Genomic DNA, 57,671 nt, shown 5'->3' with positions numbered 1-57,671 from the left:
GGCATTTATTTTATGTTAGAAAAGCTTTCTAAGGTTGGATCCTTTCAATTTTTTAAATTTTTCTTCTCAGGTCTTATTATAGGATCTGTAAGTTTGATGGTTGAAAATGTATTTCCATTTATTAATAAAGGAAATTCCATCACAGGTGCAATAATGATATTATTACCTGGAGTAGCACTTGCTAATGGCATTAAGGATATTATTTATGGTCAATTCACAGCAGGAATGTCTAAATTTGGTGAAGCAATGCTTGTTATAACTGCAGTAGGCGCAGGAATTGGTATAGCATTAACACTTGGGGTAGGTGTAAAACTATGATAAAACAAATTATTTTGGCATTTCTTGGGAGTATATTTCCTGTGATTCTTTTTAATATTGATAGAAAAAAGATAATATGGGCTGGTTTTTGTGGAGCAATTGGCTGGGCAACATACCTTCCCATTTATAACTTACAACATAGCGTTGGTATGGCATCTTTTGTAGGAGCTATAGCTGTAGGTATATATAGTGAATTTATGGCAAGAAAACTTAAGACCCCGGCTATTCAGTTTTCAATACCTGGAATATTCCCACTGGTACCTGGCCTAACTGCATATAAAACCATTAACTGTATAGTAGAGCAAAACTACTCAGCAGCATATTCTAATGGAATACACGTTATAGTTGCAGCTGGTTCAATTGCATTTGGTATAATGTTATCTATAACAACTTTTCGTTTTATATCAAAGTTAACCTTTATTAATAAGTATTATAATAATCATCGTGGTATAGATAATAATGTTACATAATGAAAATACAATAGGTAAGAAATCTTTACAATGGGGGCTCCATTATGAAAGTAGAGGGTTTTAATGCACACTACAAGCATGTTGTTTTAAAACATGCTTTGAAAAAAAATAACGTTTCACTGACATGTGAATTATTTGGAATTTCAAGAACCACATATTACAATTGGAACAGGGCTTATGAAAAGCATGGTATGATTGGCCTAGAAGTCAAAGAGCCAAAAAAACCTGAAATGCCCAATAAAGTAAATAAAACTATTGAATATGAAATTTTATCTCATATTCAAAAATTCCCTACAGATGGGCCCAAAAGAATTTACTATGAGCTAAGGGCGGAAGGAATTAATATCGGGGATTCTGGCATTTACAATGTTTTAAAGAGACACCATCTTGAAACGAAAATTAAACGGATAGAATATTCTAAGAACAAAGCTCTTCATGTAAGCATGAAACAGAAAAATAAGAAATTAACAACCTGTTTTAAAAACACAGACGAAACTTACCCAGGATATTTGGTGCTTCAACGAATGGATTTTATAGGCACATTTGATGGTATTGGTAAAATATATCAATACAGTCTTTATGACACTTATTCAAAATGGGGTTCCGTAAAACTATATAATAAAAAGCAAGATATTAATATTTGGTACTATTTCGAACTAAAACTTGTGTACTTAATGAATACTTTAAATTTAAACATTGAGCATTTAATTACTGAAAAAACAAAAGAATTTTTACCCTATTTCGTTAAAGGCGACAATTATAAGAAAATTATAGAAGATTGCCACATTGACCATAGGTTCATTGTGCCTAAAAAAAATACGATCTTGGATACTATGGGTGATTTTAATGAATTTTTAATAAAAGATTTTTATAATAAAATTGCAACGGACAAGAACCTTAACTCGTTTATTAAGGTTGAACATGCGTTGCACAAATTTATAAGACATTACAATTTTTCAAGAGTAATATCTAGTGGCAGTAATGTAGGAAAAGTGCCTGCTAAAGTTATGCTTGAAAAAGCTATCCGTAATAATGTAGATCTAGATACCTTGCCACTTTGGATTTTGGCTTTACTGAGTCCCCCTAAAGAAGGTGATAAAGTTGAATAAAATGGACCAAAATATTGCTATTATTGGAGGAGGACTTTCTGGGCTTATATTCGCAGAAGGTTTACAACGAAAAGGTTATAAGAATGTTACTGTTTTTGAAAAAGACAATCGGGTGGGTGGCAAATTGTATACGATTTGGTATAAAGGTAAGTCATATGAATTTGGTGCTCTCTTTTGTTTGCCTTGTCAGACACATCTAAAAACTCTTATGAAAAGGTTTAATATCAAAATTGATGGTCCCAGGTTATCGCGTATTAATTATGATACAAATGGCAATAAAATTATGCAAATACCCTTAGATGTACTGGGCGATTTTGTCCAAGAACTCCATAGACTTCCAGATGTTTTGGCGAAATATAAATCGTTAGAAAAAGTTAACATCCATAATGTAGAGACCCCACTTATGCTTCCTTTTTCAAAGTGGTGTGATATAAATCAGTTACTGGTTTTAAAATCAGTTTATTCGCATTATTTCACCAGTTATGGACTAGGAGATATAGACGTTGTACCTGCACTTTATGTTCTTAGGATATTAAATTATGATAATTTAATGTCTTTTATGGAATTGCCTGAATTCAGCACGTGGAAAAAGGGTGTTAGCATACTTGTTGAATGCTTAAAGCGAGAAATTAAAAATATTAGATTAGATCAAAACGTAGCAAAAATTTCCTTATCAAAGAACGATAAATTATGTGTTCACACTGATTTTAATGTGCTTGAATTTGATCGAGTAGTTATCACCTCCCCTTTAAATACATTTTCAGATTTTTATGATGGGGATCATGAAATGAAAAAATTTTTAAGTTCTATAAAATATGAAGATTTTAACCTTTACGCTTTCATAGCGGAAAAGGTGCCAAAAGGATGCGGTTGTGTGCTAGAAAACTTATCTATGAAAAACAGAGGCCATATCATATTGTGGAATTCTAGATGGGATTCATGTGACCCAGAAGAGTTAGTTATAGTTTATGCTTATAACAATCCAGAAAACTCTAAAGCTGAATCTCTAAAAATTATTGAAAGTGATTTGTTAAAACTTAACATTAAGAGTCCAAGGCTCTATCAGTTTAAGCGTTGGCAACATTCTCCTTATGTAGATACAAGTGTTCTACAAAAAGGATTCTATGAAAAAATGGAATCCATGCAAGGAATAAACAATATTTTTTTAGCTGGTGAAATCATGAGTACCGTATCAATGGAAAACTGTATTCAGTATTCCAACTATTTAATCAATAAATATTTTTAATGGTATAACAGTTACTTAATTGATTTTAAATCATTTAAGTAACTTTTTTATTTTCAAGTATAGTTTACACTTGTGTATGGAGTAATCTTTCTTATTATAGCTTAATACATGATTCATTCCATCTTCGCTATGTAAACTAGACTTGAAAGGTATAGTTGACAAACGTTGTAATTGCAAGTGTGTTACTTTTTTGACAATAATATTATTATTAAATATACTTAAATAACATTCACTTGGTAATAGTTGCTAAGCCGTTGTAAACGTTTTTTGTTTTCAAATAAAAAAGAGTGAAAACAGTTTAATGTAAAATAAAGGGGGGCTAAAAAATGTTTTTATTTGAATCAATACCTTGGTACTCTGTTTTGGCGTGGTTAGGGGTGGTTGCAGGCTTAATGCTTGCAAATGAGTTAACTCGTAGGAACAAATATTTATCCATTGCAACATATATAATATTACCTATTGTACTTACGTTTACGGTATGGAAATACACAGCAGCTGCCGGAACCAGCGTTGGATCTTGGTTCACTTGGGCAAAAGTCTATTCTTCATTGGCAGGAGTAGTTGGCTTTATGGCTCTTCGTCATATTAAAGCTTTGGACAAAAAAAAGTATCTATTAATATTTCCACCACTTATTCTATCAATTAACATTCTAGAGGCAGTTTTTCGCGAATTCCAATGCTATAACTTAAATGGTATGGTAGATGGTCTTATGATGAACGGCGGTCCTTGGAATATCATGAACGGTATTGCAGGTATTTTAAATATTATTACTATTTCCGGTTGGATGGCTATTTTCATTGGTAAAGATAAAAATAAGGATATGCTTTGGCCAGATCAAATTTGGTTCTGGATAATTGCCTATGACCTCTGGAACTTTGCTTATGTTTATAACTGTGTTTCCAATCACGCGTTCTATGCTGGTGCAGCACTTTTAGTTTCATGTACCATTCCAGCTTTCTTCATAAAGAAAGGTGCTTGGCTACAACATCGTGCACAAACCTTAGCTATCTGGATGATGTTTGTTATGTGTTTCCCGGTCTTTGTTGATAGTTCTAAATTTGCTGTTAAAACAACCAATAATGAAACAACTTTATTTATTGTAAGTGCTGTAGCTTTAGCTTTTAATGTTGGCGTATTTATATATCATTTCTATAAAGTATTTAAATACAAACGTAATCCTTTTAAACAAGATGTACACGTAGACCTAGCAGATCACAAATACATTGTGAAAAATAATAAAACAATAAATCTTTAGAGATAAAAAACACATTAAAATATAGGGGGATATGATATGGATACATTTAAAATTCTTGAGATCAAAAAAAGTGTTTTCGAAGACAATGATAGGCAGGCTGATTTACTTAGGGAAGAATTGAAAAGAGAAAAGACATTTTTACTCAATTTGATGTCATCACCAGGTTCGGGTAAAACGACAACTGTTTTAAGAACCATTGAAATGCTTAAAGATGAAATGAGTATTGGCGTTTTAGAAGCGGATATTGACTCAGATGTAGATGCTCATGCTGTTGCAAATACGGGTACAAAAGTAATCCAATTGCACACAGGTGGAATGTGTCATCTTGATGCAGATATGACCAAACAAGGACTACTTGGAATGGGCACAGACGGGATTGACTTTGTTATTTTAGAAAATGTAGGAAATTTGGTATGTCCAGCAGAATTTGATACTGGTGCATCAAAAAATGCCATGATTTTAAGTATACCAGAGGGAGATGACAAGCCTCTAAAATATCCCTTAATGTTTTCAATTGTTGATGTTTTATTAATTAACAAAATAGATGCAATGGACTATTTTGATTTTGATATAGAGGCAGTCAAAGAACGCGTAAAAAAATTGAATCCAAATATCAAGGTTATTCCAATCTCTGCTAAAACGGGTGAGGGAATTTCTGAGTGGGTGGATTGGATTCGAAGCGAAGTTAAAAGTTGGAAAATAAAATAGTATTATAGTAAAATTAAATATGGGGGGATATAAATGGTAAAAGAGAGAGTATTGGACCTTGCGAATAAGATTAGTAGAACAAAACGTGGTTCAAAATCAGAAATAAAACCAGAACATCCGGAATATAAAATTCTAGAACCTATTGTTACAGAAGAAATGGCAGAAGTAGGACTTTGTCTTGAATTACGTAAACCTAAAAGTGCAGAAGAAGTTGCAGCACTCTGTGGTAAGTCTGTAGAAGAAACTGCAAAACTTTTATGGGATATAGCTGTTGCCGGTGTTGCTTTTGTCAATAAAATTGATGGTGTTGATAAATACTGGATTGAAATTTGGGTTCCAGGCCATATGGAAATGATAGTTAACAATAAGGAAAACATTAAAAAGTATCCACAACTTGGCAATGCTTTTGATGAATACGGAAGAAGAAAAGGCCCAATGGGGGTAGGTGTTTTTCCAGTAGGCACAGGTCCTATGCGTGTTATACCTATTGAAACAGCCATTGAGGGTGAAACCAGAAGAGCATCCTATGAGGAAGTTTCCAAATATCTCAATGAAAATACTATTTTCTCAGTTTCCGATTGTGCTTGCCGCACATCAAGGGAAGCTATGGGAGAAGGTTGTGGTCACTTGAAAGAAGATATGTGTATTCAGATGGGACACGCTGCTGAATTCTACATCCGTACAGGTAGAGGCCGCGAAATTACTCGTGCGGAGGCTTTTGAAGTTATTAGAAAAGCCGAAGAAAATGGTTTGATGCATAGTATACCGAATACAGATGGCCCAGGAAAAACTCACGCCATTTGTAACTGCTGTGGTTGTTCCTGCTTCTCAATGAGAATTGCCGGTATGTACCTTAACAATGATATGATACGTTCAAATTATGTTTCACAAGTTGATAGTGATAAATGTGTTGGTTGTGGAGAGTGTGTTGAGGTTTGTCCTGTTAATGCACTAAAACTAGGTCAGAAATTATGTGCTAAAACACCAATTACTTCAAAGATACGAGAGGATTTTCCATCCAATACAGAATGGGGTCCAGACAAATACAACCCAGATTATCGTACCAATAAACAGAATGTTGTTGAAACCGGTACAAGTCCTTGTAAAACAGAGTGTCCAGCTCACATATCTGTTCAAGGATATATTAAGCTTGCCTCCCAAGGAAAGTATAAAGAAGCACTTGAACTTATCAAGCACGAAAATCCTTTTCCAGCAGTATGCGGACGTATCTGCCCTAGAAAATGTGAAGATGCCTGTACAAGAGGTGATATTGATGATGCGGTTGCTATAGATGAAATAAAAAAATTCATTGCAGAACAGGACTTAAACGTATATAATCGCTATATACCAAAGCTTAAACATGAATACGGAAAGAAAATTGCAATTATTGGTGCTGGCCCTTCAGGTCTATCTTGTGCTTACTACTTAGCTATTGATGGTTATAAGGTAACCGTGTTTGAAAAACAAAAATCACTAGGTGGTATGTTAACACTTGGAATACCATCTTATAGGTTAGAAAAAGAAGTAATAAACGCAGAAATTGATGTTTTGAGAGAACTGGGTGTTAAATTCAAGACAGGCATTGAAGTAGGCCTAGATGTTAGCCTTAAAGATCTTAGAAACGATGGATATGAAGCATTCTATCTTGCGATTGGTGCTCAGGCAGGCAGGAACCTTGGTATCCAGGGTGAAGATGCAAAGGGCGTTATTACAGGTGTTGATTTTCTGCGAGATGTAAACCTTGGTAATGACATAAAACTTGATGGAAACGTAGTTGTAATTGGTGGGGGTAACGTGGCTATTGACGTTGCAAGAACAGCTACAAGAGTTGGCTCCTCAAAAGTTGACATGTTCTGCCTTGAAAGCCGAAAAGAAATGCCAGCACTTGAAGAAGAAATTGAAGATGCAATGTCAGAAGATATTGGTATAAACAATTCTTGGGGTCCAAAACAAATTCTTCATGAAAATGGACATGTATGCGGTATAGAATTCAAAAAATGTCTTTCAGTTTTCGATAATAATGGAAAGTTTAGTCCTAAATTTGATGAAAACAAAACTATGATTGTTAAGACAAACCATGTTCTTATTTCAGTAGGACAAGGAATAGATTGGGGAAAATTATTAGAAAATAGTAAAATAGAATTAAACCCAAATAAAACAATTAAAGCAGATTCGTTTACACTACAGACAGGAGATCTAGATGTATTTGCAGGTGGAGATGCCATGACAGGTCCTAAGTTTGCTATCGATGCTATTGCTATGGGTAAAGAAGGTGCAATTTCAATTCATCGTTACGTTCACCCTGGACAAAGCTTAATTCTAGGTCGTAACAATCGAGAGTTTCATGCCCTCGATAAAGAAAACTTGACTCTTGAAAGCTATGATCGTATGCCTAGACAAAGAGCACTTCACGTAGACGGAAAGAAATCAAAAGAAACCTTTAAAGATTTACGCACTACATTTACCGAAGAGCAAATGAAGAAAGAATCAGAACGTTGCCTTGGATGCGGTGTTACAACTGTAGATGAATACTTGTGTGTAGGTTGCGGTGCATGTACAACTAGATGCAAATTTGATGCTATTTCACTTATCAGAAAATATGACGCAAAAAGCGTACCTCTTGAAAAACTTAAACCAGTAATTCTTAAAAGTATGATTACGCGTAAAGGTAGAATTGCAGGTAGAAAAGCAACCAAATTTGTAGGTAGAATTTTAAAGCTAAGTAAAGCTAAATAGCAATTTTAAGAAATAAGGAAGTGATTAAATTTGCATGAACTAGGCGTCGTATTTGAAGTCATTAAGACCGTTGAAGCTTTCGCAGAAAAGAATGGATTAACAAAATTCGATAAATTGGTTCTCCAAATCGGCGAGCTCTCATCGATGATTCCAAAATATATTGAAGCGTGTTACCCCGCAGCAGTGGATGGTACTTTATTTCAAACTATGAAATTAGAAATTGAAATATTACCTGGCAATGCTATTTGCAAAAAATGTAGTAAGGTTTTTAATGTGATAAAAAATAATCAAATATGTCCAAACTGCGGAAGTAAAGACTCAAATTTATTAAGCGGAAGAGAATTTATGATTAAGGAAATTGTCGCCTGTTAGATTGAGACTCAAAAGTAGCCACTTAAACACCTCTTTTGGGTACTATTATAACCCAAAAGAGGTATTTAACTTATGAGATATAGCTACTCTCGCGATTTTCCTTTTCAAAAGGAGGATTCATTATGAAAAATAAGTCAACTAAACAATTGATATTATCAGGTTTATTTATTGCTATTGGAATTGTATTACCAATAATATTTCATTCCATTGGCGGAGGATCCATGTTTTTACCCATGCATATCCCAGTACTTATTGCAGGATTTTTTCTGAGTATACCCTATGCGTTATCAGTAGGCGCATTAACTACATTATTAAGTTCTTTATTAACAGGAATGCCCCCGGTATTTCCAGTACTTCCCTTTATGATAGTTGAACTAGCCACATATGGAGTTATAGTTAGCTTGCTTTATAGAAAATACAATATGAATGTCTATGTTTCACTAATCATTAGTATGATATGCGGTAGAATTATGGCAGGGTTAGTAGTATGGTCACTAGCAACATTTTTTATGGCAAAACTACCTAGCCCTATGATTTTTATAACAGCTTCAGTCACTAAAAGTATCCCTGGCATCGTTATTCAACTTATCTTTATACCTGTGATTGTAATGGCAGTGAATAAAAATAGAAGGAAAATTTAAATACAAAAATAGTGTAGGAGGTTTCAAATGAAATCACAGAAAGAATATTTCAATGATGCAGCAAACTCTTGGGATGAAACATGCATACATGATATGAAAAAAGTAGAGTATATCCTGGACTTAGTTGAAATACAAGCAGGTAGCCATATTTTAGATGTAGGTACAGGGACAGGCATACTTATCCCTTTCCTATCTCAAATAGTCACTCAATCAGGTCACATTAAAGCAATCGATGTGTCAGAAAAGATGTTAGAAATAGCTCAGCAAAAAAACAATTATAATAATGTAGTCTTTGTATGTAGTGATGTACTTGAAAATAAAGGCGATGAAGTGTGTTATGATCACATCATCTGCTATTCTATGTTTCCTCATTTTCAACATAAAAAAGAAGCAGTAGAAAAGCTTTCAGAAAAATTAAAAATAGGTGGAAAACTCACCATCTGCCATTCCCAAAGCAGAGATTCAATCAACAATCTACATAAAAGTTCAGACGATGCCGTTAAAGAAGATAATTTACCTACAATAAAAATCATAAAACAGTATTTTTTAGAAGCAGGTTTAAAAGTTGTTAAGGAAATTGACAATGAAGAAATGTTTATAATTGCAGGTGTTAAATAATATTAGAATATCCTTTGTTTAATCTCATATAAATTTATCTGCTATGATAACAAACAACAGGAGTACCTGTCTCTATATTGTCAAATACTGTTTTTGCTACATTGTATGGTGAATTTATACAACCATGGGATCCGCCCGTCTTATACAAATCCCCCCCAAACTTACCTCGCCAGCTTGCATCATGAATTCCTATTCCCTTATTAAAAGGCATCCAATAATTCACAGGAGCGGCGTAGTTTTCCCCTTTAAGGGTTGCATTTCTTTCTTTATAATTGATCTTATAAACGCCTACCGGTGTTCTAGTTTTCTCAGATCCATCATTACCTGTGACAACATCCCCTTGTGTAATCAGCTCTCCATTTTTATAAAACCATAGGTGTTGCGTTGAAAGATCTATTTCTACATAGGTATTTCCAATATCATCCTTGCCATGAGCTAATGCGGTTTGATAATATTCAGGTTCTTTTTCTATAGATTTCCCTTCCTTTACGCTTGAAATTAAATATTGGATTTCTTTAACCTTATTAATGGCCCAACCATAAGTACCACCACCAATATTAATTACCTTTCCTGATGATGAAACAAAATTTCTTGTGTCAGCAACTGTATTGTATTGACTTGCAAGTACGTCCATATAAATTTCAACTTGTTTTTCATCAAATGTGATTTCACTATTCTCATCAACTGTAAACCATTTATTTATTATAGAACCATCTAAAATTTCTCTATCATCTCCAAAAGTATAGGTAATCTTTGAAGATACATATTTGTTAAGCATGTCCCTTGTGGCAACTACCTTTGGAGATTCCGAAGTATATTGTGGCTTAACATAGTAATTTATTAACTCCAAATCTATTGTTGTCTCGCCCGTGTTCACTGCGTCTAACGCATAATTATATAAAATGTCTTTATTACCCCTGTTTCCAATGACTTCATCCACAATCACATAGCCATTATTTGTATACTTATAGCTAGCATTTGTAGGTTCAATTATCTTACTACTATCAAAACAAGATAGCTTCTCCACTCGCTTTTTCAATAAATTTTTATCATATTTAATTTCTGCTATCATTTTAGAATCTTTTGTATTAAAAACTGCTGAAATCCATTTAAAAGGATTCTGTTTATCTTTAAACTCCTTAAAATCACCATTAACATTATACTTTAAGCCAATTTCTTCACCTCTAATGTGTTCAACTATACCGCCTCGTTCTTTTATGTTTAACTTATATTTTTGAATCTCAGAAGCCATTTGTTCATTTACATCCTCTACAATTCTACCTGAAACACTAATTCTATTTATTTCAGAACCAAAATAGAAATGATTCATAAAATATATTGCTATCCCAAAGTATATGATAAGCAAAGTAGACATAGAAATTATAATACCTAAAACAATTTTATTTTGCTTTTTCATTGACTTTATTGTTGATTTTCCTACCTCAGTTTCCATAATTGCACCTCCTCTTATACCTTTTCAAAAAAACTAACTACTAACCTCCAAATTAATATAGCACTGAATAGCAAGGTATGTTTTGTTCTCTTATGTATCTATTATACTAAAGGTGTTCTTGTAAGAAAAGGTATAGATTGTTAATAAATAAAAAAGATAACAAAAACACTTTATCCTTATATATTAAGAATAAAGTGTTTTTTAAATATTAGCAGGAAGAAACTGCTGCTCCTCTAATAACAAAACCTTTTTCGAACCAGCTGTTTGCATAGTCTACAACCGTATTACGTACTTTTTCTTCCAAGTTAGAATTATATACAACTGTAATTCCCTGTGATTCTATAACAATATCATTTTGATTCTTTAACTCATCCAGAGTTAATTGTAGTCTCGGTCCCCCTCAACCAGATCCTCCAAATGAAATTCTAAGCATAGTGGTTTTAGGATTATTCTGTTGCAAAATAGTCTCTTTAAGTTTCTCTGCTGCTATCTCAGATACTTGTATCATTTTATTTTCAACTCCCCTTACATATTAGTCATTTGACAAGTTTCTATTTCCTCATATTTATCTCTTTTAGCGTTTTTTATACCCCCATGAGGTATATGTTAATCTTTCTATCTCTCAATGTCAATACTAGATTTATTTATATTATTATAATTTCACTTGTAAAAACATCAGATTTTCATCATTATTTAAACCGTTAATATGGTATAATAGATTGAGAGAAATTAATGTTTAAATAGCAGAAAATTTTTTTTATCAAAAGTAATTAAAAAATTTATAGATAACCGTAAGTTTATGTTATGATATTAAAGGACGTAAAAATAAACGGAAGTTATTGTTCATATAAATTGGCTTCTAAAAAAATAAGTATCTATTGAGAAAGAGAGGTGTTCTCTGATGAAAAAGAAATCAAATATTGCTATTTTGGCTATAATTCTTGTTATTATCGCAGTATCTTTATTTTTTAAAACAGATCAGACGTCAACAAATATTAATTTTACTCAGTTCCAAAGCGATTGGACAAATAATAATATAAAGAGCTTCGTGGTGGAAGATGATCAAAGGTCAGTTTCGGGAACTTTAAAAAACGGAACTACATATAATACGATTGTTCCGGCCGCTAGATTAAATCAGTTCATTGAAGCTAATCCAAAAGGCTCCAATGTTCAAGAAACATACCTAAAACCATCCGATTTTGAAATGTGGTTGCAGGTTTTGCCTAATGTATTATTTGTATTAATGCTTGTAGGATTTGGATTTATATTCCTGAAGCGGTCAAAGGGTGCCGGTGGAAGCGGTGGTGTAATGAATTTTGGTAAAAGTAAAGCAAAACTATCCGATCCTAATGCTAAAAAAGTTAGTTTTACTGATGTTGCAGGAGCAGATGAAGAAAAAGCTGAGCTTGCAGAGATAGTCGATTTTCTAAAACAGCCTAAAAGATATATGGATATGGGCGCTCGCATACCAAAGGGAGTTTTACTAATAGGGCCTCCAGGAACTGGTAAGACACTTCTTGCAAGAGCTATTTCAGGAGAAGCCGGAGTACCATTTTTCAGCATCTCAGGTTCGGATTTTGTAGAAATGTTTGTAGGCGTTGGAGCTTCTAGAGTACGTGATTTATTTGAGCAAGCAAAAAAGAACTCACCTTGCATAATTTTTATAGATGAAATTGACGCTGTTGGAAGACAAAGAGGTGCCGGCGTTGGTGGAGGAAATGATGAACGTGAACAAACATTAAACCAACTGCTAGTTGAGATGGATGGATTTGGGGAAAATGAAGGAATAATAATGATTGCAGCTACAAATAGAGCTGATGTACTTGACCCAGCACTACTAAGACCAGGTAGATTCGACAGACAAATACTTGTTGGTTTACCTGATTCTAAAGGTAGAGAAGAAATTTTAGCAGTCCATTCAAAAAATAAACATCTTGACCCAGAAGTTAAACTTAACGTGCTTGCTAAAAGGACACCTGGATTTACAGGCGCAGACATTGAGAACTTAATGAATGAATCGGCACTTTTAACTGTACGAAAAGATAAAAAGCTTATAGGAATGGATGAACTTGAAGAAGCAGTTACAAGAATAATTGCCGGACCTGAAAAGAAAAGCAGAGTGATAATCGAAGCAGATAGAAGGCTTACCGCATATCATGAAGCAGGCCATGCAATTGTAATGAATTTACTTCCAATGTCAGATCCTGTTCACCAGATAAGTATAGTTCCAAGAGGAAGGGCTGGTGGATATACTATGCGTCTTCCAGATGAAGACAGTTCGTATATGTCGAAGTCAAGACTAGAAGAAGAAATTGTGGGCCTACTAGGTGGAAGAGTCGCTGAAAAACTAGTTATTGGGGATATAAGTACTGGCGCAAGCAACGATATCGAGAGAGCAACTACAATTGCAAGAAAGATGATAATGGATTACGGTATGAGTGACACTATTGGTCCAATTGCATTTGGTTCAGGTAGCTCTGATGAGGTATTCCTTGGAAGAGACATGGGTAAAAGTAAAAGCTTTAGTGAAGAAACTTTAAACAAAATAGACGTAGAAATAAAAAAACTTATAGATGAAGCATATCAAAAAGCTTTGACAATTTTAACTGCAAATAGAAGTAAACTTAATGCTGTTGCAGAAGAGCTTTTAGTACGTGAGAAGCTTGAAGCAGTTGATTTCCAAGAAATATTTGCAAGAAGCTAATAAAAAAATCACAGGTTACCTAAACCTGTGATTTTTTTATTATTATTAACTCCATATATCAGCTTCTTTACTTTTTGAGCGATTAATCCTAGAAAAATCAACTTTTGAGAAAACATAAGTTGACAATAGTAAAAATACGAGTCCGAAAATGAGTACAATAGCCATGCTGATAGGAGGCGTAATTACAAAACTACCTATTTTAAAAGCAAGTTGTTCTGCTACCATTTGACTCGTTGTTAATGATGTCTTTTCCAGTATAATTGTTCTAAAAAATGCTGTTGTATACGTCATTGGATTGAGATACGCAATATATTGTAATGTTTTTGGCAACATTGAAAGCGGTATATATGCGCCACAAAGGAACGTCATAGGCATTGTAATGGCCGTTACTACAATTTGAAATGTTTGAGAATTCTTAACCAGAGCCGCTAAAAATAGTCCTAACCCCGAAAATACAAGTCCAACTACAACCATAACAATAATTACTGCAAATGGTGTTATCCAAGATGTAAACTGAAGCCCTATAAAATAACCAATTAATAAAATAATAATACCTTGCATAGTTGCTATTGTTGCTGCTGATAATAGCTGACCTGCGGCAATCTGGATTCGCTTAACTGGGCTTACTAACACTTCCTTCATAAATCCCGAAACTATATCTTCAATGGTACTTGTTGCGATGGTTAGTGATGTTTGGAAGACAGTGGTTATCACAATACCCGCCAACATATAGTTTACTGGATTTTGAATATTGTCATTTTTAAATATGGAACTAAACACATATAAAAAGAAGAATGGCATGATAATAGTGAAAACTAATTGAACACGATTGCGAACAAAAATTTTAATGTTTCTAAACCATAATGCTACTATAATATCCATAATTTTATCACTTCCTTATATCTTTTCCGGTAATTTCTAAGAATACATCATTCAATGTACCTTTTTTAATTTCCAAATCTGTTATCGCTGCTTTCTGCTCACTTAATATCTCCATAAGTTTTGGTATACTATCAACTTCAATGGAATAATAACCTGTTTTTTTCTTGTAAATAAACCCTGCCGCATCTAGCAATATCTCCAGCCCTTGCTCGTCAACGGTTGTAATATTTGCTCTATCCTTTGTATATTGCTGTTTTAAACGATATGGAGTGTCTATCGCAACTATTTTTCCTGCATCCATAATGGCAACTTTACTACAAATCTCTGCCTCCTCCATGTAATGTGTTGTTAGAAAAATAGTAATATTCTTCTCCTTTTGAAGCTTTACAATATAATCCCACATGTGAGCCCTTGTTTGAGGATCAAGTCCTGTGGTTGGCTCATCTAAAAATAATACTTTTGGGTAGTGGAGGAGTGATCTAGCTATTTCCACACGCCGTTTCATCCCACCGGACAGACTACTTACCATTGCTTTTTTCCAATCCAGTAAATCCACTAAATTTAAAACAAATTGGATACGCTCAGTGGATTCGCTTTTAGGAATACCATAAAAATGACAATGCATAATTAAATTTTCCAGAACGGTCATTTTATTATCCAATGTTGGTTCCTGGAAAACAACCCCAATGACACTTCTAACCGCATCCTTTTCATTTGAAACGTCTTTACCATCAATTATTAGGGTTCCTGAGGTCTTATCGAATATGGTACACAGTGTATTGATGGTTGTGCTTTTACCGGCCCCATTCGGCCCTAAAAACGCGAATATGCTTCCTTCTTCTACCTCAAAAGTCACATTGTCAACTGCTGTAAACTTATCATACTTCTTTACAAAATCCCGAACTTCTATTATATTTTTCATGGTATCTCCCCTTTGAACTGTTTTCTAGCTTTGTGCTATGGCAGTCTAAATACAACATAATCCCTTCAAATTCCATACAACCACTTCCTTAGTTATTGATACGTTTATTATATATCATTTAATAATTGTTATCAATTGCTTTTTTTAACTATTAGTAAACTCGCTTCGCTGATACCTGCTATGAATAGATTTGCTTAGATGACTCTTAATCATTGAAACTTTTTTTATTTTCAAGTACAGTTTACACTTGTGTGCACAGTAATCTTTCTTATAATCTCTTAATACACATTTATTTCATATTTAGTGTGCAAACTATGCTCCAAATAGAAAGTTTACAAACGTTGACATTGCAAGTGTGTTACTTTTTTGACAATAATATCATTTTTAAATATACTTAAAATGACTAAAGCGAATAATTTATTAAGGTTTCAAGGCAACAATATGTGATTGTAAACGATTATTTATTTCCAAATGAAAATATTAAATACATATTTATGATGAACTAAAGGGGGCTATGATACGGAACTAATAGTTGCAGCATAGTTAAACTTAATATGCGGGGGGTAATATTTATGGTAAACAAAAAATTATTGGAACTTGCAAATAAAATTAGTAGGGTAAAGAGTGGTTCAAAAGGAGAAATTAAGCCAGAATATCCGGAATATAAAATTCTAGAACCTGTTGTTACAGATGAAATGGCTGACGTAGCACTTTGTCTTGAATTGCGTAAACCACAGAGTGCAGAAGAAGTTGCGGCTCTCTGTGGTAAATCTGTAGAGGAAACAGCTAAACTCTTATGGGATTTGGCCATTGCCGGTGTTTGCCTAGTTGGGGAAAAAGAAGGCGTAGATAAATACTGGTTTGAGATTTGGGTTCCAGGACACATGGAAATGATAGTTAATCACCCGGACAAGAAAAGCGTTAAAGACTTTCAGCAAGCTGCGGAGGCTTTCGAGGCCTACGGAAGAAAAAAAGCACCGGCTACTGCAGGTATTTTTACTGTAGGAACAGGACCAATGCGTGTAATACCTATCGAAACATCTATTCAAGGAGAAACCAAAAGAGCCTCCTACGAGGAAATTTCCAAATATCTTAATGAAAATACTATTTTCTCAGTTTCCGATTGTTCTTGCCGTACATCAAGAGAAGCTATGGGAGAAGGTTGCGGTCACTTGAAGGAAGATATGTGCATTCAGCTGGGACACGCTGCTGAATACTATATCCGTACAGGCAGAGGTCGTGCAATTACTAGGGAAGAAGCTTTTGAGATAATTAGAAGGGCCGAGGCAAATGGTTTGATGCATCAAATACCAAATACAGATGGTCCAGGAAAAACTCACGCAATTTGTAACTGCTGCGGTTGTTCATGTTTTGCCACTAGAATTGCTGGAATGTTCCTTAACAATGATATGATACGTTCAAATTATGTTTCACAAATAGATAAAGATAAATGTGTTGCTTGTGGAGAATGTGTTGAGATTTGTCCTGTTAATGCCTTAAAATTAGGTCAAAATTTATGTACTAAAACTCCTATTATAGAAAAAAAGAGAGTGGATTTTCCATCTAATACAGATTGGGGTCCAGAAAAATGGAATGTTGATCATCGTATCAATAGACAAAATGTTGTTGAAACTGGTACAAGTCCTTGTAAAACAGGGTGTCCAGCTCATATTTCCGTTCAAGGTTATATTAAGCTAGCTTCTCAAGGAAAATATACAGAAGCACTTGAACTGATTAAACACGAAAATCCATTTCCAGCAGTATGCGGACGTATATGTCCAAGAAAATGTGAAGATGAATGTACAAGAGCTGATATTGATGATGCCGTCGCTGTAGATGAAATCAAAAAATTCATTGCAGAGCAAGAGTTAAACATGAAAAATCGTTATGTACCAACACTTAGACATGAATACGGCAAGAAAATTGCCATTGTGGGTGCTGGTCCTTCAGGATTGTCTTGTGCTTTCTACTTAGCTATTGACGGTTATAAGGTAACAGTATTTGAAAAACAAAAGGCACTTGGTGGTATGCTTACACTTGGAATCCCATCATATAGATTGGAAAAAGAAGTAATTAATGCAGAAATCGATATATTGAGAGAATTAGGCGTTGAGTTCAAGACAAGTGTTGAAGTGGGCAAGGATGTCACCCTTAAAGAACTTAGAACTGAAGGATATGAAGCATTCTATCTTGCAATCGGTGCTCAAGCAGGTAGAAATCTAGGTATCCAGGGTGAAGATTCAGAAGGTGTAATTACGGGTGTTGATTTTCTTCGTGAAGTAAACCTTGGTAATGAAATGAAACTTGAAGGAACCGTAGTTGTAATCGGTGGTGGTAATGTTGCCATCGACGTTGCAAGAACAGCTACAAGAGTAGGAGCTTCACAGGTTGAAATGTTCTGCCTTGAGAGTGAAAAAGAAATGCCAGCCCTTCAAGAAGAAATTGACGAGGCATTGTCAGAAGATATTGGCATCAACAATTCTTGGGGTCCAAAACGAATTCTAGAGGAAAATGGACGCGTAGTAGGTATAGAGTTCAAAAAATGTCTTTCAGTTTTCGACAAGAATGGAAGATTTAGTCCTGTATTTGATGAAAATGAAACTAAGATTGTTAAGACAAAACATGTTCTGATTTCAGTAGGACAAGGAATAGACTTAGGCAAGTTGCTCGAAAACAGCAAAGTAGAATTAAACCCAAACAAGACAATAAAAGCAGATTCCTTTACTCTTCAGACAGGAGAGCCAGATGTATTTGCAGGTGGAGATGCAATGACAGGTCCTAAGTTTGCTATCGATGCTATTGCTATGGGTAAAGAAGGTGCAATTTCAATCCATCGTTATGTTCACCCAGGGCAAAGCTTAATTATCGGTCGTGACAGGAGAGATTATCATGCACTTGATAAACAGAACTTGACTCTCGAAAGCTATGATCGTATGCCGAGACAAAGACCACTTCACGTGGATGGAAAGAAATCAAAAGAAACCTTTAAGGATTTAAGAACTACATTTACAGAAGAGCAAATGAAGAAGGAAGCAGAACGTTGCCTTGGCTGCGGTGCTACAACTAGAGATGAATACATGTGTATAGGCTGCGGTGCATGTACAACCAGATGTAAGTTCGATGCTATTACACTTGTGAGAAAATATGACGAGGCAGGCTACCCCATTGAAAAGCTTAAACCAGTAATTCTTAAAAATATGATTGTGCGTAAAGGTAGAATTACAATTAGAAAGGCCAACAAATTTGTAGCTGGAATTTTTATAACTGGTAAATCTAAATAATTTTTTAAAGAAACCCCCTTTTGGTTCTTAAATGACCAAAAGGGGGTTTTAATGAACTGATCTGTCTCTAAATCTCAGTCCAAAATCCTTTATTATCTTTACGTCAAGGTGGCAGTATAAATGTCTTTTTTCCCAACCACAATAATCAATATCTTCTTTAATCTCTCTTTTTCCAGCTCATTTTGAACCATCTTACTTGCTTCATACCTTTGGAGTTGTTTTAGCCCATGTTCCTTTACTTTCTCCAAAGTATTTCTGTCACTTTCTTTTATATATTTTAATTCTATAATCCATTGAAATTTAGTTATGTCTTTAAACTGAATTTTTCTTCTTAGCATTAAATCTACATAGCCATTGCTCATTTCATCTTCACTTTTTACAAAATAAGTACTATCTACACCCAGCAAGGTAAGAAACATCATCTTTACATTTTTCTCATCCATTTGTATTAGATCTCTATTTGATAAATCTTCTAATATACCTTTTACAATTTCTATCTAATGTGTAGTTCCTTGTTATGTTAAATCCACTAGTTAAATCATCTAGCATTATAGGACTTACACCTGTCATAAATATCCTTGCAAAGTTATCTGCGGTGGCATCTTCTAATGCTTTATAGAAAACTTTTACAAATCCCTCACCATGTAGTATCCCTTTGTAAGTATTTTGTGCCTTCTAATTCACTTTATTTCCATAAACGTGGATGCTCACCATTAAAGCAGTGATAATCATACCTACTCTTCTATAAGCTCTTTAAGGTCTTTTTTATCTTAATGAAACTTTTAGCTGCAACTATTTACTCGAATTTTTATAATACTAAATTTGAGATTATTACTTAACTTTTACAAACATTATATCTTTGTCCATCTAATATTACAATATTTTCTTGTTACATCTCTTTTAGAAGTAAAATAAGAATAAATCCACGTAATATTGGAGTTTACAATTACTTTTTAATTTTGTCACTAGAATGACACATATAATTGTTATTATAAGCGAATAGAAGGTGATTGATTTTTTTTAATTAGAGTCCCCCTTTAATTAGATATAAATTTATATAAGCCCTTAAAAGAACTGATAAATTTAATGTGTACCCTATGGGTACATTTTAAACTAATCGGTTCTTTTTTTATAACTTTTTATTAGTTTTTACCTAAAAGAAGTTTTTATTGCTTCTTTTATTATTCTAGGCTTCCTCTTATAAGGCGTTACCGGGCAAATCTTTTTATCTCTTACATCAAATAACGTATATATGGCAGTTCTTGCTGCTCGGACAGAGTATTCTTCTGTAAATACCATATCTTCTGGCATTTCAACAAATTGACTAATCATAGCAAAATTCGTTGAGCCTTTTGGAACAACATTTGGACGGTCAGTTATCTTACGGGGTTGGAATTGTGCATCTATATATGGCATCATACATGGAATTACATTAATTACTGTCTCCATAATTTCCTCTTGCTTCTCCTCCATATGCAAGTGATGTAGAAGTTCTATTAGCATTTCCTCACCTGTACAATCACGCATTGGTTTCTTTACAAAATCACCAATTTTATCAGTGTATATGCTATATCCCCATAACATAGTTGTATCAATAGGCTGATTCTTAAAATGTGGTTGAGCTGCAACAACTATGCTCAATAACCAATTAGAATCCTTAAAAGTCATTAATGCACCACTGCCTGGGATATTAGTAGAGAATTTTTCAATTAAGTTTAAGAATTTATTTCCCTTACAAGTCACAGTGAAGCTTTCCCAGTTAGTTTCATTAGGATGTCCAAAAAACGGCTCTGGATTTCCAAGTCCTCTCTTCTTTTTAGCTATTTTCGACCAAAGTTCACCAGAGATTGGCTTCTCACCATTATATTCTGCTGGTGTGTGCATATCACCAAGAGTCGCACAATCAGTCATGCATCCATTTGTCATAATACAAACATCTCCATCATTTAATTCAATAACTCTTTCACTCTCATTTTCATCTAAATGTATTGCCTTTACTGTAATTTCATCTCCTGAACTAAAATCTAAATCAGTTACAGTTGCATTCATACTAAAATCAACTCCAAATTTATCTAAGTGAGCTTTTAATGGAAGAATAACAGATTCATATTGATTGTAGGGAGTACGTGTAACACCCTCTAACGTTTCAATACGAGAAAATTCAAAAATCATACGTTCCATGTAGCGCTTAAACTCAAAAAGACTGGACCACTTTTGGAAAGCAAAGGTTGTCTGCCACATATACCAAAAATTAGTTTCAAAGAAATGTGGTGTATTGCTAAACCACTCCTCAATAGTCTTATTATCAAGTTTTTCTTCTGATGTAATCATAAGTTTACCAAGAGTTATTCGATCAATATTGTTAAATCCCATACTAGTAACATCTAAAATCGCCCCATCTTTATCAATTAAACGTGCTTGTGCATGTGTTGGATGCAGGTGATCAAAATTAAGAATTTCTTCTTTAACACTTTTACCTAGCATATCTAGTGATGGTATATCTGAAAATAGTTCCCAAAAATTTTCATAGGTTTCTTCATTTAACATTCTACCACCACGGCATACATAACCATTTATGGCATCCCCTGCGCCATCATTACTACCTCCTAGAATTTTCATTCCTTCAATAATATGAATATTTTCACCTTTAAATTTACAATCTCGTACAAGATAAGCAGCCCCAGCTAAGGAAGCTAGCCCTCCACCGACGAAGTAAACCTGTCTATCTTTATTCTCTCTATTTTGAGGTAAATTTTTTGTTGCTTTAGATCTATCGCTAAATTTCTTTACACCAATAGTTGCTACAGCCGCTGCTCCAGCTATTGCTCCTAGAGCAAGTACTACGTTTATATTGTTTTTGTTCGATTTCTTACTCATGTAACATTCCTCCATTTTTTTATTAATAATAAACTCTTATCTGCTATTATAACCCAAGTAAAATCATTTGTATTTACACACTTTTGTGTATTTGTCTAAAAAACGTAAAAGGTGCCACCCACGTGGCAAGTGGCATGCTAATGATAATCATTCTAAATCTTTCAAAAACATAAAAAGCTTAATTTAAAACCTCCACAAACATACTTTTATTACCTTTGCATATCTATTCTAGATACCCTGGCACCTTATACTAAAATTTATGTTTTAATTAGTACATAAATAAACTATAATATAGTAAACACTTGTATAAATTCCATTAAATTCTTCTCTATGTAAATCAACATTATGCTGATTATACACCAATGAAAGGAGCTAACAAACAATGAGGATGACTAAAATAGTATGTACCTTAGGACCTGCAGTAGATGATGATATTTTATTAGAACAATTAATTCTTGGAGGTATGGATGTAGCAAGATTAAATTTTTCTCATGGTACTCACGCAGAACAAAAGACAAGAGTAGATAGAGTGAAAAAAGTTAGAGAAAAACTAAATATTCCAGTTCCATTATTGCTTGATACTAAGGGACCGGAAATTAGATTAGGTAAATTTGAAAAAGGTGAAGTAATATTAGAGGAGAACAATGAGTTTGTACTTGTAAATGAAAATATTTTAGGAACAGAAGCTAGATCAACTATTACTCATAAGGAACTCTATAAAGCTGTTAAGATTGGCACAAGAATATTAATAAATGATGGTCTTGTAGCAATGGAAGTACAAGATGTTGTGGGCAAGGACATCCATTGCAAAATATTAAATGGTGGTGCCGTAAGTAATAACAAAGGTGTAAATATTCCTGAAACAGATACCCATTTACCTGCAATAACAGAGCAGGATATTAAAGACCTAAAGTTTGCGGTAGAAAATGAATTTGATTTTATAGCTTGTTCTTTTGTAAGAAAGGCTTCAAATGTAATTGAAGTGAGAGAAATATTAAAGAAATATGGTGGACAAGATATAATGATTATTTCAAAGATTGAAAATAGAGAAGGTGTAAATAATTTTGATGAGATATTAAAAGTTTCAGATGGCATTATGGTAGCTAGAGGAGATTTAGGGGTGGAAATACCCACTGAGGAAGTTCCAATTGTTCAAAAAATGATAATCAAAAAATGCTATGAGAGTGGTAAACCAGTAATAACAGCAACTCAAATGCTAGATTCAATGATTAAAAATCCACGACCTACTAGAGCTGAATCTAGTGATGTAGCAAATGCTGTATATGATGGAACTAGTGCAGTTATGCTTTCAGGTGAAACTGCTGTTGGTATATATCCAGTTGAAAGTGTTGAAATTATGGTTAAGATTGCTCAAACGGCAGAAAAATCTATTGATTATGGAAGTAAATTTACTGCAATGCGATTTAATATGGTGGAAAATGTTACTAACGCCATAAGCTATGCAACCTGTGCTATTGCACTGCAATTAAAGGCAGCTGCAATAATTTCTGAAACTAAATCCGGACAAACAGCTAAAATGATTTCTAGATTTAGGGCGTATTGTCCCATAATAGCAACTACCTCTAACCCAAGAGTTCAAAGACAGTTATGTATTTCATGGGGTGTAATTCCATTACTAGTTAGAGAAGCTTTAAATGTTGAAGAAATGTTTGACATTGGCGTTGAGAAAGCTTTAGAAATTAATTTACTTAAGCAAGGAGATACGATTGTAATAACGGCTGGAGGCCCAGTCGGGGTAGTTGGAACAACTAATCTATTAAAAGTTCTAACAGTAGGCGCTATAGCAGATTAATCCATAAAAATAAAAACTTTCCACTTACTATTTAATAGTAAGTGGAAAGTTTTATTACTTCACCTCTAATTGATTTCTCTCGTATAAATTTACAACACTATACAATGTTAGTTTTTAAGATTAATATTCTCTAAATATTACAATATAATGTTAATATAAGTTAATTTATCTATAGCAGGAGGAAAACATCGTGAAAATATTACCAAAGAAAAGTTATATCTTATTGGCAATTAGTTTAGTTATTATTATCTGTTGCATAGGAATGTACAATTATAGAAAGCCACTTACTTTCAATAAAACATTAAATGCAACAATTCGACCAAACCCAAATCATGACCCCGGTGCGGTTATGATATTAAGAAAAACTACTGTCGAAATAAATGCTAAAATGTACAGAGGATTATATGCTGGAATATTCGATAATAAAATTAATTAACTTTTATCTATTAAAGAATTTAAATTTTTATTATCCAACCCCATTTTCAATATCTACTGCATTAAATGGTTCTACCCATGCATCCATTAAACAATGGCTTTTATTCTTTTATCTTTAAGTTCTATTGAAACATCTGCTGCTGCTCCTGCAGTAGAATGTCCTAAAAGTCCTATCCTTGATAAATCAAACTTCCCTTTAAAATTTGAACTGCATTAAATTTTTCAAGTTTATTTAAAGTTAAATTCACATTCAATGTCAAAAGACTCAGTACCAATCTTATACACCTTTTACAAGTAAAACTATAAATATAATGTTAAGCAAAAATATAAAGCCATCAAATAATCTCATTTGATTTCAATTATGTCACTGGCTCTCCATAAATTGGGACTACTCTTGTCCAGCCTTTCATTTTTCCATATTTAAGATATTTATCATAATACTCAAGCTCTGCATTAAGGAAATCCCTCCATAACTTACGCAATGGTTCGTTCCTAATAGTCTCAATGATTGCTCTGAGATGAGCATCCAAGGCAGATAATTGCCAGCTTAAAATAATTCGGTACATAAACCTATCAGTAATCATTTCAGGATCTATAGGCGTAGTTACTGGTAGTGCCGATCTGTTAGGTAACGGTATATTAAGCTTTAATGCTAGATTCTCAAGCTTTTTAACTTGCTTGTTATAAACATACAGCCCATGTTGAAGTATTACCTTAAACTCAGTATCATGAGCAAACCCCGCAAATATACCTATGAGTTCAATTTGTTCATATCTCATAACAATATGATCCCAAATATGAAATGCTTCTGAAGTGGAAAGCTGCTCTTTCTCCTGAACAATAGCAGTCTTGTAAGTAGGATAAGTCTCCTCCCAACCTTTCAATTTACCAAACTTATAAAGGATATTAAAATCATCAAAATGGATTTTTAAATCTTGTATGATAGTATGTCTTAAATTATCATTGGTACTGGTTGTACGCACTGCATGATTAAGAGACATCAGCTGTGCTACAAGGTCATGGTACATTTTTTTATAGATATAGTCATCTGTTATATTATTCAGCCGAGTTGCAAACTTCACGTCTACAGGAGGTCTGTTTGGCATTATGATACGAAAATGTTCTCCTAATGTCTCTAAATTATCTATTTGATTTTCAAAGTTTTTCTGGAATCCATTTAGGATTACTTCCCAACCTACGTCATGAACAAAGTTCTTAAATAGTTGAACTGTTTGAGTGCTAACATATCTTGCTCTTAGAAGACTATATATATTAAATGCCTCCTGGATATCTATAACGTCTTCTCTCTTCTTAACTTTTTTAATTAATGAAGTTATATCCAATACTTTCACCCCTCAATTATAAATATTATCATTAGTATGTGCCTAACAACTTTTACATATACCCTAAGGGATGAAATACTATTAACTTATTATGCTCCTATTATGTAGCTGCTGCAACTTCCTTATGACCTTGTTTTACTTCGGCTAGCAGCCTATTATTTTTCAATAATAGCTCGTCCTCATTTTTTTTAGATTTAGTAATATCTACAAAAGTGATGACCACACCATCAATTTTGCTCTCTAACGTGTGGTAAGGCCTAATGCACGCGTTAAACCAACTCCCATTGTGAGACATAACCTGCTTATCAACAGCAATCAGCGTACGTTGCACCTCCCTAACATCCGCTGCTAGTTCAGGATAAATAAGATCTGACGCGATATCAGTAATAGGCCTGCCCATATCACTCAAAATCAACCTAGAGACTAAAGTCATTTGATTTGTGAAGTGTTTAACGAGTAAATTTTTATCCAAAAACAAGGTGGCAATTTTCGTGCTGTCCATTAGATTATTCATATCGTTTGTGACTAGTTCCATGCCGTCTAACTTTGACTGGAGCCTCCAATTTATCGTCTTTAGCTCTTCATTCGAGGACTGTACTTCTTCCTTAGTTGTGGTCAGCTCCTCATTTGTCGATTGGAGTTCTTCGTTGCATGACTGCAATTCCTCATTACTTGATTTAAATTCTTCTTGGGATATCTGCATTTCTGCACCAGCAACTTGCCACATTTGGCGAGTTTGTAGTAATTCTTGCTGAAGTTCCTTCTCCCGCGTATTACCGGTAGGCGTTTGTTTGTCTGTGCTGGTTGTGTTGTTTGTTTTATCAGCCTCAGTTTTTGTCACGTCGGTTAAAATTATCATTACCAATCCACGCAGTTCCTCCGGCTCACTGAGCGGATTTACTGAGATATCAACCATAAGAGTTCCCCCTTCGTTCATCACAAGAGCCCCTTTGGAAGTAACCTCCTTATTTTGCTGAACAGCCTTATAGAAAGCGTCATTCAGTTTATAATTTAGCCCTTCTCGGGCCATGGCAAAAATATTCCAATTAACCTTACCAGCAGCAGGTTCCAGGTATTTGCCCGTTCTCCCGGTAATATAGAGGATATCACCTTTACCGTTGACGAGCACTGTGGAAGGTGAATATTTTTGTAAAATCAGTTTATCCGCCATAGACTGCATGTTCTGAACATCATTGGCCGGTTGATTCACTTCAGCCTGATACGGTTCAAAAGAGTTGGGAAATTCTATAGGTTCTGTCTGAATTAGAGGCCTCAGCCTCTGATAAATTCTCGATTTAAGATCAAGTGGTTTAAAGAGATCAGTGAAGTTACCAACCGACTCCGCACTTCCTAAGAACAAAAATCCGCCACTATTAAGACTATAGTGAAAAAGAGGAATAATCTTCTTTTGAATTTGTGGTGTCAGATAGATAAGTACGTTCCGACAGATCATTATATCGACCTTTGTAAATGGGGGATCTTTAATCATATTTTGCTGAGCAAAAATGACCATATCTCGAATTTCCTTATTAACCTGATATCCTTTATCCACCTTTACGAAATACCTATCCAGGCGCTGGATAGAGATATCTTTAGAAATATTAATCGAGAAGATCCCCTCCCGGGCTTTATCAATAGCCTCACTATCAAGATCAGTGGCAAAAATCTGGACAGAATGGTCTTTTCCATCTTTGGAAAGCTTTAACTTATCCATCACCTCTTTGAAAACAATAGCTAAGGAGTAAGCCTCTTCCCCGGTGGAACATCCAGATATCCAAATTCGTACCGTATCAGTGGGTGCTCGCTGATCTAAGAGTGCTGGTATAACTTTTTCCTTTAGAAGTTGCCATTCTGCTTGCTCGCGAAAGAAACTGGTAACCCCAATCAAAAATTCTTTAAAGATAAAATTCAGTTCACTGGGATTATCGTTCAAAAAATCAACATAGGATTCTATATTGTCAATTTGATGTATACCCATACATCGTTCAATCCTACGTTCTATAGTACTTCTTTTATATGAAGAAAAATCATGACCTGTATGTGCTCGTATCATTACTATAATATTGTCGATGCAACTCTTGTTTTTATTTTCATTGTCCTTGTCAATCATAACAGTATTTGAATTGTTCTCAATATAGGAAATAATCTTTGAAGGCATTGTCTCTACGGTGGCTATAACTTCTGTTACCCCTTCCGAAATGACGTTGCTAGGCATGCCATCAAATTTAGCAGAGGACGGTTCTTGGATAAAAGTGCCTCCTCCTTCTTCCTTTATTTTCTTGAGTCCCGCAGTACCGTCGGCACCCATTCCCGAGAGTATGACACCAATACTCCTCTCACGTTTATCATCTGCTAGAGAGCTAAAGAGGAAATCAATGGGTAACCGCTTATTGTGGGGCTCAGTATAGTCAAAAATGTGTATCACATTATTCTTAATAGACATATTCTTGTCTGGTGGAATTACATAGACGTAGTTCGGCTGAACAGATACGTTCTCACTGGCCTGTACAACTTTCATACTAGTATCACTTTGAAGTAATTCCACCAAAATCTGCTTACTATTGTTTTCCATGTGCTGAACGATAACAAAAGCTAGGCCGCTATTTTCAGGCACATTACCGAGAAAAGCTGATATAGCCGCTAGTCCTCCTGCGGAAGCTCCTATGCCAATGATTGAAAAGTCTGTTTTTTCAGTATCCAATACCTCATTATCTTGCATAATACCCCTCCATTCACAAATTAATTCATACAACCTTTTTCTTCTTATTATAACAAATTATTTGCAAATAGAGTATAAATACTTATATTTTTTATCTAATTCAAGGAATAAATATCCGAAAACTCAATATGTATTCTCTCAATTCTTTCTTGTTCTCCTGATTCAATTATTTCATATGCATCGTTTTCATTGGGCTGGACTATTACCGGAAGAACAATAATAAACTCTGTTCCGATGCCGTATTCACTTGTCACTGAAATGCTGCCTCCATGCATTTCCACAAGGGATTTAACTATGGAAAGTCCAATACCACTTCCCTCCTGTTTGCGTGTAAGTGATCTATCAACCTGTCTAAATCGATCAAAAATAATATCTAATTTATCATTTGGAATGCCTATTCCTGTATCTTTTATAGATATATTAATATTTTCTCCTTTATCATACATATTTACTTTCATACATCCGCCTGGTTTTGTGAACTTTATTGAATTTGCAAGTAGATTTAGTATAGCCCTTTCAATCTTCTCTGGATCGCATGACACGGTGCATTCCTCTATATCAGTATCAAAAATAATATCAATGGATTTAGATTTGATATATTCGGCTACTGACATAGTAACACTCTCAACAATATCGACGATATTACAGTTCGAAAGCGTTAACTCAAAAAAACCTGCATCAAGTTTTGTAATATCAATCATATTATTAACTAGGCGTAATTGTCTGTAACAATTCTGTTTCATTATGTTACTATACTTTCTAAATTTTATATCTTTATCATTAAGATCACTATCCCTTTTAAAGGTATCCAAAAGCTGTAAGGCAGATAAAATTACATTTAGAGGCGTTCTAAGTTCATGAGAAAGATTACTAAAAAACTCCGTCTTTAGGTTTTCTGATATGATTGTTTCATCTAATAATTTTTTGTTTCTATACATCTCTGCTTCAGCCTTCTTACTCCTGTTTATATCCACAAGAGATAAAACAACTCCTTTAAGTAAATTTCCTTGTGTACAGTATGGCGAGCATTTCAATAAATACCAGTTACCATCTTTATTTCGGACTTCCTTTTCATACGACTTATGACTGTTTAATACTTCTCTTGCGCTTATATTTAATTCATCATTAATTATATTACTTGCTAAGTGATACATTGGACGCCCAATATCCCGTGCCTTAAGCTTTATCTCTTTTGTAATGCTGGGTGTGAATTTTCTTACACAAAGATACTCATCAAGAAAAATAGTTCCAATATCTGCACTGTTTAAATAGTTTGTCATATCATCATTTAAATCAGCCAATTCTTGATTCTTATATTGATATTGACTATTGATTTTTAGAAGTTCATCATTTGCTGATTTTAATTCTTCATTTGCAACCAATAGTTCTTCATTATAAACAAGTTGTTCCTCATTTGATGTTTGCAGGCATTCCTTGGTATACTGTAACTTCTCTTCAAGTTGTATAATTTTTTTATTTAACTTTTCTTCTGAATTATGCTTCTCCATATGTCCACTCTTAATAACATTATAGTTCTTATAATTCCTACCTATACTTGGCATTATATTTTTCATGATGCATACCTTCTTTAAAAATTATTTAAATAATGGTTTTAATCAAATATCACTCTATCTGATTATATTATACACTCTATCTGACTATAATATATTTATAATTCTACAAATATTCATAATTTCCTTCTAATTATACTGATTTAGCGTCATAAATCGTTCGCGCTTTTCGTCAAACTCTGCGTAATTTTTCCCAACTCTTAAATGCGAAATTTGTCAAAATATATTGCAAAGCAATTCAAACTATGTTATTTTTAATACATGTTAGCATTATTGTTAGAATATTAACAATATATAGTTTAATACAGATTTACACTGATTATAATTCAATAGTTGATCTTTTAGAAATGGTTGTTTCAGTGGGAAACATATATTAATTATACATTATCAAATAGGAGGACAATTATGGAAATTAAAATCACCTTACAAAAAGAGCGTTGTAAAGGATGTGGTATTTGTGTTGCCTTTTGCCCTAAACATATTTTAGCGTTAAATACCTTAGGAAAGGTATATGTAATTGATGAAGCCCAGTGCATAAACTGTGGACAATGTGAACTTCGATGTCCTGATTATGCAATTTACGTAGAAGAGAGGGTGAAAATATGAATGAAGCTAGATTAATGCAAGGAAATGAGGCTTGTGCAGAAGGTGCATTGGCTGCTGGGGTGAATTTTTTTGGAGGATATCCAATCACTCCTTCTACAGAAATTGCTGAAATTTTGTCCAAAGAGCTTCCTGCTATAGGCGGTACTTTTATTCAGATGGAAGATGAAATTGCTGGTATTGCAGTAGTGCTCGGTGCGGTACTAGCTGGCAGAAAGGGTCTTACGGCTACTTCAGGACCAGGTTTTTCTCTAAAACAAGAATTAATTGGTTATGGATGTATTGCTGAAATACCAATTGTAATTGTAAACGTTCAGCGTTCGGGTCCATCTACAGGCCAGCCTACTTCTCCATCACAAGGAGATGTAATGCAGGCTCGTTGGGGAACTCATGGAGATCATCCCATGATTGCACTATCTCCATGGACAGTAAGAGAATCTTTCGATGTTGCAGTACTTGCTGTAAATTATGCAGAGAGATTCCGTACCCCTGTTATTATACTACTTGATGAAGTTGTTGGTCACATGAGAGAAAGGGTTGTTCTGCCTGAAACCGCAGACATAGAAGTGTACCCAAGGCGCATGCCAACTTGCACAAAGGAAGAGGGATACAAACCATATAGCCCTATGTCTGATCTCGTACCAAACATTCCTGACTTCGGAACTGGTCATCGCATTCATGTTACCGGACTTATCCATGATGAAACTGGTTTTCCAACCTCTAGTGCAGATGTAACAGAGTATACGATTAAACGATTGCATGAAAAAATAAGCAGAGTACAAGATGAAATCACACATTATGATGAATTTTTTATGGAAGATGCGCAGTATGCGGTCTTAGCATATGGTGGCACATCTCGTACTGCTTACGAGGCAGTAGAGTTTGCTCGTCAAAAGGGAATTAAAGTTGGTATGATTCGATTAATGACAATTTGGCCCTTTGCTGATAAGGTTGTCAAAGAATTAGCGCAGAAAGTGAAAAAAATTCTTGTCCCTGAAATGAATTATGGACAACTAGTTTTAGAAGTAGAACGTGCTGCTGGTGGACAAGCAATCGTAATTTCTCTTCCTAAATACAACGCTAAAATATTTACACCCAAAGAAATATGTTCTGCAATTGAAAAACTTACAGTGGAGGTGGCAAAATGAGACCTTATGAAAAATATCTTCGCAAGGAGCACTTACCACATATGTGGTGCCCAGGTTGTGGTAATGGAATTATAATGAAAGCCATCGCTAAAGCAGCTGATAAGTTAGGTCTTGACCAAGATAATACAGTGATTGTATCTGGCATTGGTTGCTCCTCTAGGGCTTCTGGTTACATGGATTTTGATACATTACATACAGCTCATGGTAGAGCAATACCTTTTGCAACTGGTATTAAACTGGCTAATCCTAAACTTAAAGTCATTGTGATAACCGGTGATGGTGATTGTACTGCTATTGGCGGTAACCACTTTATACATGCCGCTAGAAGAAATGTTGATTTAACAGTTATCCTTTTTAACAACAACATCTATGGTATGACAGGAGGACAGGAATCTTGCCTTACACCTGTTGGTAAAAAAGCTACAACTGCTCCCTTTGGATCAGTAGATCGTCCCTTTGATCCTTGTGAACTTGCTAAAGGTGCTGGTGCTACATATATTGCCCGAGGTACTGCTTATCATGCAAAACCGCTAGTTGATCTAATCGCTGAAGGTATTTTAAATGATGGCTTTTCCTTAGTAGAAGCAATTACTCAATGCCCAATTGCTTATGGTAGGAGAAATAAAATGAGTGATCCCTCGGAAATGTTAAAATGGATGAGAGACAATGCATTAAGCCTAGAAGCTTATGAAAAAATATCAGTTGACCAAAAATGTGAAAAGTTTCCTATTGGTGTTTTATGTAGAAAAGAAGCCCCTGAATATACAGCAGAATATGCTAGAGTCATTAAAATGGCCAAGGAGGGAAAATAATGCTACAAATACGATTATGTGGTTCCGGTGGTCAAGGTGTAATTACAGCCGCCATTATCTTGGCGGAAGCCGCCATTATGGAAGGTGCTCAGGTTGTACAATCCCAGTCTTATGGTCCAGAAGCACGGGGTGGCGCTTCAAAGGCGGAAGTAATAATCTCCGAAAAGTTCATCTATCATCCTAAAGTAACTAAACCTGATATAGTTCTTGCTCTAACACAACAGGCCGCAGACAAATATTCTGCAGATCTTTGTGGTCAAGGCGTACTTATTATTGATGAAGACTTAGTACCTATATCTCCGAGTCATCCAAATGTAATCAAAGTGTCCATGACACGTTTGGCTGTAGAGGAACTTGGCAAGGATTTATTTACAAATATTATTGCTTTGGGCCTTTTTGTGAAGGTTACAGGCGTTGTTTCCCTTGAAACCATACAAAAGGCTGTTGCAAAAAGAGTTCCCAAATCAACTATTGAAAAAAACATGATGGCTTTACAGATTGGCTATGATTCAATATAAACTATAAACTTTTATCTAAAAAAGATATAACATAAGGTTGTTATATCTTTTTTATTATCAGATATATATAAATAAAAATCAAATTCTATACCTTTTTGTAAATATGAGATGATGAACTTTGTGTTCCGTAAATTGCTGGTCTCTTAGTGTTCTTTTGCTGTGAAGATTTAGCTTTTCTTTCTTCAATAATTTTTTTCATCATTTCCATGCTTTTGTTTGAATCATTTTTCATATTTTCGCCTACTTTTTTTTATTATTTAATCTTATAAATCAATAATTTATTATACCCTAAAAACAGCTGTTTGAGTAACATCTATTTATAATATATATTGGCCAAATTCTTATAATCCAAAACTGCAGCGGAATCTAACAAATAAGCAGACGTAGTTGCATTGTCTTTTCGCTGTTTATTTAATTCACTAACTATTTCATAAGCACTGCCAATACCTATCCCATGTCCATAATAAAGTTCACTTCCTAGTTCTATAATATTTTCTCCTTGCCACTGAGGAGTTACTGGATTTACATCAGGGTTAGAAATATATCTTCTATCCCCTGGTAAATAATCACTTCGCTTTTCTAAATAACCTGCTTCATAAAGTAATTTATCTATATAATGCCAGTTCATTAAATGTATTTCTGTAAATATCTCATTAAAAAGCTCCTCTTTGAAAGTATTAAGCAACGCTTCATAATATACTATTATCATTGCTGTCGCACATTCAGTACCATATTTAGAACTATTTATAGAAATATCTTTAATAGCTACACTGGGTGTTATTCCTTTTTTAAGTAGAAATCCGCCTTCTGAAGTTCGATCCCAATAATCATCATTACATATTGATTTACGGAAGATTTTAAATGACATATCACTCTTATTAATATTTACAGAGGCAATAACAATATTTTTTCTTAATGTTAACTCAAACTTTAATTCATTTAATGAATTATACTCATACTTTTCTTTGCTTACATCCATCTTTGTAATAATTTCTCTTTCAATATTATTTAGCTTATATTCATTTATATAATCATCACCTTTAACTAAATTGCTAGAAATTATGATCATATACTAGCCCCCTTATACTTTGCATCTGAATCTATTTTATATGGTATAGGGTTACTGGTTCTCTGGAAACTTTCCCCTGTAAAATATAAAAAACGATAATTCTCTATTAGCCAGTAAAAGAAAGCCATATATTTATCCTTACTATCCCTAGAGGTGGTCATATCTATAGAAGGTACAAAATCTAGAAGTTTACAAGCTAATTTAATATCACGTTCGTCATCTGAGTGTAAATAATTTGCAATTAACATTAAGCTATATGGATCTCTTGCTTCGAAAAAAGCCCAAATTAGGTCATGAGTAAAAAGAGATTCTCTGTTTCTAAAAAAAATGGTATCTACTATACTAGGTAAAATCGAATTATCCTTGTGGATTTTTATTAAAAGTGCTGCAGAAGCATCTAAAAGTTCATCATATTCATCGCTTAACTCATTTTGCCATGAGCATCTTTCGAACACCCCTTTAAGCACTGGATAATGTCCTCTATAATTAGAATGTAAGTATAGATCTTTTAAAAATTGGTCTATGTTGTTCATATTGGACCTCTTTATTAAATTATTATATTGTAATATATTCTTTTGCTAGTAAAAGAATAACTGTATTTTTTATAAATTTTCAGCAATATAATAAATTAACTTTTCAGTATTTTTCCATCCTAAACATGCATCTGTTATAGATTTCCCATAAACTCCGCCCTCTACATCTTGTTTACCTTCTACAAGGTAGCTTTCAATCATTAGTCCTTTTACCATTTTCTTTAGTAGAGAATCATATTTCCTACTCATTAATACTTCTCTGGCTATTCTTGGTTGTTCTTTATAAGACTTCATTGAGTTTGCATGACTGGTATCTATTATAATAGAAGGGTTTAAAAGCTGACGTTTTTCATATTCTTTAGCAACACGAATTAAGTCTTCATAATGGTAATTTGGTGTGTTTCTACCAGAAGCATCTACCGCACCCCTTAAAATAGCATGCGCAAGAGGATTCCCTTCTGTTTCAACTTCAAAGCCACTATATATAAAGGTATGTTCAATTTGTGCAGCCTTAATGGAATTAAGCATTACATTTAGATCTCCTCCAGTAGGATTCTTCATGCCTACCGGCATATCAATACCACTTACGGTAAATCTATGTTGCTGGTTCTCTACAGAGCGAGCTCCAACTGCATGATAACTTATTAAATCTGAAAGATATGCATAGTTTTCTGGATATAACATTTCATCAGCAGCCGGCATGTGAAATTCACTTAATGCTTTTATATGAAGTTTTCGTATAGCCGTTAACCCTGCAACTAAATCTGGCTCTTTATTTAGGTCTGGTTGATGAGCCATACCTTTATACCCTTCGCCAGTAGTTCTGGGTTTATTCGTATAAATTCTTGGTATAATAATTATAGAATCTTTTACCTTTTCTTGCACTTTTACAAGCTTTTCTATATATTCACACACTGAGTCTTCATTGTCAGCTGAACAGGGTCCTATTATAAGGATAAACTTATCATTTTCATTTTCAAACACTTTCCTTATATCACTATCTCTAGCTCTTTTAATCTCTTTAATATGATTTGACAGAGGCATTTGTTCCATAATTTCCTCTGCAGTAGGTATTTTTTTTATAAATTTCATACTCATATATATTTCCCTCACTTTGCTTATTTGATTCTTTTGAATCTCTCAATATATAAGGCCAAAAATGCAGTTTCATCCTCAACAACTTTAAGTTCTAATTCATCTTCAATAAATTTTGAAATTTTCTGAGCCAGTTCGAAAGACGAATAGTACTTACGTTTTATGGTGTGCGATAATTTATTTTGGATAATAGTATTATTAAATATCCTTTGAATTGTAAATCGAATGTGAGTAATAAGTCTAGCATAATAAACTGACTCCTTATCTATTTTAACATTTAGCTCATCTTCAATCATTTTTATCGTAGTATTTGATATAAATGCATACTTTACCGTTTTAGGTAGTCCACCGTCATGCCTTGCAGCATGTATGTGAAGGGTAATAAATCCAATTTCATCTTCTGAAAGGCAAGTTTTTGTTTTATCTTCAATTATAACAGCCGCCTTTTGGGCCAGTTCAAATTCTCTTTTAAAAAGGATTTTAATTTCATCTAAAAGTGGGTTTTCAATACTCTCACCGTTTTTAAGTTTCTTTAAAGTAAATTCTATATGATCGATGAGTGATATATGAATTCTTTCATGTAAGTTTTCATTAAGTTCATTAGATATCATGTATATTATTTCCTCACAAAGTGCAATCAGCTCTACCTCAACATTATTTACAATTTTATTAAAATTATCATAGTTAACCTTATTTTCTATTGTGTATATTTTTTCTATAGGTGCATCCTTAGATATGTTATCACCTATTTGCTTCCCAACTCCTATTCCTTTTTCATAAAGAATTTTTTGTACATTTGCTTGGTAAACCAAAACAATATTGTCATTAAACACTTTATCTATATTAAAATCAGAAGTTTCAGTTTTCATTGGTTTTACCTCCGTTTTCGTCTAAAAATTTGTGTATACAACATATTACTTATATTTATAATAACACAAAGCCAAAAATAATGTATGGTGCCACCCACGTGGCAAGTGGCATCTGGTTTTGGGTGCCACTTGCCACGTGGGTGGCACTTATATTTTAAATTCTGCCATGCTACCCTTACTGGTAGAACACACCTCAAGCCTAGCATCTATCCTTTCTTTAAGTTCTGGTACATGAGATATTATGCCTACTAATCTTCCGTCCTTTTGCAAATCCATAAGACATTCTATTGCATTATCTAGAGATTCTGGGTCTAGTGTTCCAAACCCCTCATCTATAAACATAGTATCTAATTGTATACCACCGGCGTAAGCTTGAACTACATCAGCAAGGCCTAGTGCCATAGATAATGAAGCTTTAAAACCCTCTCCACCCGATAGTGTTTTTACATCTCTAGCTTTTCCTGTATAATTATCAAATACCTCAAGTTCTAAACCTTGACCTTTTCTTTTATCACCAATTTCTTGCTTTCTTAATAGTTCAAATCTTCCTGAGGTCATTTTATTAAACCTGATGTTAGCAGCCATTATAATATCCTCAAAATATGCAGCTAGCACATATCTTTCAAAACTTATTTTCTTAGAGTTATCACCATTAATAATGTTTGATAACTTGCCTACTATTTCATACTTCTTCTCATCAATTTCTATAGCTTTACTATGCTTTTTACACTCCTCAAGAACTAAACTATTGTTACTTACTCTTGCAAATAGCTCCATTTGTTCTTTGTTTAATGATTTAAAAATAATATCTTCACTTACTAGTTTTCCTTTTAATATATCCAAATCAACTCTTAGTAATCCTTCAATTTCCTTTAATGATGCTTCATACAATTTTTTAGCGCCAGATAAATTAATATTAAACTCATTTATTTCCACATCAAAATTCTCAATTTTTTCTTCAGTTAAACTGCTAGCCTTATAATCCTCGTAACCACTAAATCCCAGTTCTAATACACTTTCTTTGAATACACTTACAGCGCTCTTATATTCTTCATCTGCATTTTCCTTCATTTCATTTGTTCTTTTATGCCTTCCCATCTCTTGGTCCAAGTTACCCTTTATTTTACTAAAAGCACTTTCTGCATCTTCATACGCTTTTTTAAGAGCCTTTTGCCTCTCACTTAAATTTATGCCAATTTGGACTAACTCACTTAAATTTTTCATTTCACCCTTAAAATCATTTTTTATACTTTCTAAAGTATTTTTTGCAGCACGTAAATTTCCATCCTCTAAAACATGTTCTTCATTCTTTAGTTCAAGTTCACTTCTTAAATTCTCATTGTTTTTTTGGGTAATATCCCTAGCTTTTATTTTTTCACTCTCTTTATTAATCATAATCTTTAAACTTTGTATTTTATTTTTAAGCTCTAATAGTATGGCAGTATTATTTATAACTAACTCATTTACCTCAACACTAATATCCATAACCTGATAATTATCCTCTTTATTTAGTAGCTCTTTAACACCAGGCGTAATAGAGTTTTCATTTATAGATTTTAAAGAAGAGTTAATAACCGTTAATTTATTTAAATTTTTATCCCTTTCATCTCTAACCTCTTCTAGAGATTCTTTACTGATTTTTACCGCCTCTTCAGTTATTTCACTGTTTTCTAATTTAGCAAGGCTTGGATGATGACTTGATCCACAAACCGGACATAACGTTCCTTCTTGTAAGTTACTTGCAAGTATTCCAGCTTGACTTTTCCTAAATGTATCTTCTAAAAATTCAAATTTTTCCTTTAGCTCTTTAAATCTCTGATCTATTTTACTAAAATTCTCTGTAGCTTTTTTATGTTTTTCATTCTCAACAATCCATAAATTAATATCACTACGAAGTTTATTAAATTTATCTTTTTTGTTGCTTTCGTTTATTTGTTTTATTTCTAAGGTTCCACTCTCCTCTTTAGCTTTTTTAATATGTTCTAACTCAATATTAATTAACTCTATTTTTTTATCATTTTGAGTACTAGTTAATCTTATCACCTTTATTCTGTCTTTTATTTCTATAACTTTTTTATCTAAAGTCTCTAGGATAACCTTGTTTATTTCGTATGCATTAACCTTATCCTTTAGTCTTTGATTTTCATCTATATCCTTAATCAACTGACTTTTTTCGTTTTCCTTGCCTTGCTCATCTTTAAACTTCTTGTCAGCTTTCTTATAACTTTCAATATATAATCCTATTTTTTTATCTATTTCTTCAATTTCCTTTTTTAATTTTTTGATTTCATTATTTTTATCATTATACTTATCTTCATACCTTTTAGCAGTTAGAGCTTTCTTACCTCTAAAAACCACAATACCTTTATTTTTAAACTCTTCAACCTGTTGATTAAGCTTGTCTAGTTCACCCTTGTTTTTTTCTAAGTTATCAAACCTCTTATTATTAGCTTCACCAAGAGTCTTTTCATAGGATATTTTATTTATAAGACTGCGGGTTTCTTCTATTTTTGCTTCTAACTTCACTTCCTTGTCCCTATCTTTTTCAATAAATTCATAAAAGCAGTTCATTATAAGTTCTATATTGTGTTTATCAGCATTTATTAGCCTAAATAATCCATCGTCTACTTCACTGCAAATAAAACTTCTTATTTTATTTGATCTATCTCTTTCAACCTGTTCAATGCTTCTTTTTAATTTATTTGCTTGGTCTTTTATGTTATTTTGGATACTTTGAAAAATTTCTGTTCCAAATATTTTTCTGAATATGTCTTCTTTTTCATCACTTTTTGCATTTAAAAGTCTCTTAAACTCTCCTTGTGGTATCATTACTAATTGTTTAAATTGCTCTGTGGTTATACCAAGAATATTTTCTACTTCTTTAGTTACTTGATTTACACCCGTTATCGTTTTATCCTTAGAAAGTTTAATCTCAGCACTAGGTTTATTTTCTACAAAACCATCGCCTCTTTGCTTAGGCTTTATATATGATGGTGTTCTTTTTACATAGTATTCCTTTTCTCTTAACGAAAACCAAAGTTCAACCTCAGTAGGCGTCTTAAGGTCTGCAAAATCACTTCTTAGTGATTTTGACTCCCTATCACAACCATTTGCCTCACCATACAGTGCAAAGTTTATAGCATCAAATATTGTTGTTTTCCCTGCTCCAGTGTTTCCTGTAATAACAAACATGTTTTTATCTTGCAAATTTTTTTCGAAATCTAACTCTTGTTTTGTTGCATAGGGTCCAAATCCATTTATTATAAGCTTACGAATTTTCATTACTATAAACCTCCTTTTTCAGCATTTTCTATGATTTTCACCATAACCTGCGTCTCCTCTTCAGAACATTTTTCACCTATTATATCCTCATAAAAGTTATCAAAAAGGCTAAGCTTAGATTTTTCTCGTACATTAACTGCTACTGTTCCTGTAGTTGATATTTTTATCCTATCTTCCCTTGTAAGTTCCATAACATTTGGATAAACAATTCTTAGCTTTGACATAGGATCTAAAATCTCTCCCTTATCTTTTAACACTACCTTTATATAGTCCTCTTTATTATCTAAACTGCTCACATCATTCTTTATTAGCTCTTTTAATTCTCCTGTAATAATTCTAAAATCTCTTCTAGGTTTAAACTCATGGAAATCTATTTTCACTTCTCCCTTTTCATCTAAATTTACAATGGTTATTCCTTTTTTTTGTTTAGTCTCTGAGAAAGAGTATTTTAGCGGTGACCCAGCATATCGCACTTTGTTTGTTCCAACCTTTTGCGGACCATGTAAATGGCCAAGGGCAGTATAATTAAAAGCATCAAAATAAGCTGCATTAATAAGTGCTGTACCTCCAATTGATAATGGCTTCTCTGAATCACTTTCTAAAAGCGGAACAGTTACCTCATCATTTTTCATATATGAAACATATCCATGTGCAATTGCAACATTTCTCTCATCTTTATTCATAATATTATCAATAGAATCTACTATCTTCTTCATAGCATCGTCATGATTTCTTATGCTTTCATCCTCAAATAAATCCCTAACTACTGGTGGGTCTGCATAAGGAATAGGATAAAAATTTACTGGACCATGTTTGTCATCAATAGTAATCTTTTGTATTTCTTTTTTTAGTGTTCCACTTATATATAAACCACTTTCTCTTAGAAGATCGGAGGCAAAATCAATTCTCTCATTACTATCATGATTTCCAGCTAGAGCTATAATAGGAGTCTTTAACTCCTTAACTATTTTACCCAATACTTTATTCAGTAATTCTATAGCTTGTACAGGTGGAACTGATCTATCGTATAAATCCCCAGCTATTAATACAACATCTGGTTTTTCCACTTTAATCTCTTCATAAAACTGATTCATTATAAATTCTTGGTCTTCCGTCATATAAAATCCATTAACAGATTTACCTATATGCCAATCCCCAGTGTGAAAAATTTTCATGATTTCATCCCTCCAAAATTTGTTTTACTACTTGTTTTTATAATAAAAAATTGCTAGTTGTGTTCGGTCACGAAGATTAAGCTTTTCCAGAATAGAACTAATATAATTCCTTATGGTACCCTCACTTAAAAATAATTTCTCAGCAATTTCTTTATTATTTAGTCCACTAGCCACTTGAACTATAATTTCAAATTCCTTATCATTTATATCAAAATCCAAGAATTTAAGTTTATTATTTTCAGTTAGGAGAGATGGAATTTTAGTTATTATTTCATCTCCAAAAACTGTTTGACCCATTTGTACTGCTTTTAGGCAAGTTACTATACTTTCAAAATTTTGCTTTAAGAGATAACCCTTAGCTCCTATATTTAAAGCTTTTATAATATATTCATCATCCAAAAATGTAGTGAGAAATAATATTTTAGCATCCTTGTGTTTTTTTAGAATTATCTCTGCTCCACTAAGACCTGTCATTGTATCCATTCGTATATCCATTAGTAAAATGTCTGGTTTTAGTGTTTCATATAGTTCTACTGCCATTTCTCCATTATAACCTAATGCAACCACCTCTATATTCGCATCTTCTTCTAATATGACTTTTAAAGATACACAAACTAATTTGTCATCATCTATAATTAAAACCCTCATTTTATAATCTCCTTTGGAATAGATATAAATATTTTAAACCCACTATCAGTATTTATATTAACATTACCGTTAAGTACGGAAACTCTATCTAGCATATTTCTAATACCAATGCCATTTTCAGTATTATAGTCCTTCACAACTCCGTTGTCCCTTATAATAAGCTGATAAAACCCAGGGTGCTCATTAAAGGATATAGTCACATTTGTGGCATTCGAATGCTTAATTATGTTAGATGTAGCTTCCTTAACTATAGATATAAATGAATATTTTACTTTCTTGCAAGGATTTTCATTAATGTCATAGTTAAGCTTTATAGGGCAAAATGTGAACTCTTTTGTAAGAGCATAGATTTGGTCGTGGAGATCTATAGAATCATCATGAAGATTATGTACACTCGTCCTGACACTATCCATACCTTGTGATATGGTATCTTTAATTGCCTCAAGGCTTTCTTTCATATTAGAATCCACATTAATAACTATTAAGGCTCCAATTTGCAAAAGGCACCGTGACAAAATATGACCTAGGTTATCGTGAATTTCTCTTGCTATCCTATTTCGCTCACTTAACGTGGCAAGATTTATTTCATAATCTTTACTAGATATTAAGCTAGCGTTTTGCTCTTCAAGTAGCGAAGATAGCTCTGATGACTTATCTCTAAAATTAATGTACTCAAATTTAAGCTTAGAGGTGGAGCAAGTACGTAGCGTTAAGAGTATAGTCAAAGCCATAAATGAACAGGTAATTAAAATACTTATATTAGCTACATATCCCATACTGCTTATAATTGGTATTAGAGCAAAGACATATATATAAATGGTTTTACTTAATATCACATCATAGAAAATTAGAGGAAGAAATATTAAGAAACTATTGAAATATACACATAGTATGCAATAAATAATAAAGGACAATCTATGAAAATAAGTACTTTCATAATAGCTATTTAGGCTACTAATGGTTAATGCTAGAATCACAGGAAAAATCCATAAGACCAGTGTTGATTCCAATAGATAGATACTTGTGCAACAGATAAAAATAACTGATTTATCTATAATCTTAAGCATTTAAGCCTCCCTTAAAGTTGTTATTATTACATTTGTCACTATAAATAATGATTATATACACTTACAAATCATACCATGAAAACGTACTATATATCTATAGACAAAGTCCATTAAAATTAATATTGGGTGAAAGGTTGGGAGTATTATATGATAGTAAAAGTTAATAATTTAGTTAAAAGATACAATGAGCTTGTAGCATTAGACCATTTAAATCTAGAAGTTAAAGAAGGTGAAATTTTTGGCCTCCTGGGACCCAACGGTTCAGGTAAAACTACAGCAATAAATTGTATTCTTTCACTGTTAAAGTACGATAAAGGTGAAATAAGTATTTTTGAAAAGCCTATGGGACCTGATGCTTATGATATTAAAAAGGATATTGGGGTTGTTATGCAAGATGTGGCTGTTTTTGAGGAACTAACAGTATACGAAAATATAGATTATTTTTGTGGACTATATATAACGGATAAACACAAGAGAAAATCACTTGTAGAGGAAGCTATAGATTTCGTTGCACTAAAGGACTTTAAAAAGTTTTATCCGAAGAAATTAAGTGGCGGATTACTCCGGAGGCTGAATATAGCTTGTGGTATAGCTCATAAACCCAGGCTCCTAATCCTTGATGAGCCAACTGTGGCAGTAGATCCTCAAAGTAGAAATAACATTCTATCCGGGATCAAAAATCTAAATAAGCAAGGAGTAACAATTATATACACCACTCATTATATGGAAGAAGTAGAGCAGCTTTGTGATCGAATAGCCATACTAGACAATGGCAAAACCGTGGCTCTCGGAACAAAAGAGGAATTAAAAGCTATGATTAAAATTGGGGAGAAAATCACCGTAGAGATATTTAATTTATCTCCCAGTATAATAGATAAAATAAGAGAATTATCCACGGTGGATAAAGCTGAATATAGAGAAAGTACTCTAGTGATTAGGTCTACAAAGGGTAAAAATAATATAGTTAAAATTATAGAATTTTTAAATGATCATAATATTGAGTTTGGAAAAATATACTCAGAATTACCAACTTTGAATGATGTTTTCTTAGAAATAACTGGCAAAGAGCTTAGGGATTAAGGGGGTATATGTGTGTTTAGTCATGTATTTATTACAAGAATAAAATGTTTATTAAGAGATAAGCAACTGGTTTTTTGGTCTTTAATGTTTCCTATAGTTTTAGCCACCTTATTTAAAGTAGCCTTTTCTAATCTTACTGCCAGTGAAGTATTTAAAACTATTGATATAGCAGTGGTAAGTAGTAATTACTATGAAAAAAACGTAGGATTTAAGGGGGCAATAGATCAGGTTTCTAAGGATGGCATAGGTAAACTTTTTAATGTGACCGTAACTGATGAAATAAATGCAGATGAGCTTCTTAAAAACAGTAAAATAGAAGGATATATATATCTAAATCCAGAATTGAATCTAGTAGTTAAGTCAGATGGATTAAATCAAACGGTTATTAAAGCTTTCTTAGATGATTACAAAGAAAGTGCAAGTACCATAGGCAATATTTTAGCTTCAAATCCAAATGCAGCGTATGCTAATTTAGTAAAAGATGCTACAACTTTTAAGCAATACACTAATGAAATTTCACCATCTAAAGGAGTTCCAAACACAACTCTAAATTATTTTTATGCACTTATTGCCATGACATGTTTATATGGAGGCTTTTCGGGCCTAAAGGAAATTACTGATATACAAGGAGATTTGTCAAAAAGAGCGGCTAGAATTAATATGGCTCCAGTTTATAAGATGAAGATGTTTATTTATAGCCTTTGCGCCGCATTTTTAATTCAATTTACTGTGATTCTCATTGTGCTTTCATATTTACATTTTGCCTTAAAAATAGATTTTGGCAATCAAATTTTTTACATTCTACTTCTCAGTTTTGTAGGTTGCGCCACAGGAATTTCCTTTGGGGCTATGATAAGTGCACTTATTAAAAAAAGTGAAGGTCTAAAAATCGGAGTATTAATAGGTACTACTATGATAGGAGTTACTTTATCAGGAATGATGTTTGCAAATATGAAATACGCTGTAGAAAAAAGCTTTCCAATATTATCATATATTAATCCAGCAGCACTTATTACCGATGGATTTTACACCTTATATTATTATAATAACCATCAAAGATTCTTTATAAATATTTCTATTCTAACTCTTTTGTCTGTAGTATTTTGTTTAACAACCTACTCCATTATAAGGAGGCAAAAATATGCAAGTATTTAAAGTTTATTTTAAAATTATCAAAGCAAATATGGGACTAATGAGCATATATTTAATAATTTTTTTAGCAATATCCGTGCTTTATTCTACCATGGCAACCACAAAAAATGAAGAGTGCTTTTCTCAAACTAAGACCAATATAGCCTTCATAAATTTGGATAAAAACACTGCATTACTTACAGGATTTAAAGAGTATTTATCAAAAAATGCAAATTTTGTTGATATTGAAAATAATGAGGAAAAATTACAAGATGCTCTATTCTTTAGAGATGTGGAGTATATTGTAACCGTGCCTGTAGATTTTACCAAAAAATTTTTACAGGGAAAACCCGTAGAACTGCAAAAGACGGTAGTTCCAAACTCTACAACTCGTATGTATATTGATATGGCAGTAAATAAATACTTCAATATGGCAAGAGTTTATGTTAATAATATCCCAGGAATAACAGAGGAAAATTTGGTAAAGGAAGTTTCTAAAGGGGCATCCACTGAGACAAGTGTTCAGATAAAATCCTTTGGAGTTAAAAAACAAAATAACGGCTTTGCTGTAGCCTCCTTTAATTACCTTGGCTATTCACTTTTTTCAGTACTAATTCTAGGCGTGAGTTCAATTTCAATGGTATTCAATGATAAAAACTTAAAGAGAAGAAACTTATGCTCGCCAATGAAAAATAGATCCTTTAATTTACAATTGATTATGGGAAACCTAGTTTTTGCTTTAGCCTCTTATGTGGTTATGGCTGGTTTTGGATTCATCCTTAATAGACAGCATATGATGTCTATTAATGGTTTACTATTATGTATTAATGCTTTAGTATTTACAATAGCTGCCTTAAGTATAAGTTTCCTTGTTGGGCTTTTAATAAAAAACAGAAATGCCCAATCTGCTATAGCAAATGTGCTAGCACTAGGGTTTTCCTTCATAAGCGGAGTATTTGTACCGCAGGAATTTTTAAGTGATAAAGCCATGGCTATAGCTAGCTTTACTCCAACCTACTGGTATGTAAAAGCCAACATTGTTATAGGTACGCTGTCAAGTTTCAGTTTTGATAATCTTTCACCGATTTTAACTTATATGCTAATAGAACTAGGTTTTGCCCTGGCTATTTTTTCAGTAGCTTTAGTAGTAAGCAAACAAAAAAGAATAACTAACAGTTAGTTTTAAAAGCTGGCGAATTACTTCACCAGCTTTTATTCATCTAAGGTGCTCACCCACATATCACTTTGAACTTTAAGTAATCCTCATGGGTGTCCATATCAGTTAATATATTTTCATCTGTAACTTCCACCTGTGTTGAAACCTCCTGATACTTTGAAAGCAAGGCTCTGAGACCTCCGCTCCCATCCCAGTTTTTAATTGCAGGGAAGAGGCGTTCTGATATTAATGGAGGATGGCCGCGGTGACCCTTGTATGTGGGATATATAATATCATAGGTTGTGCTATTATATACCCTTAAGAGCTCCTCTATAGTCTCCTTCTTTACAAATGGCATGTCAGCCGGAAGAAGAAAGAATCCATTTATAGAAGCTGGAAGTGAACTCACTCCTGCTACAACTGATGAATACATTCCCTCATGATAATTTTGGTTGTATACCCACTTTACGTCCATACAATCCAGTACAACTTTAACATCATTTGCACGGTATCCTATAACTACTGTAATATCATCCACTCCAGAGTTTCGAAATACATTAATTGTATTTTCAATAATAGTTGAATCTCCCAAAGGAAGGAGCGGTTTAAACTGCTTCATTCTCTTAGAATATCCACCTGCTAAAATAATGGCAGACAGGTTCTTAGCATAAGGATTTACCCTAATATTAATATCCAAGATTTTTTGCAATGGCTATTGCAATATTTTCAGGAGAAAGTGGTAATTTATAAAAGTTAATACCTAGTGCATCATAAAGTGCATTTCCAATAACCGATGGCACAGAAATCATAGGGTGTTCACCAATTCCTCTAGCACCAAAAGGCCCATCTGGTTGAGGATTTTCTATTAAAATAGGAACTATCTCTATTGGAATATCTTTTGCTGTGGGTATTTTATTGTCTGTAAAGGATGGATTCATAAGTCTCCCCTCCGGACTAAACTTATACCCTTCAATTATCGCAGATCCAATCCCCTGAACTATCCCTCCCACAATTTGGCCACAAACAAGTTTCCTATTAATTGCCTGCCCTATATCAAAGGCAGAGGCTATTTTAATTATTTGAATTTCACCAGTTTCAATATCAACCTCTAGTTCAATCCCATGTGCTCCAAAAGTCCAATCAAGAGCAGGTAATCCCTGTCCTGTTAAAGGATCGAGGAAATTAAGTCCATCAGCCATATATGTTCCTTTTGCTATAAGTGGTCCACCAATACCATTCCCATTTTCATAAGCATAACCAAGTGCAAGGTCCTTGTACTTTATTCTTCTCTGCTTATGTTGAATATGATAAATATATTCATCTCCATGTGCCAAGTCCTCAGTTGAAGTTCTAAGTGCCTCAGAAGCCATTTCCTTCATTTGCTTTAGCATATTTTCCGCACATCTCTTTACCGCATTGCCACCCATAAATGTATATTTTGAGGCAACAGTAGACCAGTCATAAGGATGACGATTTGTGTCATTTTCCCATACTACCTTTACTTTTTCTATTGGCATATCCAGTATTTCAGCTGCAATTTGAGCCATTATTGTGTTCGCTCCCTGACCAATATCTATAGCACCAAGCATAATGCGGATAATACCATCATCATCCATCTGCATAATTGCGGAGGTAGAAGTGTGAGGAGGCATTGCAGGCGCTTTCTGGAGGCAAGCAAGACCCTTTCCACGAAGCTTTCCTGTCTTGAAGTTTTCACTACGCTTAGCTTCTGATTGATATCCCGTCCATCCGATTTCCTTTGCCACAGCCTCTAGACATTCGTAAGGGCGCCCTGAATTTTCATTTATAAGCTCGCCACTTATTGTATGAGATCCTGGCCTTAATATATTCACCATGCGGAATTCATATGGATCCATTCCAAGTTTTTGTGCCACCATATCCATCTGGCGCTCCATAATCCAGTGTGTTTCAAGATGACCAAATCCTCTGTAAGCTGTGCTAAACACTTTATTTGTATAAAGTGTTCGAGAGTGAAGCTCAATATTAGGGATCTCGTAGGGGCCTGCACCAGAATAGGTTGCTGACTTTCCAACATTTACACCATAATCTGCATAAGCTCCACTATCCCAATCATAATAAATTTCAACAGCAGTAATTTTACCATCTTTTTTTACACCAGTCTTAACTCGTCCACGCATCCCAGCCCTTGTAGGCAGTTGATTGAATTCCTCCTCCCTTGTTGCAGTTATTTTCACAGGTCGACCTTTACAAGCACGTGATAAAACTGTTACAAGTGGTTCAAGGTGTATTCCCGCCTTGCCTCCAAATCCTCCACCTACATAGGGTACAATTACCTGTATATCAGATGTGGATATTTTAAGAGCTTTTGCAAGCAGCTTTCGTACTCCAAAGGGAGATTGAGTTGAAGTCCATATTTTAACCTTGTTTGTATAGGTATCCGCCTGAGCTATGGCAACATGGGTTTCCATAGGCACATGAGCAACTGCAGGAATCGTAAGCTCATTTTCAACAATTATGTCAGCCTCCTGAAAGCCTTTACTTATATCACCCTTTATAGTCTTGTTCCAGCTTGCAATATTGGAATCAGGCTGTGGAAAGAAAACACCTTTAACATATTCAAGCTCATTTATATCTTCATGAACAAGTATCTTACCTTCTAAGGCTTCATCTATAGTTTGTATACTAGGAAGTATATTATATTGAATTTTTATTTTGGATACTGCAAGTTCAGCTGTTTTCTCATCTACTGCAGCCACAGCAACAACAGGTTCACCTTGATACCTCACTGTACCTCTTGCAAGTATACGTTTATCAACCATATAAAGTCCAACAAGATAAGGTATATCATCACCTACAAGGATAGCTTTAACCCCAATTAAAGCATTAGCCTCACTTACATCTATAGATACAATTTCTGCTCTTGCATAAGGGGAATAGAGGCACTTAGCATACAACATTCCTGGGAATTCTAAGTCAGCTGTGTAGGTCGCCTGGCCTGTTACTTTTTCCAGTGCGCAAGCTCGGTCAGGAGATTTCCCAATATAGCGGTACTCTTTGTCACTCATTTTTCATTTCCTCCCTTTCCAGCTTTGCAGCTGATGTAATTGCTTCAATAATAGGTACATAACCAGTGCAACGGCAGAAATTGCCTGCAATAGCTTCTACTATTTCACTCTCAGTTGGATCCGTATTTCTGTTTAAAAGAGCGCGTGCTGACATTAACATACCTGGAGTGCAGAAGCCACATTGGAGAGCATCATTACCAATAAATTCCTTTTGTAGTATTGAGATTTTTCCATTTTTATTAAGTCCTTCTACTGTTATAATGTTTGCGTCCATAGCTTCCAAAGCAAGTATAATACACGAATTCACAGCACTACCATTCATTATTATTGTACACGCTCCACATTCACCTTCACCGCAGCCCTCCTTTGTACCAAAAAGATTTAACTCATTTCGTAGAAAAGTAAGTAGAGTCATGCTAGGATCAATATGAGCGCACACATATTCTCCATTTACAATGCAGTTAAGTGGCACTTTTGGAAACCCCGAATCAACATGGCTAAAGCAGTTTTTCCCATTACTATGTTTCTCGCACATATTATTTACCTCCTACTTCTAATAAATGTAGTAAAGCACGTTTTACAAGAACTCCAGATACATGAAGACGATACTGCGCTGAAGACCTCACATCAGAAATTGGCTTTATGATATTGCGCACTTCTTTTCCAGCCATAGCTGCAATTTCTGACGTTAAAAACTGTGAACTAAGGGCTTCTTCAAGTTTTGTTATCCTTATTGGTGTTGGTGCCACAGCAGTTATAGCTAGTCTTATTTTTTTATCTACTGTCATCCTAGCAGTTACACCCACTATAGCAAGGTCATGCCCCTTTATTCTTGCTTGCTTTAAAAATATGCTGGTATCGCCTTCTAAAACATCTGGAAGGGAAACACCAATAACAAGCTCATTTTTCTTAAGCACTGTCCACTTAACTCCAGTAAAGAATGAATTGATATTGACTGTTCTAGTTCCTTCTGTACTTGCAATGTGAACCACTGCATCATATACCATAAGAGGGCCTGCAAGATCTGCTCCGGGTGATGCATTACAAATATTGCCTACAAGTGTAGCACGATTTCGAAGTTGGTAAGAAGCAAGCAAATTTGATGCTTGTACCAAAGAAGGGTATTTTAAAGATATTTGTTTTGATTCTGCTACCTGATTCACTGTAACTGATGCACCGATAAATAAACCGACATTTACTTTATATTTTAGCCTGTTTGTCTCAGGTATACCCTTAATATCAATAATGTGCCTGGGCATTTCTGCATTATGACGAAGAATTATCATTAAGTCTGTGCCACCAGCCATAATTCTAGTTCCATCATTCTGCTCCAGATAGTTCAGGGCTTCTGTCAAGAGTTGAGGTTTTACATAATCAAACACACTTAACACGACTTACCTCCTTATTGTACTAACCATATGGCGTACATTAATTTTTTAATAATATCTAAATTATAAAATCCCCCCGAACTATCAGTTCGAGGGATGATAAATTCTTATTGCTTATTTCTATTTAATATTGCATTTAATATAATCCCAACTATTGCAGCAAGACTTAGTCCTGAAATCGTAACGTTTTCATTTATAGGTATTCCTAAATTAATTCCTGTATATTTTTGTAAATAAGTTGTTCCAAGGCCTAAAATTAACATTGTAGCTATTACTATTACAATCCCTGCATCATACTTTTTGATATTAGTTTTCATGTTTTTAACACCTATAAGTGCGATCATAGTAAAGAGCATCAAACTTATTCCACCCATTACTGGCACAGGAATTGACCTTAGAACTCCTCCAACTTTTGCAACAAACCCAAGGAGAATTGCAAATATGGCAGTAATCCTTAAAATTGACGGATCATAATTTTTTGTAATTGCTAAAACTCCTGTATTTTCACTATAAGTAGTATTAGCAGGTCCTCCTATAAATCCAGCAAACATTGTAGCTATACCATCTCCCAGTAGTGTACGATTTAAGCCTGGGTCCTTAATGAAATCTTTCCCAACTACTTGTCCGTTAGTGGTTATATCCCCAACATGCTCCATAAAAACAGCAAGCACAACTGGAGCAATAATTGCTATAGCGCCTAATTCAAATTTTGGGAAAGTAAATTTAGGTATTGAAACTATAGCCGATTGACTAATTATTGAGGTATCAACAAATCCTATTGCAAGGCAAACTAAGTATCCTACGACAACGCCACATAAAATTGATATTTGTTTTAAAAAACCACTACCCTTAAATGTTATTAAAAGTGCTGTACCTAGTGTTATAGCTGCAATCCATATTTTAACTTTGGCCATATCAATTGCAACTGGAATTAAATTTAATCCTATTAGTATTATCATCGGACCTATTACTTGTGGTGGCAAAATTTTCTTGATTCTATTTATACCAATTTTCTTAATGAACAAGGAAACGATTACATAAATGAAGCCAGCTACTACAATACCTCCTTGAGCATAAGTCAAATCTCCTTTGTACATTTCTTTCACTGTAATTATTACAGGAATAAATGCAAAAGAAGAACCTAAAAATACAGGCACCTTTCCCTTAGTGCATAAATGGAATATGAGAGTCCCTACCCCTGCAGCAACTAATGCCACGGATGGATCTAGCCCAGTTAGTATGGGAACCAAAACTGTAGCTCCAAACATCGCTATTAAATGTTGGATAGCTAAAATAGTTTTTCTAGACATTTTCAAGAAGCTTGATTTTTCATTTCCCTTAGTATTGTTAGGGTTATTTACCATATAATATTCTCCTTATATATTAGTATGTAAACTTTCTAATTTGAAAAGTCCCTAATTAATATATATGATTTAAATTTACTAAATATGGTTAATTATAGTTAAATATAATTAATAAATTTTATAGTTAAAGGGACAGTAAATAAATATCCCTTTAACTTTCTATCTCTAAATAAAGATGAATCCGTAATGGTCCTTTCCTATTCCTTCTTTTACAACTCCTACCGTTGACGTAAGTTTCATTCCTATTTCAGGATTTTCTACTTCAAGTTGTCCACTGACAACAAGGCCGTTTGTAAATTTAACAATTCCAAAACTCATATATGGTTTCATGTATCCCTCTGGGAGATTATATACTTTTGTATAGGTTACAAGTGTTGCCTCTCCTCCTAGTGGGACCTCTTCAAACTCTCTATTTTCACACTTTTTACATACATAATGTTTCGGATGATGAAGTTCACCACAAGCTGTACATTTATAAGCATACATTTTCTCTTCCATAATTATGATTCCTCCTTAGTGAGTATCGTTGCAACAACATTATTTCCGAAACCACCAAAGTTAACGCACAAACCAGCTTTAGCACCCTCTACTTGGCGTCCCGTTGCTTCTCCCCTTAGTTGCTTTACAATCTCTACAACCTGTGAAACCCCAGTTGCGCCAAGTGGATGACCCTTTGCTTTTAAGCCTCCCGAGGTGTTAATTGGGATTTTACCTCCAATCTTTGTTTGCCCATTTCGTGCCGCTATATGCCCTTCACCTCTCTTGAAAAATCCAACCTCTTCAGATTCAACTATCTCTAGTATTTGAAAAGCATCATGAAGCTCTGCAACGTCCATATCCTGCGCCGTAAGTCCTGCCATTTTATAGGCCATTTGTGCGGAAAGTCTAACAGCAAGTAAATCCGTAGGGACTTCTCTTTCAGCTACCGCATGGGTGTCTGTGGCTTGACCTATTCCTGCTATTTTTATTGGCTTTCTCTTAAATCTATCTGCTTTGTCCATGGCACATAATAAAACTGCTGCTGACCCGTCAGATACAGGACAACAATGATACATACGAAGTGGCTCTGCTACATATGGATTTATTATATTTGCATCCTCATCCTCTGTTATACAATAAAGATTAGGCACCACATGTATATGTGCTACTAGGTTATTCACTGCATTCTCGTGATTTTTAACTGCTACTATTGATAAATCCTTTTCTGTTATTCCATACTTATCCATACATAATTTTGTAAAGAGTCCTGCAAAAGCCGGGAGTGTTAGTCCATAGTTATATTCTGCCTCAGGGTGAAGCATTGTGGCAACAAAATCTGTACCTTCCCAGCCGCTAACAACCCTCATCATTTCTCCACCAACTACAAGCACACAGTCACACATTCCACTGGCTATAGCCATATATCCTAGTTTTATAGCAGATGCTCCTGAGGCTGGGCCATTTTCAATTGTTTCAGCCATTGCTGGTTTTAAATTCAAATAATCCACAAGTGCCGATGCAATACCGCTTTGCTTATTAAGTATCCCTGCACCCATTGTTGCTACAAAAACCTGATCAATACCATGGCCGTTACCTGTTTTTACACCAGCGTCATCTAGCGCCTCCACAGCAGCCATACTAAGTAAGTCAGTAAATGTTCCATCTGACATTTTACCGAATTTACTATGACCTACTCCTACAATACCAACTTCTCTCATCTTTTATATCCCGGAATTTGAGTATAAGTTGATGGAAGAATTGGATGGTCCGCAGTTTTAAGTAGTTCTTCTTTTACTGGACGACGACCACCTGATTTATTTGCTTTATGCTTTTCCCATAATGCTTTAGTTAAAACATAGGTTGGTACTCCCCCTAATTCGTGCCAAGTTTCTGGTCTTGATTCAAGTTCATATTCAATCATCCATCTCTTAAATCCATTTGGACTCTCAGCTACAACTAAAACTTCTTCTTGATTTAAAAAATCCAAATGATATTCCATTTTAGCAGCAAATAATTGTGCTCCTATTCTAAGTCCCTGTTTCAGTGTCATTGTATGATGAGATACTCCTACTTTATCATCAATCATACGACCATTTACTAGTCCCACGAGCACACCATCTATTGTTCCAATTAGGCAATATTCATCCTTCACTCTATACCTATAATAACCTAAAAGCTCGGCATAAATTCTAGATGCAACTATGTCGTAAAAATCTTTTTCAACAGTCATAAGAGGCTTAACTGCTTCTAAAATATGCGGAACTTCCTCTCTTGTTATTTGACGAATTACTAATTTTTCTCCGGTTGCCATGGTAATATACTTAGGCGGATAAGGCACCATTTTTGTTTCAGCTGGTCTAAGGCTTTGTTCCATTTTATCTACTATCATTATTTATCATCCTTTCAAATTTAAATTTTATAAAAACTACTCTGCATCAAAGGCTACAATACGAGATATGCAAGATTCTCCGCCTTCAAATCTCCATGGGAAACATCCTATTATTAATCTTTTGCCTAGCACCTTATCGATATCTCCACCAACGTTTTCAGCATGAATAATATTTAGTGGAAATAAATCATAATGCATTAATTGATAATCATCTTCTGGCCAAAAATCTTCAATTCCTTTGCCGTACTTAGCTCTTAAATATTTTTCTGCTCTTCTAGCTTCCTTTGGAGCCCATTCACGAATCTTTGTATTCATTGGATGGTCTGCGGAACCACAATCAACGCCTATCCATTTAAATTCCATTAGCTTACACCAATCCGAAAATTCCTTTGTAGGCCCTGGATGTCTCATCATTACTCTTTCCTCATCAGCGCCTGGCTCATCCCAACCATATTTATGATAGCCCGTATGGATAATTAAAATATCACCTTTTCTAACATCCGCTCTATCCATTATGTCTTTTGAAGTATAAATTCCATAATCCTCAGCTATATCAGATATATCAACAACAACGCCCGGTGCTACAAGTTCTTCTAATGGAATACTTGCTATATCCCGTCCGTGTGTACAAAAATGCAGTGAACCGTCAAGATGAGTACCAACATGATTTGAATGAGTTAGAACCTGCCCATTTGCACCATTGGATGAGAGTCTTTTGAAGAATTTAATTTCCAGTGGCTCATAGGTTGGCCATGCTGGTGTTAAATGACTAATTTTTTGAGTTAAATCATACATTTTTACATTTTTAAAAGCATCAATAATATTCATAATATACCCCCTGTTAATAAAATTTAGATATTTTTCTTTATAAAAGAAGTAAGTGCATCTTCAAAACATTTCATTGGAGGATGAACTACACCTGCACCTACTTGCCCAACACCTGCTCTATTGCATGCAACTCCAGTATTTATAATTGGCAAAATTCCTGTTTCAATAACTTTTCTAAGATCTATTCCCGTAGGTGTGCCTCTAAAATTCATGTTTGGCATCTTAAAAGCATTATTTTCAGCGCAGGTAATTTCATACATACTAGTTGTATAATTTATAGCGTCCTTTGGGGTCCCCCCTACAAATTGGACAATGGCTGGAGCCGTTGCCATGGCAAATCCACCTATTCCTGCTGTTTCTGTTATACAACTATCTCCTAAATCAGGATTTGCATCAGTTTCATCAAAACCAGGAAAATAAAGGCCTTCAACTAATTCACAAGGTGCTGTAAACCACTCATTTCCAGTTCCAGCTATTCTAATTCCAAAATCCGTGCCATTCCTTGACATGGCACACACCACTGTACTATATTCTAAGTTTTCAATTGGATCCAAACTGCATTTGCATGCTGGCATAGAAATATTTAAAAAGAAATGATCATTTTTATCTATAAACGTTAACACATCTGCTTTTATTTCATCTGAAAAATTGGTTCTGACTATAAATGGTGCCAGTTCCCTAAATAATAATGAGGTTCCTGCTTTATTTCTGTTATGTCCTTCATCACCCATCTGAATCATCTGTGCTAGTATTGTTTTAACATCAATACTACCCTTCAAAGTCATAGCATCATTAATTACAGGTGCTATGACTGCTTCCATCCAGTTTAGTTTTTCAATTACCTCTGAGCTAAAAGCTCCAAATCTTAGAACTTTCCCGAGCCCTTCGTTTAAAGTACAATAGGCATAATTTCCGAAGGTCTTATTTTGAAGCTTCCAAACAGGCATTGAATAAGTTACAACCCCCGCCATAGGGCCTACTGTATTGTGATGATGACATGGATCAAATATAATTTCTCCAGAGGCTGCTAAAGTTCTTGCTTCCTCTTCGTTCTTAGCAAGCCTTTCATATATTAACCCACCTATTATTGCTCCTTTAACTGGTTCACTCATTCTATCCCATGTTATTGGTGGACCTGCATGAAGAATTGTATGCTTTGTCATGCCTGGAATATCAGTACCAGCCTTGCCTATACCAACAATTATTGGCTGAGCTGCAAGTATCCTATCCATTGCCTCTTTATTTGCTTCTTTTATTTTTTCACTTATTCCATCCAAACTAGAAAGTTTTTTACAAGCCACGCTTGGTGGTCTCCAACTAACATGCATACTCTGTACATTTTGCTCCTTTAAGTCACTATTAAAAGACTCCAATCCCAGATTTACAACACTAAGTTTCACACCAAATAATTTATTTATCTCTGTCACTTTCCACCCCTCCTTTATATTTTATTTACTCTTCCAAGAATTAACGAAGATAGTTTAACAGCTTGAGCATTAGAAGGCATTAGTATAACTCCTGCACTTTCTAACACTTCGCACTGGTTTTTATAATCTTGAGGGTCTCCATATGTGCCACATATGTACCCGATTACACATAAATAATTGTTTTTATTTTTCATAGTGTTTTTCGCATCTATTATAGATTCAAGCATTTCTCCTGCTGGATCCATGTTTGATCCATAACCCAATACAAAATCCATAAGCACTATTGCAACTTCTTGGTCTAATGCTTCCATTGGAAGTCTTTCTACTCTAGCCACTGGGTCTATCATTGGATGTGGTTTTCCAACAGTGAAATCATCGTCACCTAGATCAATGCATGTGTGCTCTTTACTAAGGTGTACATCCTCTAGTTTAAGTTCAGGTAACAATGGAATATTAGAATATATCTTATAACCATCTTTTCCTAGCATCTTCATCGCTTCATCTGCTAAGGTTCCCCCAGTGTATAGTGCTCTTAAATACTTCTGTCCACTACTAAACTTTTTGCATTCACCTTGGACAATTTCTTCAATTTTCTCATCAGATAGTGTAAAGCTAATAAAATCACTTATTATCTTTCCCTCTGATAACATTACTGCCTTTCTTGCTGCATCCTCTAGATTTACACATGAGTGTGCACCATGCTTTTCAATTTCATATCTATCGCCGCCTATAAAACTTACAACAACTGGCTTATTTGTGGTTTTTACCATATTTAATATTTTATCTGCTACTTCGGGTGCTGGTGGTTTAGAGATTAACACTATAACCTTTGTTCCATCATCATCGATTAAAGCTTTGAAACCCTCAATCATCATAATTCCCCCAACTGAACTCTTAAGATCTCTTCCTCCCGTCCCAATAACCTGCGATACTCCACCACCCATTCTATCTATAATGACAGTAACCTCCTGTGTTCCTGTACCAGAGGCCCCCACAACACCTATATCTCCCCGCCTAACAACATTTGCAAAACAAAGTGGTACACCATTAATAATTGCGGTTCCACAGTCCGGTCCCATAACTAGTAATCCCTTATCTCTGCCTATATTTTTAAGTTCAATTTCTTCTTCCACTGTGACATTATCACTAAATAACATTACATGAAGGTTATTGCTTAATGCACTCTTTGCTTCATATGCGGCATATTTTCCAGGTAACGATATAATCGCAATGTTGGCTCCCTCAAGATGCTTAACTGCAGCACTAAGAGTTTTTGGTTTATATTCTTCCACTGAGTCATTATCCTTAGCCCTTACATTTAATAATTCATCAACCTTTTCAACAATGATTTTAATGGCATTTTCCTCATCACTCCATGCTGCTATGAAAAAATCATTAGGTGTTAGTGCCCTTATCGCATCATTTGATAAGTTTAGATTTTCTGTTAGTTCTTTATTCAAATCTGTTCCCATACCAACTATAACTTCTTTGACATTTGGCATTTTTTTAATTTCCTTAGTTATTAACATTAGTGCCACAGAATCATAATAAGTATTTTTTCTAATCTCCGCGCAATGATTCATTTATCC

Annotated in this window: 51 protein-coding genes and 1 pseudogene (2 of these 52 running past the window's edge); 22 read left to right on the top strand and 30 right to left on the bottom strand. The window is 34.2% G+C overall.

All coding sequences use genetic code 11. The annotated features are described in order from the left end of the window. From ACREWB_RS01115 to ACREWB_RS01070, 10 genes are all read left to right on the top strand, one after another. Window positions 1–318: the end of a threonine/serine exporter family protein gene (locus ACREWB_RS01115; protein ID WP_431545635.1), read on the top strand. The gene continues 441 nt to the left of window position 1, outside the view; only the last 318 of its 759 coding nucleotides appear in the window; its start codon lies beyond the left edge, outside the window; it ends in the stop codon at window positions 316–318. Next, window positions 315–788 carry a threonine/serine exporter family protein gene (locus ACREWB_RS01110; protein WP_431545634.1) on the top strand — a complete coding sequence of 158 codons (474 nt, stop codon included), beginning with the start codon at window positions 315–317 and terminating at the stop codon, window positions 786–788. Before ACREWB_RS01115 ends, ACREWB_RS01110 begins: the two co-directional genes overlap by 4 nt. A gap of 44 nt (window positions 789–832) precedes the next feature. Next, window positions 833–1,897 (top strand): helix-turn-helix domain-containing protein, encoded by a 1,065-nt coding sequence (locus tag ACREWB_RS01105; RefSeq protein ID WP_431545633.1) that lies wholly within the window; start codon window positions 833–835, stop codon window positions 1,895–1,897. Window position 1,898: 1 nt separating this feature from the next. Beyond that, window positions 1,899–3,143, top strand: coding sequence for an FAD-dependent oxidoreductase (locus ACREWB_RS01100; RefSeq protein WP_431545721.1), 1,245 nt, complete (start codon window positions 1,899–1,901; stop codon window positions 3,141–3,143). A 326-nt stretch (window positions 3,144–3,469) separates the two neighbouring features. Further along, window positions 3,470–4,399, top strand: coding sequence for a DUF5692 family protein (locus ACREWB_RS01095; RefSeq protein ID WP_431545632.1), 930 nt, complete (start codon window positions 3,470–3,472; stop codon window positions 4,397–4,399). A gap of 36 nt (window positions 4,400–4,435) precedes the next feature. Then, window positions 4,436–5,107 (top strand): hydrogenase nickel incorporation protein HypB, encoded by a 672-nt coding sequence (gene hypB, locus ACREWB_RS01090; RefSeq protein WP_431545631.1) that lies wholly within the window; start codon window positions 4,436–4,438, stop codon window positions 5,105–5,107. 33 nt (window positions 5,108–5,140) lie between these two features. After that, the gene (locus ACREWB_RS01085) at window positions 5,141–7,843 is read left to right on the top strand and encodes an FAD-dependent oxidoreductase (RefSeq protein WP_431545630.1); all 2,703 of its coding nucleotides are present in this window, start codon (window positions 5,141–5,143) and stop codon (window positions 7,841–7,843) included. Between the two features lie 30 nt (window positions 7,844–7,873). Then, window positions 7,874–8,215, top strand: coding sequence for a hydrogenase maturation nickel metallochaperone HypA/HybF (locus ACREWB_RS01080; RefSeq protein ID WP_431545629.1), 342 nt, complete (start codon window positions 7,874–7,876; stop codon window positions 8,213–8,215). A 122-nt stretch (window positions 8,216–8,337) separates the two neighbouring features. Beyond that, window positions 8,338–8,856 carry an ECF transporter S component gene (locus ACREWB_RS01075; protein ID WP_431545628.1) on the top strand — a complete coding sequence of 173 codons (519 nt, stop codon included), beginning with the start codon at window positions 8,338–8,340 and terminating at the stop codon, window positions 8,854–8,856. Window positions 8,857–8,883: 27 nt separating this feature from the next. Next, entirely contained in the window at window positions 8,884–9,474 is a 591-nt protein-coding gene (locus ACREWB_RS01070; RefSeq protein ID WP_431545627.1) for a class I SAM-dependent methyltransferase, read from the top strand. 34 nt (window positions 9,475–9,508) lie between these two features. Here the strand turns inward: ACREWB_RS01070 and ACREWB_RS01065 are convergent, their stop codons facing one another. Together ACREWB_RS01065 and ACREWB_RS21785 are read right to left on the bottom strand one after the other, a co-directional pair. Next, complete coding sequence (locus tag ACREWB_RS01065) at window positions 9,509–10,927, bottom strand: L,D-transpeptidase family protein (protein WP_431545626.1); 1,419 nt, start codon at window positions 10,925–10,927, stop codon at window positions 9,509–9,511. A 208-nt stretch (window positions 10,928–11,135) separates the two neighbouring features. After that, complete coding sequence (locus tag ACREWB_RS21785) at window positions 11,136–11,435, bottom strand: iron-sulfur cluster biosynthesis family protein (RefSeq protein ID WP_503417238.1); 300 nt, start codon at window positions 11,433–11,435, stop codon at window positions 11,136–11,138. 393 nt (window positions 11,436–11,828) lie between these two features. Here ACREWB_RS21785 and ftsH point away from each other — a divergent pair, with 393 nt between their 5' ends. After that, entirely contained in the window at window positions 11,829–13,631 is a 1,803-nt protein-coding gene (gene ftsH / locus ACREWB_RS01060) for an ATP-dependent zinc metalloprotease FtsH (protein WP_431545625.1), read from the top strand. A 45-nt stretch (window positions 13,632–13,676) separates the two neighbouring features. Here the strand turns inward: ftsH and ACREWB_RS01055 are convergent, their stop codons facing one another. After that, window positions 13,677–14,513: an ABC transporter permease gene (locus ACREWB_RS01055; RefSeq protein ID WP_431545624.1), complete on the bottom strand. Its 837-nt coding sequence runs from the start codon at window positions 14,511–14,513 to the stop codon at window positions 13,677–13,679. A 7-nt stretch (window positions 14,514–14,520) separates the two neighbouring features. Continuing rightward, window positions 14,521–15,435: an ABC transporter ATP-binding protein gene (locus ACREWB_RS01050; RefSeq protein WP_431545623.1), complete on the bottom strand. Its 915-nt coding sequence runs from the start codon at window positions 15,433–15,435 to the stop codon at window positions 14,521–14,523. A gap of 572 nt (window positions 15,436–16,007) precedes the next feature. On the opposite strand from ACREWB_RS01050, the gene ACREWB_RS01045 reads away from it, so the two are divergent. After that, complete coding sequence (locus ACREWB_RS01045; RefSeq protein ID WP_431545622.1) at window positions 16,008–18,716, top strand: FAD-dependent oxidoreductase; 2,709 nt, start codon at window positions 16,008–16,010, stop codon at window positions 18,714–18,716. A gap of 98 nt (window positions 18,717–18,814) precedes the next feature. Here the strand turns inward: ACREWB_RS01045 and ACREWB_RS01040 are convergent. Then, window positions 18,815–19,385 (bottom strand): annotated as a pseudogene (locus ACREWB_RS01040) (PD-(D/E)XK nuclease domain-containing protein); the annotation flags it as partial. 480 nt (window positions 19,386–19,865) lie between these two features. Next, on the bottom strand, window positions 19,866–21,593 hold the full coding sequence (locus ACREWB_RS01035) for an oleate hydratase (RefSeq protein ID WP_431545621.1): 1,728 nt from the start codon (window positions 21,591–21,593) through the stop codon (window positions 19,866–19,868). 382 nt (window positions 21,594–21,975) lie between these two features. On the opposite strand from ACREWB_RS01035, the gene pyk reads away from it, so the two are divergent. From pyk to ACREWB_RS01020, 3 genes are all read left to right on the top strand, one after another. Then, window positions 21,976–23,406 carry a pyruvate kinase gene (gene pyk / locus ACREWB_RS01030; protein WP_431545620.1) on the top strand — a complete coding sequence of 477 codons (1,431 nt, stop codon included), beginning with the start codon at window positions 21,976–21,978 and terminating at the stop codon, window positions 23,404–23,406. Between the two features lie 190 nt (window positions 23,407–23,596). Continuing rightward, a complete protein-coding gene (locus ACREWB_RS01025) occupies window positions 23,597–23,842 on the top strand; it encodes a hypothetical protein (protein WP_431545619.1) in 246 nt (81 codons plus the stop codon). Window positions 23,843–23,935: 93 nt separating this feature from the next. Beyond that, window positions 23,936–24,058 (top strand): hypothetical protein, encoded by a 123-nt coding sequence (locus ACREWB_RS01020; RefSeq protein WP_431545618.1) that lies wholly within the window; start codon window positions 23,936–23,938, stop codon window positions 24,056–24,058. A gap of 142 nt (window positions 24,059–24,200) precedes the next feature. Here ACREWB_RS01020 and ACREWB_RS01015 read toward each other — a convergent pair whose 3' ends face one another. From ACREWB_RS01015 to ACREWB_RS01005, 3 genes are all read right to left on the bottom strand, one after another. Further along, window positions 24,201–25,184: a DUF3231 family protein gene (locus tag ACREWB_RS01015; RefSeq protein ID WP_431545617.1), complete on the bottom strand. Its 984-nt coding sequence runs from the start codon at window positions 25,182–25,184 to the stop codon at window positions 24,201–24,203. Window positions 25,185–25,284: 100 nt separating this feature from the next. Next, window positions 25,285–27,903 carry a chemotaxis protein CheB gene (locus tag ACREWB_RS01010; RefSeq protein ID WP_431545616.1) on the bottom strand — a complete coding sequence of 873 codons (2,619 nt, stop codon included), beginning with the start codon at window positions 27,901–27,903 and terminating at the stop codon, window positions 25,285–25,287. Window positions 27,904–27,998: 95 nt separating this feature from the next. Continuing rightward, window positions 27,999–29,477: an ATP-binding protein gene (locus tag ACREWB_RS01005; protein ID WP_431545615.1), complete on the bottom strand. Its 1,479-nt coding sequence runs from the start codon at window positions 29,475–29,477 to the stop codon at window positions 27,999–28,001. A gap of 402 nt (window positions 29,478–29,879) precedes the next feature. On the opposite strand from ACREWB_RS01005, the gene ACREWB_RS01000 reads away from it, so the two are divergent. Genes ACREWB_RS01000 through ACREWB_RS00985 form a run of 4 tightly spaced genes read left to right on the top strand, consistent with a single transcriptional unit; the run spans window position 29,880 to window position 32,555 of the window. After that, window positions 29,880–30,080, top strand: a complete 201-nt coding sequence (locus ACREWB_RS01000) for a 4Fe-4S binding protein (protein ID WP_431545614.1) — start codon at window positions 29,880–29,882, stop codon at window positions 30,078–30,080. Further along, window positions 30,077–31,225 carry a 2-oxoacid:acceptor oxidoreductase subunit alpha gene (locus ACREWB_RS00995; protein ID WP_431545613.1) on the top strand — a complete coding sequence of 383 codons (1,149 nt, stop codon included), beginning with the start codon at window positions 30,077–30,079 and terminating at the stop codon, window positions 31,223–31,225. The genes ACREWB_RS01000 and ACREWB_RS00995 overlap by 4 nt, the downstream gene beginning before the upstream one ends. Next, on the top strand, window positions 31,222–32,037 hold the full coding sequence (locus ACREWB_RS00990; protein ID WP_431545612.1) for a 2-oxoacid:ferredoxin oxidoreductase subunit beta: 816 nt from the start codon (window positions 31,222–31,224) through the stop codon (window positions 32,035–32,037). Before ACREWB_RS00995 ends, ACREWB_RS00990 begins: the two co-directional genes overlap by 4 nt. Beyond that, entirely contained in the window at window positions 32,037–32,555 is a 519-nt protein-coding gene (locus ACREWB_RS00985) for a 2-oxoacid:acceptor oxidoreductase family protein (RefSeq protein WP_431545611.1), read from the top strand. The genes ACREWB_RS00990 and ACREWB_RS00985 overlap by 1 nt, the downstream gene beginning before the upstream one ends. Before the next feature lie 85 nt (window positions 32,556–32,640). Here the strand turns inward: ACREWB_RS00985 and ACREWB_RS00980 are convergent, their stop codons facing one another. The 9 genes from ACREWB_RS00980 to ACREWB_RS00940 form a co-directional block, all read right to left on the bottom strand. After that, complete coding sequence (locus ACREWB_RS00980; RefSeq protein WP_431545610.1) at window positions 32,641–32,787, bottom strand: hypothetical protein; 147 nt, start codon at window positions 32,785–32,787, stop codon at window positions 32,641–32,643. Between the two features lie 81 nt (window positions 32,788–32,868). Next, window positions 32,869–33,624, bottom strand: a complete 756-nt coding sequence (locus tag ACREWB_RS00975) for a protein-glutamine gamma-glutamyltransferase (RefSeq protein WP_431545609.1) — start codon at window positions 33,622–33,624, stop codon at window positions 32,869–32,871. Beyond that, a complete protein-coding gene (locus tag ACREWB_RS00970) occupies window positions 33,621–34,157 on the bottom strand; it encodes a hypothetical protein (RefSeq protein WP_431545608.1) in 537 nt (178 codons plus the stop codon). Before ACREWB_RS00970 ends, ACREWB_RS00975 begins: the two co-directional genes overlap by 4 nt. A 69-nt stretch (window positions 34,158–34,226) precedes the next feature. Beyond that, complete coding sequence (locus tag ACREWB_RS00965; RefSeq protein ID WP_431545607.1) at window positions 34,227–35,255, bottom strand: 3-deoxy-7-phosphoheptulonate synthase; 1,029 nt, start codon at window positions 35,253–35,255, stop codon at window positions 34,227–34,229. Window positions 35,256–35,275: 20 nt separating this feature from the next. Beyond that, entirely contained in the window at window positions 35,276–36,121 is an 846-nt protein-coding gene (locus ACREWB_RS00960; RefSeq protein WP_431545606.1) for a PRD domain-containing protein, read from the bottom strand. A gap of 147 nt (window positions 36,122–36,268) precedes the next feature. Then, window positions 36,269–39,403 (bottom strand): SbcC/MukB-like Walker B domain-containing protein, encoded by a 3,135-nt coding sequence (locus ACREWB_RS00955; protein WP_431545605.1) that lies wholly within the window; start codon window positions 39,401–39,403, stop codon window positions 36,269–36,271. 2 nt (window positions 39,404–39,405) lie between these two features. Continuing rightward, entirely contained in the window at window positions 39,406–40,578 is a 1,173-nt protein-coding gene (locus ACREWB_RS00950; protein WP_431545604.1) for an exonuclease SbcCD subunit D, read from the bottom strand. Between the two features lie 27 nt (window positions 40,579–40,605). After that, window positions 40,606–41,226, bottom strand: coding sequence for a response regulator (locus ACREWB_RS00945; protein ID WP_431545603.1), 621 nt, complete (start codon window positions 41,224–41,226; stop codon window positions 40,606–40,608). Further along, window positions 41,223–42,293 (bottom strand): sensor histidine kinase, encoded by a 1,071-nt coding sequence (locus ACREWB_RS00940; protein WP_431545602.1) that lies wholly within the window; start codon window positions 42,291–42,293, stop codon window positions 41,223–41,225. Before ACREWB_RS00940 ends, ACREWB_RS00945 begins: the two co-directional genes overlap by 4 nt. A gap of 147 nt (window positions 42,294–42,440) precedes the next feature. Here ACREWB_RS00940 and ACREWB_RS00935 point away from each other — a divergent pair, with 147 nt between their 5' ends. The 3 genes from ACREWB_RS00935 to ACREWB_RS00925 are packed head-to-tail and all read left to right on the top strand — an operon-like array spanning window position 42,441 to window position 45,684. Further along, window positions 42,441–43,373, top strand: a complete 933-nt coding sequence (locus ACREWB_RS00935) for an ABC transporter ATP-binding protein (protein WP_431545601.1) — start codon at window positions 42,441–42,443, stop codon at window positions 43,371–43,373. A gap of 12 nt (window positions 43,374–43,385) precedes the next feature. Beyond that, window positions 43,386–44,528, top strand: a complete 1,143-nt coding sequence (locus ACREWB_RS00930) for an ABC transporter permease (RefSeq protein WP_431545600.1) — start codon at window positions 43,386–43,388, stop codon at window positions 44,526–44,528. Then, window positions 44,515–45,684, top strand: coding sequence for an ABC transporter permease (locus ACREWB_RS00925; RefSeq protein ID WP_431545599.1), 1,170 nt, complete (start codon window positions 44,515–44,517; stop codon window positions 45,682–45,684). Before ACREWB_RS00930 ends, ACREWB_RS00925 begins: the two co-directional genes overlap by 14 nt. A 49-nt stretch (window positions 45,685–45,733) precedes the next feature. On the opposite strand, the gene ACREWB_RS00920 is transcribed toward ACREWB_RS00925, so the two are convergent. The 12 genes from ACREWB_RS00920 to ACREWB_RS00865 form a co-directional block, all read right to left on the bottom strand. Beyond that, complete coding sequence (locus tag ACREWB_RS00920; protein ID WP_431545598.1) at window positions 45,734–46,357, bottom strand: nucleotidyltransferase family protein; 624 nt, start codon at window positions 46,355–46,357, stop codon at window positions 45,734–45,736. Next, complete coding sequence (locus ACREWB_RS00915) at window positions 46,347–48,707, bottom strand: xanthine dehydrogenase family protein molybdopterin-binding subunit (RefSeq protein ID WP_431545597.1); 2,361 nt, start codon at window positions 48,705–48,707, stop codon at window positions 46,347–46,349. Before ACREWB_RS00915 ends, ACREWB_RS00920 begins: the two co-directional genes overlap by 11 nt. Then, window positions 48,700–49,242, bottom strand: a complete 543-nt coding sequence (locus ACREWB_RS00910) for a (2Fe-2S)-binding protein (protein WP_431545596.1) — start codon at window positions 49,240–49,242, stop codon at window positions 48,700–48,702. Before ACREWB_RS00910 ends, ACREWB_RS00915 begins: the two co-directional genes overlap by 8 nt. A 1-nt stretch (window position 49,243) precedes the next feature. After that, the gene (locus ACREWB_RS00905; protein ID WP_431545595.1) at window positions 49,244–50,098 is read right to left on the bottom strand and encodes an FAD binding domain-containing protein; all 855 of its coding nucleotides are present in this window, start codon (window positions 50,096–50,098) and stop codon (window positions 49,244–49,246) included. Window positions 50,099–50,202: 104 nt separating this feature from the next. After that, window positions 50,203–51,459, bottom strand: a complete 1,257-nt coding sequence (locus ACREWB_RS00900) for a uracil-xanthine permease family protein (protein WP_431545594.1) — start codon at window positions 51,457–51,459, stop codon at window positions 50,203–50,205. Window positions 51,460–51,624: 165 nt separating this feature from the next. Beyond that, window positions 51,625–51,957, bottom strand: coding sequence for a Zn-ribbon domain-containing OB-fold protein (locus tag ACREWB_RS00895; RefSeq protein WP_291640509.1), 333 nt, complete (start codon window positions 51,955–51,957; stop codon window positions 51,625–51,627). Window positions 51,958–51,959: 2 nt separating this feature from the next. After that, window positions 51,960–53,156: a thiolase C-terminal domain-containing protein gene (locus ACREWB_RS00890; RefSeq protein ID WP_431545593.1), complete on the bottom strand. Its 1,197-nt coding sequence runs from the start codon at window positions 53,154–53,156 to the stop codon at window positions 51,960–51,962. Beyond that, entirely contained in the window at window positions 53,153–53,827 is a 675-nt protein-coding gene (locus ACREWB_RS00885; protein ID WP_431545592.1) for a hypothetical protein, read from the bottom strand. Before ACREWB_RS00885 ends, ACREWB_RS00890 begins: the two co-directional genes overlap by 4 nt. A 36-nt stretch (window positions 53,828–53,863) precedes the next feature. Further along, complete coding sequence (locus tag ACREWB_RS00880; protein ID WP_431545591.1) at window positions 53,864–54,655, bottom strand: cyclase family protein; 792 nt, start codon at window positions 54,653–54,655, stop codon at window positions 53,864–53,866. Window positions 54,656–54,678: 23 nt separating this feature from the next. Continuing rightward, a complete protein-coding gene (locus tag ACREWB_RS00875) occupies window positions 54,679–56,082 on the bottom strand; it encodes a YlbE family protein (protein WP_431545590.1) in 1,404 nt (467 codons plus the stop codon). A gap of 14 nt (window positions 56,083–56,096) precedes the next feature. Beyond that, complete coding sequence (gene fdrA, locus ACREWB_RS00870) at window positions 56,097–57,665, bottom strand: acyl-CoA synthetase FdrA (RefSeq protein ID WP_431545589.1); 1,569 nt, start codon at window positions 57,663–57,665, stop codon at window positions 56,097–56,099. Next, a protein-coding gene (locus ACREWB_RS00865; protein WP_431545588.1) for an oxamate carbamoyltransferase subunit AllH family protein crosses the window boundary here: on the bottom strand, window positions 57,643–57,671 show its final stretch. The gene runs 970 nt beyond the window's last position; the window shows 29 of its 999 coding nt (coding positions 971–999); its start codon lies beyond the right edge, outside the window; the stop codon is at window positions 57,643–57,645. Before ACREWB_RS00865 ends, fdrA begins: the two co-directional genes overlap by 23 nt.

Source organism: Clostridium sp., from assembly GCF_050717635.1.
Lineage (GTDB): Bacteria > Bacillota > Clostridia > Clostridiales > Clostridiaceae > Clostridium_AD.
This window is presented reverse-complemented; position numbering and strand designations above follow the sequence as displayed.

What these genes read in the sequence shown, in the direction of transcription:
- ACREWB_RS00900 (WP_431545594.1), bottom strand. Translation starts at nt 51,459, where the DNA reads ATGGTAAATAACCCTAACAATACTAAGGGAAATGAAAAATCAAGCTTC.
- ACREWB_RS00880 (WP_431545591.1), bottom strand. Translation starts at nt 54,655, where the DNA reads ATGAATATTATTGATGCTTTTAAAAATGTAAAAATGTATGATTTAACT.
- ACREWB_RS00940 (WP_431545602.1), bottom strand. Translation starts at nt 42,293, where the DNA reads ATGCTTAAGATTATAGATAAATCAGTTATTTTTATCTGTTGCACAAGT.
- hypB (WP_431545631.1), top strand. Translation starts at nt 4,436, where the DNA reads ATGGATACATTTAAAATTCTTGAGATCAAAAAAAGTGTTTTCGAAGAC.
- ACREWB_RS00915 (WP_431545597.1), bottom strand. Translation starts at nt 48,707, where the DNA reads ATGAGTGACAAAGAGTACCGCTATATTGGGAAATCTCCTGACCGAGCT.
- ACREWB_RS01070 (WP_431545627.1), top strand. Translation starts at nt 8,884, where the DNA reads ATGAAATCACAGAAAGAATATTTCAATGATGCAGCAAACTCTTGGGAT.
- ACREWB_RS00910 (WP_431545596.1), bottom strand. Translation starts at nt 49,242, where the DNA reads ATGTGCGAGAAACATAGTAATGGGAAAAACTGCTTTAGCCATGTTGAT.
- ACREWB_RS01095 (WP_431545632.1), top strand. Translation starts at nt 3,470, where the DNA reads ATGTTTTTATTTGAATCAATACCTTGGTACTCTGTTTTGGCGTGGTTA.
- ACREWB_RS01050 (WP_431545623.1), bottom strand. Translation starts at nt 15,435, where the DNA reads ATGAAAAATATAATAGAAGTTCGGGATTTTGTAAAGAAGTATGATAAG.
- ACREWB_RS01005 (WP_431545615.1), bottom strand. Translation starts at nt 29,477, where the DNA reads ATGAAAAATATAATGCCAAGTATAGGTAGGAATTATAAGAACTATAAT.
- ACREWB_RS00945 (WP_431545603.1), bottom strand. Translation starts at nt 41,226, where the DNA reads ATGAGGGTTTTAATTATAGATGATGACAAATTAGTTTGTGTATCTTTA.
- ACREWB_RS01010 (WP_431545616.1), bottom strand. Translation starts at nt 27,903, where the DNA reads ATGCAAGATAATGAGGTATTGGATACTGAAAAAACAGACTTTTCAATC.
- ACREWB_RS00960 (WP_431545606.1), bottom strand. Translation starts at nt 36,121, where the DNA reads ATGAAAACTGAAACTTCTGATTTTAATATAGATAAAGTGTTTAATGAC.
- ACREWB_RS00995 (WP_431545613.1), top strand. Translation starts at nt 30,077, where the DNA reads ATGAATGAAGCTAGATTAATGCAAGGAAATGAGGCTTGTGCAGAAGGT.
- ACREWB_RS00970 (WP_431545608.1), bottom strand. Translation starts at nt 34,157, where the DNA reads ATGAACAACATAGACCAATTTTTAAAAGATCTATACTTACATTCTAAT.
- ACREWB_RS00935 (WP_431545601.1), top strand. Translation starts at nt 42,441, where the DNA reads ATGATAGTAAAAGTTAATAATTTAGTTAAAAGATACAATGAGCTTGTA.
- ACREWB_RS01000 (WP_431545614.1), top strand. Translation starts at nt 29,880, where the DNA reads ATGGAAATTAAAATCACCTTACAAAAAGAGCGTTGTAAAGGATGTGGT.
- ACREWB_RS01020 (WP_431545618.1), top strand. Translation starts at nt 23,936, where the DNA reads ATGGCTTTTATTCTTTTATCTTTAAGTTCTATTGAAACATCTGCTGCT.
- ACREWB_RS01075 (WP_431545628.1), top strand. Translation starts at nt 8,338, where the DNA reads ATGAAAAATAAGTCAACTAAACAATTGATATTATCAGGTTTATTTATT.
- ACREWB_RS00990 (WP_431545612.1), top strand. Translation starts at nt 31,222, where the DNA reads ATGAGACCTTATGAAAAATATCTTCGCAAGGAGCACTTACCACATATG.
- ACREWB_RS01085 (WP_431545630.1), top strand. Translation starts at nt 5,141, where the DNA reads ATGGTAAAAGAGAGAGTATTGGACCTTGCGAATAAGATTAGTAGAACA.
- ACREWB_RS00985 (WP_431545611.1), top strand. Translation starts at nt 32,037, where the DNA reads ATGCTACAAATACGATTATGTGGTTCCGGTGGTCAAGGTGTAATTACA.
- ACREWB_RS01105 (WP_431545633.1), top strand. Translation starts at nt 833, where the DNA reads ATGAAAGTAGAGGGTTTTAATGCACACTACAAGCATGTTGTTTTAAAA.
- ACREWB_RS00950 (WP_431545604.1), bottom strand. Translation starts at nt 40,578, where the DNA reads ATGAAAATTTTTCACACTGGGGATTGGCATATAGGTAAATCTGTTAAT.
- ACREWB_RS00885 (WP_431545592.1), bottom strand. Translation starts at nt 53,827, where the DNA reads ATGATAGTAGATAAAATGGAACAAAGCCTTAGACCAGCTGAAACAAAA.
- ACREWB_RS00895 (WP_291640509.1), bottom strand. Translation starts at nt 51,957, where the DNA reads ATGGAAGAGAAAATGTATGCTTATAAATGTACAGCTTGTGGTGAACTT.
- ftsH (WP_431545625.1), top strand. Translation starts at nt 11,829, where the DNA reads ATGAAAAAGAAATCAAATATTGCTATTTTGGCTATAATTCTTGTTATT.
- pyk (WP_431545620.1), top strand. Translation starts at nt 21,976, where the DNA reads ATGAGGATGACTAAAATAGTATGTACCTTAGGACCTGCAGTAGATGAT.
- ACREWB_RS00925 (WP_431545599.1), top strand. Translation starts at nt 44,515, where the DNA reads ATGCAAGTATTTAAAGTTTATTTTAAAATTATCAAAGCAAATATGGGA.
- ACREWB_RS00965 (WP_431545607.1), bottom strand. Translation starts at nt 35,255, where the DNA reads ATGAGTATGAAATTTATAAAAAAAATACCTACTGCAGAGGAAATTATG.
- fdrA (WP_431545589.1), bottom strand. Translation starts at nt 57,665, where the DNA reads ATGAATCATTGCGCGGAGATTAGAAAAAATACTTATTATGATTCTGTG.
- ACREWB_RS01110 (WP_431545634.1), top strand. Translation starts at nt 315, where the DNA reads ATGATAAAACAAATTATTTTGGCATTTCTTGGGAGTATATTTCCTGTG.
- ACREWB_RS01065 (WP_431545626.1), bottom strand. Translation starts at nt 10,927, where the DNA reads ATGGAAACTGAGGTAGGAAAATCAACAATAAAGTCAATGAAAAAGCAA.
- ACREWB_RS00955 (WP_431545605.1), bottom strand. Translation starts at nt 39,403, where the DNA reads ATGAAAATTCGTAAGCTTATAATAAATGGATTTGGACCCTATGCAACA.
- ACREWB_RS00975 (WP_431545609.1), bottom strand. Translation starts at nt 33,624, where the DNA reads ATGATCATAATTTCTAGCAATTTAGTTAAAGGTGATGATTATATAAAT.
- ACREWB_RS01035 (WP_431545621.1), bottom strand. Translation starts at nt 21,593, where the DNA reads ATGAGTAAGAAATCGAACAAAAACAATATAAACGTAGTACTTGCTCTA.
- ACREWB_RS00980 (WP_431545610.1), bottom strand. Translation starts at nt 32,787, where the DNA reads ATGAAAAATGATTCAAACAAAAGCATGGAAATGATGAAAAAAATTATT.
- ACREWB_RS01045 (WP_431545622.1), top strand. Translation starts at nt 16,008, where the DNA reads ATGGTAAACAAAAAATTATTGGAACTTGCAAATAAAATTAGTAGGGTA.
- ACREWB_RS00890 (WP_431545593.1), bottom strand. Translation starts at nt 53,156, where the DNA reads ATGAGAGAAGTTGGTATTGTAGGAGTAGGTCATAGTAAATTCGGTAAA.
- ACREWB_RS01055 (WP_431545624.1), bottom strand. Translation starts at nt 14,513, where the DNA reads ATGGATATTATAGTAGCATTATGGTTTAGAAACATTAAAATTTTTGTT.
- ACREWB_RS01100 (WP_431545721.1), top strand. Translation starts at nt 1,899, where the DNA reads ATGGACCAAAATATTGCTATTATTGGAGGAGGACTTTCTGGGCTTATA.